Annotated in this window: 53 protein-coding genes (2 of these 53 cut by a window edge); 5 read left to right on the plus strand and 48 right to left on the minus strand. The window is 40.3% G+C overall.

Translation table 11 applies throughout. The features are described from left to right. The 6 genes from FPQ13_RS03425 to FPQ13_RS03450 form a co-directional block, all read right to left on the minus strand. Nucleotides 1-8 carry the 5' end (the start) of a DUF3870 domain-containing protein gene (locus tag FPQ13_RS03425; protein ID WP_144087919.1) on the minus strand. It extends 301 nt beyond the left edge of the window, so 8 of the gene's 309 nt are visible here — the first part of the coding sequence; the start codon lies at nt 6-8; its stop codon lies off the left edge, out of view. A gap of 30 nt (nt 9-38) precedes the next feature. Continuing rightward, nucleotides 39-797, minus strand: coding sequence for an IclR family transcriptional regulator (locus FPQ13_RS03430; protein ID WP_144087920.1), 759 nt, complete (start codon nt 795-797; stop codon nt 39-41). Between the two features lie 108 nt (nt 798-905). After that, a complete protein-coding gene (locus tag FPQ13_RS03435) occupies nt 906-2078 on the minus strand; it encodes a saccharopine dehydrogenase family protein (protein ID WP_144087921.1) in 1173 nt (390 codons plus the stop codon). A 96-nt stretch (nt 2079-2174) separates the two neighbouring features. Beyond that, complete coding sequence (locus FPQ13_RS03440) at nt 2175-3710, minus strand: aldehyde dehydrogenase family protein (RefSeq protein ID WP_144087922.1); 1536 nt, start codon at nt 3708-3710, stop codon at nt 2175-2177. 21 nt (nt 3711-3731) lie between these two features. Then, nucleotides 3732-5402: a thiamine pyrophosphate-dependent enzyme gene (locus FPQ13_RS03445; RefSeq protein WP_246065329.1), complete on the minus strand. Its 1671-nt coding sequence runs from the start codon at nt 5400-5402 to the stop codon at nt 3732-3734. Beyond that, complete coding sequence (locus FPQ13_RS03450) at nt 5399-6577, minus strand: LL-diaminopimelate aminotransferase (RefSeq protein ID WP_144087923.1); 1179 nt, start codon at nt 6575-6577, stop codon at nt 5399-5401. Before FPQ13_RS03450 ends, FPQ13_RS03445 begins: the two co-directional genes overlap by 4 nt. Nucleotides 6578-6789: 212 nt before the next feature. Here FPQ13_RS03450 and FPQ13_RS03455 point away from each other — a divergent pair, with 212 nt between their 5' ends. Further along, entirely contained in the window at nt 6790-7107 is a 318-nt protein-coding gene (locus tag FPQ13_RS03455; protein ID WP_144087924.1) for a hypothetical protein, read from the plus strand. A 139-nt stretch (nt 7108-7246) separates the two neighbouring features. Here FPQ13_RS03455 and FPQ13_RS03460 read toward each other — a convergent pair whose 3' ends face one another. The 13 genes from FPQ13_RS03460 to hprK form a co-directional block, all read right to left on the minus strand. Beyond that, nucleotides 7247-7504, minus strand: a complete 258-nt coding sequence (locus FPQ13_RS03460; RefSeq protein WP_144088010.1) for an HPr family phosphocarrier protein — start codon at nt 7502-7504, stop codon at nt 7247-7249. 92 nt (nt 7505-7596) lie between these two features. Further along, nucleotides 7597-8544, minus strand: a complete 948-nt coding sequence (whiA, locus tag FPQ13_RS03465; protein WP_144087925.1) for a DNA-binding protein WhiA — start codon at nt 8542-8544, stop codon at nt 7597-7599. A gap of 31 nt (nt 8545-8575) precedes the next feature. Then, nucleotides 8576-9535 carry a gluconeogenesis factor YvcK family protein gene (locus tag FPQ13_RS03470; RefSeq protein ID WP_144087926.1) on the minus strand — a complete coding sequence of 320 codons (960 nt, stop codon included), beginning with the start codon at nt 9533-9535 and terminating at the stop codon, nt 8576-8578. Beyond that, nucleotides 9532-10428: an RNase adapter RapZ gene (gene rapZ / locus FPQ13_RS03475; protein WP_144087927.1), complete on the minus strand. Its 897-nt coding sequence runs from the start codon at nt 10426-10428 to the stop codon at nt 9532-9534. Before rapZ ends, FPQ13_RS03470 begins: the two co-directional genes overlap by 4 nt. 350 nt (nt 10429-10778) lie before the next feature. Further along, on the minus strand, nt 10779-11729 hold the full coding sequence (gene trxB / locus FPQ13_RS03480; RefSeq protein WP_144087928.1) for a thioredoxin-disulfide reductase: 951 nt from the start codon (nt 11727-11729) through the stop codon (nt 10779-10781). A gap of 100 nt (nt 11730-11829) precedes the next feature. Next, the gene (locus tag FPQ13_RS03485; protein WP_144087929.1) at nt 11830-12834 is read right to left on the minus strand and encodes a tetratricopeptide repeat protein; all 1005 of its coding nucleotides are present in this window, start codon (nt 12832-12834) and stop codon (nt 11830-11832) included. A gap of 458 nt (nt 12835-13292) precedes the next feature. After that, entirely contained in the window at nt 13293-14945 is a 1653-nt protein-coding gene (locus FPQ13_RS03490) for a glycerol-3-phosphate dehydrogenase/oxidase (RefSeq protein ID WP_246065331.1), read from the minus strand. 29 nt (nt 14946-14974) lie between these two features. Next, a complete protein-coding gene (gene glpK, locus FPQ13_RS03495) occupies nt 14975-16468 on the minus strand; it encodes a glycerol kinase GlpK (protein WP_144087931.1) in 1494 nt (497 codons plus the stop codon). Nucleotides 16469-16891: 423 nt separating this feature from the next. Next, nucleotides 16892-17395, minus strand: a complete 504-nt coding sequence (locus FPQ13_RS03500) for an acyltransferase (protein ID WP_144087932.1) — start codon at nt 17393-17395, stop codon at nt 16892-16894. Nucleotides 17396-17423: 28 nt separating this feature from the next. Beyond that, entirely contained in the window at nt 17424-18065 is a 642-nt protein-coding gene (ppaX, locus tag FPQ13_RS03505) for a pyrophosphatase PpaX (RefSeq protein WP_144087933.1), read from the minus strand. Continuing rightward, nucleotides 18062-19009 (minus strand): nucleoside recognition domain-containing protein, encoded by a 948-nt coding sequence (locus FPQ13_RS03510; protein ID WP_144087934.1) that lies wholly within the window; start codon nt 19007-19009, stop codon nt 18062-18064. The genes ppaX and FPQ13_RS03510 overlap by 4 nt, the downstream gene beginning before the upstream one ends. A gap of 34 nt (nt 19010-19043) precedes the next feature. Then, entirely contained in the window at nt 19044-19967 is a 924-nt protein-coding gene (gene lgt, locus FPQ13_RS03515; RefSeq protein WP_144087935.1) for a prolipoprotein diacylglyceryl transferase, read from the minus strand. 38 nt (nt 19968-20005) lie between these two features. Next, on the minus strand, nt 20006-20944 hold the full coding sequence (gene hprK / locus FPQ13_RS03520; RefSeq protein ID WP_144087936.1) for an HPr(Ser) kinase/phosphatase: 939 nt from the start codon (nt 20942-20944) through the stop codon (nt 20006-20008). A gap of 180 nt (nt 20945-21124) precedes the next feature. Between hprK and FPQ13_RS03525 the strand changes: the two genes are divergently transcribed. Then, complete coding sequence (locus tag FPQ13_RS03525; RefSeq protein ID WP_144087937.1) at nt 21125-21976, plus strand: YrhK family protein; 852 nt, start codon at nt 21125-21127, stop codon at nt 21974-21976. A gap of 76 nt (nt 21977-22052) precedes the next feature. Here the strand turns inward: FPQ13_RS03525 and FPQ13_RS03530 are convergent, their stop codons facing one another. Then, nucleotides 22053-22409, minus strand: coding sequence for a phage holin family protein (locus FPQ13_RS03530; protein WP_144087938.1), 357 nt, complete (start codon nt 22407-22409; stop codon nt 22053-22055). 16 nt (nt 22410-22425) lie between these two features. Then, nucleotides 22426-23511 carry a DUF4097 family beta strand repeat-containing protein gene (locus FPQ13_RS03535; RefSeq protein ID WP_144087939.1) on the minus strand — a complete coding sequence of 362 codons (1086 nt, stop codon included), beginning with the start codon at nt 23509-23511 and terminating at the stop codon, nt 22426-22428. A 177-nt stretch (nt 23512-23688) separates the two neighbouring features. Between FPQ13_RS03535 and FPQ13_RS03540 the strand changes: the two genes are divergently transcribed. Next, the gene (locus FPQ13_RS03540; protein WP_144087940.1) at nt 23689-24132 is read left to right on the plus strand and encodes a hypothetical protein; all 444 of its coding nucleotides are present in this window, start codon (nt 23689-23691) and stop codon (nt 24130-24132) included. Here the strand turns inward: FPQ13_RS03540 and bshB2 are convergent. The 13 genes from bshB2 to hpf form a co-directional block, all read right to left on the minus strand. Next, nucleotides 24129-24812, minus strand: coding sequence for a bacillithiol biosynthesis deacetylase BshB2 (gene bshB2, locus FPQ13_RS03545; RefSeq protein ID WP_144087941.1), 684 nt, complete (start codon nt 24810-24812; stop codon nt 24129-24131). The two genes, FPQ13_RS03540 and bshB2, sit on opposite strands and share 4 nt — an antisense overlap. Nucleotides 24813-24838: 26 nt before the next feature. Further along, nucleotides 24839-25192 carry a YojF family protein gene (locus FPQ13_RS03550; RefSeq protein WP_144087942.1) on the minus strand — a complete coding sequence of 118 codons (354 nt, stop codon included), beginning with the start codon at nt 25190-25192 and terminating at the stop codon, nt 24839-24841. 29 nt (nt 25193-25221) lie between these two features. Further along, nucleotides 25222-28083 (minus strand): excinuclease ABC subunit UvrA, encoded by a 2862-nt coding sequence (gene uvrA / locus FPQ13_RS03555; RefSeq protein WP_144087943.1) that lies wholly within the window; start codon nt 28081-28083, stop codon nt 25222-25224. Nucleotides 28084-28089: 6 nt separating this feature from the next. Then, entirely contained in the window at nt 28090-30069 is a 1980-nt protein-coding gene (gene uvrB / locus FPQ13_RS03560; protein WP_144087944.1) for an excinuclease ABC subunit UvrB, read from the minus strand. 194 nt (nt 30070-30263) lie between these two features. Beyond that, nucleotides 30264-31883, minus strand: a complete 1620-nt coding sequence (locus tag FPQ13_RS03565; RefSeq protein WP_144087945.1) for a PDZ domain-containing protein — start codon at nt 31881-31883, stop codon at nt 30264-30266. Nucleotides 31884-32207: 324 nt separating this feature from the next. Next, nucleotides 32208-33704, minus strand: a complete 1497-nt coding sequence (locus tag FPQ13_RS03570; protein WP_144087946.1) for a S41 family peptidase — start codon at nt 33702-33704, stop codon at nt 32208-32210. Between the two features lie 181 nt (nt 33705-33885). Next, complete coding sequence (locus tag FPQ13_RS03575; RefSeq protein ID WP_144087947.1) at nt 33886-35373, minus strand: murein hydrolase activator EnvC family protein; 1488 nt, start codon at nt 35371-35373, stop codon at nt 33886-33888. A 74-nt stretch (nt 35374-35447) separates the two neighbouring features. Continuing rightward, a complete protein-coding gene (gene ftsX, locus FPQ13_RS03580; protein ID WP_144087948.1) occupies nt 35448-36341 on the minus strand; it encodes a permease-like cell division protein FtsX in 894 nt (297 codons plus the stop codon). Further along, on the minus strand, nt 36331-37017 hold the full coding sequence (ftsE, locus tag FPQ13_RS03585; protein ID WP_144087949.1) for a cell division ATP-binding protein FtsE: 687 nt from the start codon (nt 37015-37017) through the stop codon (nt 36331-36333). Before ftsE ends, ftsX begins: the two co-directional genes overlap by 11 nt. Before the next feature lie 643 nt (nt 37018-37660). After that, a complete protein-coding gene (gene cccB, locus FPQ13_RS03590) occupies nt 37661-37993 on the minus strand; it encodes a cytochrome c551 (protein WP_144087950.1) in 333 nt (110 codons plus the stop codon). 54 nt (nt 37994-38047) lie between these two features. Further along, nucleotides 38048-39149 (minus strand): peptide chain release factor 2 gene (gene prfB / locus FPQ13_RS03595; protein ID WP_144087951.1). Its coding sequence is split into 2 segments (ribosomal slippage): nt 38048-39076 and nt 39078-39149, totalling 1101 coding nucleotides; the frame shifts between segments, so codons are not numbered across the junction. Between the two features lie 478 nt (nt 39150-39627). Further along, nucleotides 39628-42135, minus strand: coding sequence for a preprotein translocase subunit SecA (secA, locus tag FPQ13_RS03600; protein WP_144087952.1), 2508 nt, complete (start codon nt 42133-42135; stop codon nt 39628-39630). An 874-nt stretch (nt 42136-43009) separates the two neighbouring features. Then, nucleotides 43010-43591 carry a ribosome hibernation-promoting factor, HPF/YfiA family gene (gene hpf / locus FPQ13_RS03605; protein ID WP_144087953.1) on the minus strand — a complete coding sequence of 194 codons (582 nt, stop codon included), beginning with the start codon at nt 43589-43591 and terminating at the stop codon, nt 43010-43012. Between the two features lie 212 nt (nt 43592-43803). Here hpf and FPQ13_RS03610 point away from each other — a divergent pair, with 212 nt between their 5' ends. Next, on the plus strand, nt 43804-46146 hold the full coding sequence (locus FPQ13_RS03610) for a YheC/YheD family protein (RefSeq protein ID WP_144087954.1): 2343 nt from the start codon (nt 43804-43806) through the stop codon (nt 46144-46146). A 52-nt stretch (nt 46147-46198) separates the two neighbouring features. Here the strand turns inward: FPQ13_RS03610 and fliT are convergent, their stop codons facing one another. From fliT to flaG, 4 genes are read right to left on the minus strand one after another with little or no spacing between them, the layout of a single operon-like run. Further along, nucleotides 46199-46561, minus strand: coding sequence for a flagellar protein FliT (gene fliT / locus FPQ13_RS03615; protein WP_144087955.1), 363 nt, complete (start codon nt 46559-46561; stop codon nt 46199-46201). After that, the gene (gene fliS, locus FPQ13_RS03620) at nt 46554-46952 is read right to left on the minus strand and encodes a flagellar export chaperone FliS (protein WP_144087956.1); all 399 of its coding nucleotides are present in this window, start codon (nt 46950-46952) and stop codon (nt 46554-46556) included. The genes fliT and fliS overlap by 8 nt, the downstream gene beginning before the upstream one ends. Nucleotides 46953-46973: 21 nt before the next feature. Continuing rightward, nucleotides 46974-48503 carry a flagellar hook-associated protein 2 gene (locus FPQ13_RS03625; protein ID WP_246065333.1) on the minus strand — a complete coding sequence of 510 codons (1530 nt, stop codon included), beginning with the start codon at nt 48501-48503 and terminating at the stop codon, nt 46974-46976. 12 nt (nt 48504-48515) lie between these two features. Further along, the gene (flaG, locus tag FPQ13_RS03630) at nt 48516-48866 is read right to left on the minus strand and encodes a flagellar protein FlaG (RefSeq protein WP_144087957.1); all 351 of its coding nucleotides are present in this window, start codon (nt 48864-48866) and stop codon (nt 48516-48518) included. A gap of 184 nt (nt 48867-49050) precedes the next feature. Here flaG and FPQ13_RS03635 point away from each other — a divergent pair, with 184 nt between their 5' ends. Beyond that, the gene (locus tag FPQ13_RS03635) at nt 49051-50313 is read left to right on the plus strand and encodes a cytochrome P450 (RefSeq protein WP_144087958.1); all 1263 of its coding nucleotides are present in this window, start codon (nt 49051-49053) and stop codon (nt 50311-50313) included. Nucleotides 50314-50377: 64 nt separating this feature from the next. On the opposite strand, the gene hag (FPQ13_RS03640) is transcribed toward FPQ13_RS03635, so the two are convergent. The 10 genes from hag (FPQ13_RS03640) to flgM all read right to left on the minus strand — a co-directional run. Further along, nucleotides 50378-51226, minus strand: coding sequence for a flagellin Hag (gene hag / locus FPQ13_RS03640; protein WP_144087959.1), 849 nt, complete (start codon nt 51224-51226; stop codon nt 50378-50380). 81 nt (nt 51227-51307) lie between these two features. After that, nucleotides 51308-52189, minus strand: a complete 882-nt coding sequence (gene hag / locus FPQ13_RS03645; RefSeq protein ID WP_144087960.1) for a flagellin Hag — start codon at nt 52187-52189, stop codon at nt 51308-51310. A gap of 86 nt (nt 52190-52275) precedes the next feature. After that, on the minus strand, nt 52276-53106 hold the full coding sequence (gene hag, locus FPQ13_RS03650; RefSeq protein WP_144087961.1) for a flagellin Hag: 831 nt from the start codon (nt 53104-53106) through the stop codon (nt 52276-52278). Between the two features lie 126 nt (nt 53107-53232). Further along, nucleotides 53233-53454, minus strand: a complete 222-nt coding sequence (gene csrA, locus FPQ13_RS03655; protein WP_144087962.1) for a carbon storage regulator CsrA — start codon at nt 53452-53454, stop codon at nt 53233-53235. A 1-nt stretch (nt 53455) separates the two neighbouring features. After that, the gene (gene fliW, locus FPQ13_RS03660) at nt 53456-53896 is read right to left on the minus strand and encodes a flagellar assembly protein FliW (protein ID WP_144087963.1); all 441 of its coding nucleotides are present in this window, start codon (nt 53894-53896) and stop codon (nt 53456-53458) included. Between the two features lie 14 nt (nt 53897-53910). After that, complete coding sequence (locus FPQ13_RS03665; protein WP_144087964.1) at nt 53911-54465, minus strand: DUF6470 family protein; 555 nt, start codon at nt 54463-54465, stop codon at nt 53911-53913. A 67-nt stretch (nt 54466-54532) separates the two neighbouring features. Next, nucleotides 54533-55420, minus strand: coding sequence for a flagellar hook-associated protein FlgL (gene flgL / locus FPQ13_RS03670; protein WP_144088012.1), 888 nt, complete (start codon nt 55418-55420; stop codon nt 54533-54535). Between the two features lie 6 nt (nt 55421-55426). Next, nucleotides 55427-56881 (minus strand): flagellar hook-associated protein FlgK, encoded by a 1455-nt coding sequence (gene flgK, locus FPQ13_RS03675; RefSeq protein ID WP_144087965.1) that lies wholly within the window; start codon nt 56879-56881, stop codon nt 55427-55429. Nucleotides 56882-56906: 25 nt separating this feature from the next. Then, nucleotides 56907-57401, minus strand: a complete 495-nt coding sequence (locus FPQ13_RS03680; protein ID WP_186279538.1) for a flagellar protein FlgN — start codon at nt 57399-57401, stop codon at nt 56907-56909. A gap of 23 nt (nt 57402-57424) precedes the next feature. Then, nucleotides 57425-57671 carry the 3' portion of a flagellar biosynthesis anti-sigma factor FlgM gene (gene flgM / locus FPQ13_RS03685; protein WP_144087967.1) on the minus strand. Its footprint extends 20 nt past the window's final position, so 247 of the gene's 267 nt are visible here — the last part of the coding sequence; the start codon falls outside the window, past its right edge; its stop codon occupies nt 57425-57427.

Genomic DNA, 57671 nt, shown 5'->3' on the forward strand with positions numbered 1-57671 from the left:
GTATTCATGCTCTCGCCCTCCCTTTTACTCTTATTCTATCATTTTTTTGGAGCACCGAGAGCAATAGAAATTTGAGTTGCAGTATGTTGGGTCTTTCTTTTTATCTCTTTGAAGCGCTCTCCTTCAAAATGTTGCGAGAGGCCACTAACCGTTAGGGCCGAAATAACTTTCCCATGATGATTATAAATCGGGTAGGATATACCGACCGTATCTTCATCTTGTTCGCCATAACTAATTGAAAACCCTTGTTTTTTGATTAAAGCCAATTCATGTTGGAGTTTTTCTTCGTCGATCGGTTCTCCGTTTTTTATCGACCGGAGTGGTTCTTGCATGAAAATTCGGTCCTGTTCCGCTTTATTCATGAAAGCCAATAGCAGCTTTGGACCCGATCCAATATACAGTGGTGAACTCTTACCAACCTGCGTGTATAAACGGATCGCACGATTGCTCTCCACCTTCTCAATGTATGTGGCATGAAAGTCGTTTTGGATGACTAAATGAACCGCTTCATTGATTTCCTCGCCTAATTCTTCCATATAAGGCTTCGCGATTTTTCGAATATCAAGTTGGTCGGCTACTAAATTACCAAGTTCCAATAATCGCAATCCTAATCGATATTTACCATTCGGCTCAGGGTCCCTTGCCAAGAAATCTTCTTGTTCCAATGAACTGAGCAAACGATATGCCGTTGCTTTTGGTAGTTTCGCTGTTTCTGCAATTTCCTTCAACGTCCACTCTGTATGTTTTTCATCGAATAGCTTCAATAATTGCAAGGCTTTAATGACGCTTTGATTCATTGTTTTTCCCTCTTTCATCGGTCTCTATTGAGCACACCTCTATTTAAAGGGTAGTACGACAATTGTATCGTCTACCCTCTAAAATGTTAAAGAAACGTCTGTGTTTGTTTATACGCTGACATACGATTCATCTTCATATGTTTCTTCTCGAATGACAACATCTCGCTTCGCCATTTCTTCAATATATTCTTTTCCAGGAACAATTTGTTCTGGTGGGTAGACCCCTTGTTGATCGATGACTCCCGAACCGATCATTTGGGCTACGACGGAAATTGTATTGGCTGTTGCGCGTGCCATAGCCGTGACTTTCGTTTCCATGTCTTTGGTGGTCGTCATTTGGAATTGATGGTACTGTTTTTGACCATTTTTCTTTCCTCCTACTACTACACGCAGAAGGACGGCATCTTTCTTATCGCCAAGCTTCACGAAAGGCTCTAGTGCTTTTAAGAGCACTTGTCGTGTATTAATTTCTTGCCCATCAATATTCACAAAGGCATCCTTCGACGTTAAGTTCAAATCGACCAATAGCTTGAACTTTTCTGCATGGCCTGGATACCGAATGGTTTTATATTCTAATGTTTCAACATCACCAAATGTGATCGGCAATGTGGAAGTACCACCGGATGTGTGGAATGCTTCCAACTCCCCATATTCATCGAAATGAATTGGTTCGACTTCCGTCAGTGCCTTCACTTCTTGTTTTTTTCCATCGCGAATAATCAACGCTGGGTCTGTGTAGTGATCGAATAAACCTTCCATGGAAAAAACATGATTGTACTCCAGTGGAGGTTCAGGTTCTGCTGGAATACCGCCAACATATAGGCGGATGGATTCGACTTCATCCAATTTGCTTGCACCATAGCCGGATAAAATATTGATCATTCCTGGCGCAACGCCCAAATCTGGAATGATTGTCACACCCGCTTCTTGCGCTTCCTCTTTCATAGCCAACACTTTATCCGTAATATTACCGATGTGACCTCCGAGATCAACAGATGATACACCGACTTTAATCGCTGTTTTAGCGACTTTTTCATTAAAAGAATAAAATAGTGCATTAATAATAACATCAAAATTTCGCATGAAGTCTGCAAGCTCCACATCATTTGATGCATCGACTTGGTAGGCCGTCAATTTCGGTGAATTTAATTGATCACAAACATGCTTCGCTTGTTCAAATGCTAAATCCGCCAAACCGACCTCTGTCACTTGATCACTATTCACTAAATCTCTCGCCGCTTCTTTCCCCATTAATCCAGATCCTAACACTCCTATTTTCATACCGTGTCCTCCCCGTGTAAACAGATTCAACCGGCAAGCTGATCCACCCAATCAACTTGCCGATTGTTTATATACTATGCAATTCGTTATCCATTTTTAGTTATCAATTTGTGCACGTTGAAGCTTTCCACTGTAATCGACATAAACAGCTTTCCACTCCGTGAACACATCTAGTGCTGCTTGGCCAGAATCACGGTGGCCGTTTCCTGTGCCTTTCGTTCCACCGAACGGTAAGTGAATTTCAGCACCTGTCGTACCCGCATTCACATAAACAATCCCTGTATCCAAATCGCGTTGAGCTTTAAACACTTGATTCGCATCTTGTGTGAAAATAGAGCTGGAAAGTCCGAACTCCACACTGTTGTTCACTTCAACGGCTTCTTCATAACTTTTCACTGGGATGATTGACAATACAGGTCCAAAAATTTCTTCTTGGGCAATACGTGCATTTGGTTTGACGTCCGTAAATAATGTCGGCTCAAAGTAATAACCGGATTCATACTTCCCTTCCGTCAATTCATTACCGCCAGTAAGTAGCTTGCCTTCTTCTTTTCCGATTTCAATATACTTTTTGATTTTGTCGATGCCGCCTTGATTGATGATCGGACCGACTTTAATGCCATCATTCAAACCGTCACCGATTTTCAAGTTTTTCATTTCCTCTAACACACGTTCTTCGAGTTCTACTTTTACCTTTTCATGGACGATGACTCGGCTTGTCGCCGTACAACGTTGACCGCTCGTACCAAATGCTCCCCATACGATTCCTTGTGCCGCTAATTCCAAGTCAGCATCATCCATGACGATAACTGCGTTTTTACCGCCCATTTCAAGCGATACTTTTTTCAACTGACGACCACATTCAGAAGCGATATTGCGGCCCACTTCATTGGACCCTGTAAATGAAATGACTCGTAGATCGTCATGATGGACCATCGCATCGCCTACTTTGCCTCCTGAGCCGAAAACAACGTTAACGACGCCTTTTGGTAATCCAGCTTCCTCAAATATTTTCGCCATTTCATAAGCCATTAATGGCGTCTCTGTTGCTGGCTTCCATACGACTGTATTTCCTGCAACAATCGCCGGGAACGATTTCCATGTCGCAATGGCAATTGGGAAATTCCAAGGTGTAATAATTCCTACAACGCCTACCGGTGCACGAACACTCATTGCGAATTTATTTTTCAACTCCGCTGGAACCGTGTGACCGAATAGACGGCGCCCTTCACCAGCCATATAGAAGGCCATGTCGATTCCTTCTTGAACCTCTCCACGTGCTTCTTCTAACACCTTTCCGTTTTCTTGTGTCAAAATTTGTGAAAGATGTTCTTTACGTTCTTTCATTATTTGACCGATATCGTATAAAATTTCTGCACGCATCGGCGCTGGTTCTAGTGACCATTCTTTTTGTGCTTTTTTCGCTGCTGCCACAGCTTCGTTCACATCGTCGGTACCGGATAGTGGAACGTCGACTAACTTTTTACCGTTAGCTGGATTGACAACATCGGTATACTGATCCGACTTTGGCTCAACCCATTCGCCTCCGATGAAATTTTTCAGTTGGCTAACATCTACTTTGCCAACCGACTTTTCTCCGATATCACTTTTTTGATCTACTTTGCTTGTCATACTTATCCCCTCCAATAAAATTTATGATTGATTACGCAAATCATTAATCGTTTTCTTGATTGAAATTTGTTCAGGATCAGTCAGAATTTCGATGACCGTTGGTGTCGCCGCATTCATCGCTTCCGACAAAGCATTCTGAAATTCTTCTGCTCGTTCAACTAAAAAACCTTTTGCGCCGAGACCTTCAGCGATTTGAACAAAATTGACGCTGCCTAAATCTGTTCCAATCACTTTTTTCGGATAGTGCATTTCTTGATGCATGCGGATTGTACCGTACATGTGATTGTTGAATACAAGGTGAATTGTCGCTAGGTTATTTCGAGCTGCTGTTTCGATTTCTTGCAACGTCATCATGAATCCACCATCACCTGACAAAGAAACGACATGTCGCTCTGGATGCGCAAACTTCGCGCCGATTGCTGCTGGAACACCATAGCCCATCGCTCCAGAAGTTGGTCCGACATAAGTATTGCGCTCATTAAACGGAAAGTACGTATGGAGCCAACCCGCAAAGTTTCCTGCATCATTCGTGTAAATCGTGTCGCTCGGCAATTGTTTCGCCAATTGATCGATAACGAAACTGTTGATCGGCGAATGTTCATCCAATTGAAGTGAGGATGCTTTTTCATACGCTTTACGTCGTTCACTCGCCCACTGTTTCCACGTCGGTTGGATGGTTAGCTGATAACATGTTTCTAGTGCTTCCTTCGCATCTGCTTGAATCCCTAACTGTGGTGCATACACTTTACCCAACACTTCATCTGATATGTCGATATGAACTAATTTATGACTCGAAGAAAGAATCGAGTAATCTTGTGTTGTCACTTCAGATAAGCGTGTACCAACAGCTAGAACGGTGTCAGCATTTTTTACGGTATCTACGATGTTCGGATTTGTTCCTAATCCTAAATGACCGCAAAATAACGGATGATTATGCGGGAAAACATCATGTCTTCTAAAAGCAGTTATGACCGGCAAGTGAAATTTTTCTGCGAAGGCGACGAGTGCTTCCTCAGCTTGCGAACTTTTTACGCCACCGCCTGCAATGACAACTGGTTGTTTGCTTTCAGCTAAGAGATTTTCTAGCTGGTTCACTTCAGATTGCGATGTTGTCGGTCGCGGTTTCACGAATTGTGGACCAGGTTCTACATCACAAACTTCCTTCAACACATCTTCCGGTAACGAAATGACGACTGGACCAGGACGTCCCGATTGTGCGACGCGAAATGCCCGCTGCATAATCTCAATAGCTCGGTCGCCGTCTTGTAATTCATATGTCCATTTGGAGATCGGTTTAAAAAATTGATCCAAATCAACTTCTTGAAAGCCTTCGCGCCCACGGAATTTACTATGAACCTGACCAAGCAGTACGATCATTGGTGTAGAATCTTGATAGGCTGTATGGACACCGATTGTCAAATTGGCACCACCGACACCCCGGGTTGCCATGACAATACCAACTTTTCCACTCGCCTTTGCGTATCCTTCCGCCATAAATGCGGCTCCACCTTCATGTCGGTTGGACACAAGCTCAATCGTTGAAGAATCATAAATGGCATCCATAACTGGTAAATAGCTCTCACCAGGAACGCAAAATACTTTTTCGACAGCTTCATGCTCCATCACAGAAACAATTCCTTGCGCTCCATTCATTTGTGATTGTTTTTTCAAGGATTGTACTGAACTCATCATTCTTTAGCCCCTTCCTCGCTAAACTGCTTCATGCGATTGACCGCTTCCTGTAATCGACCAGTTGGAACCGATAACGATACGCGAAAATAACCTTCTCCTCCAGACCCAAAAGCTGAACCTGGCGTAAGAATGACCCCCGCTTTCATCAATAATTCATCCGCAAATTCGGCTGACGTATAACCATCTGGCACAGGTGCCCAAATGAAAAACGTTGCTTTCGGTCGATCAACTTGGATCCCGAGCGCTTGCAGCCCTTCTAACATGTCATCCATTCGTTTTTCATAGATATCATTATTTGCTTTAACCGACTGCAAATCACTTCGTAATGCTGCGGTTCCCGCTTTTTGAATCGGTATGAATTGTGACGTGTCGGTGTTGTTCTTTACCGTTGACAGCGCCCGTATCATCTCAGGATTTCCAACGACATAACCAATTCGCCAACCCGTCATGTTGAAGCTTTTAGAAAGTGAACCGAATTCAACGCCGATATCTTTTGCCCCGGGAACTTGCATTAAGCTCGGCGCCTGATAATCTCCATACGTAACGAGGCTATAGGCTGCATCTTGTGCCAGCATCGTTTGATGTTCCTTCGCTTTTGTAACCGCTTCCAAAAATGTATTAATAGTAACCGTTCCCGCGGTTGGATTACTCGGGTAATTCAGCAACATTAACTTTCCTGCGTCCCATTCCTCGTCAGTTAGTTGTGAAAAATCTGGACGAAATCCATCTTCTGCATTTAGCTGATAGTGCTGCGCTTTAGCACCGGCTAAATGGATTGCCGCTTGATAAACCGGGTATCCAGGGTTCGGTACAAGTACTCTTTCACCAGGATTCACAACAGCTGTAATCAAGTTCGCAATGCCTTCCTTTGAACCGATTAACGCAAGCACTTCCGTTTCAGGATCAAGATCGACATCGTATTGTTTTTTATAAAAGTGAGCTACAGCTTCTCTGTATTCCGGAATTCCAAAGTAGTTCGAATACCGGTGATTTTCAGGTTTCTTTACTTCCTCTACTAACCGGTCAATAACGAAGTTCGGCGCTGGTAAATCAGGTGCACCGATTCCTAAATCAATGACATCTACTCCTTGAGCTTCGAGGTTCCTCTTTTTACGTTGAAACTCAGAGAATACATACGGAGGCAATGTGTTGACACGTTCCGAAGTATACTCCAATCATGTTCCACTCCCTTCTATCTATTTCATTAAATGAAATGATGTTTCATTAGATGACTTTATCAACCATTATATAAAAGATGTTATGTTATTTCAATACTTAAAATAAAATTAATTTTTAGATAATTAGTAGATTGTTGTCGATTTAAGAGCTTACCCTGGATCTTGGTTAGGAAATTAGACGTATAGTCGAGTGGCTGGAGCAGCTTGACATGATTTATCGGCGGCTTTGCTCAACTTATCGGCGAGTTTTTTCACTTTATCGGCGGCTTCGCTCGTTTATTGGGCGGCTCGAAGCGTTCATTGGGTGGCTGGAAACGTTTATCGGGCGGCTCGAAGCGTTCATTGGGTGGCTGGAAACGTTTATCGGGTGGCTGGAATCGTTTATCGGGCGGCTTCACTCGATTTATCGACGACTAACACGCAAAATTAGGCGGGGCGCTCGATTTTTCGACGGTTCGACCATGTTATTCGATGGCTGTATTTCAATTTTCGATGGCTTCAGCTCAAAATTCGACGGCTGTACGTGATTTTTCGACAGCTTCAGCTCATTAATCGACGGCTTGCTGCGTATATTCGATGGCTGCCACAATATACGACTAACGCATCCAAAACAAAAAACTGCTCATAAGGATTTCTCCCATGAACAGTTATTGATAAAAAGAGGGTCTATGATTCAGCGGTAATAAATTGACTCAGCTTTTCGATTGCTTCATCTTCATCTGGTCCGTCTGCTTGGATACCTACAACTTCATTCATACCAATGGCCAAGCTCATTACACCCATTATGCTTTTAGCGTTGACCTGCTTTCCGCCTTTCTCCAAAAATATTTCCGACGAAAAACGGTTGGCTTCTTGAACGAATTTTGCTGCAGGTCTCGCTTGTAGTCCTGGATCGATTTTTACGGTAAGTTCTCTTTCAACCACTTTCATTACTCCCCTCTTCAAAAATCAGCTTATTAATTCAATATTATAGCATGTTCTATCATTTATTTAAAAAGAACGATACATTTTATTTATTAATTTTGCAACAGTTCGCCTTTACGAAGCTTCTCTGCAAATTCATCAATTCGTTTCAATCGATGGTTAATCCCAGACTTACTGATCTTTCCGGTTGTCGATAATTCGCCAAGCTCCTTCAAGGAAACGTCTTGATGTTCCAATCTCAGTTTAGCGACCTCTTGAAGTTTATCAGGCAAAGCTTCTAAGCCAACCGTATCATCAATGTATTTAATGTTCTCCACTTGACGAAAAGCGGCTCCAATTGTTTTATTTAAATTCGCTGTATCACAATTGACTAGTCGATTGACGGAATTTCGCATATCACGCATAATCCGAACATCTTCAAACTTCAATAAAGCTTGATTCGCTCCGATAATAATCAAAAAGTCGGTAATTTTCTCAGCTTCTTTTAAATACGTAATATAGCCGTTTTTTCGCTCATGTGTTTTAGCAGATAAATCAAATTGATTCATCAATTCACAAAGGGCATCATTATGGTCTTCGTAAAATGAAAAGATTTCCATGTGGTAGGAAGATGTTTCCGGGTTGTTAACAGAGCCACCAGCCATAAATGCTCCACGAAGATAGGCCCGTTTACAACAATCTTTCTCCATAATTTCCTGGGAAATATGTCGAACGAAAGTCAATGGTTCTTGCAAAATATTCATATCAGTCAATAGATGCTTAGCACCTTCGGACATTCGAACGATATAGACATTATTTTTACGCAAACGCATTTTCTTCCGAACGAGTAATTCAACAGGAAGTCCGTATAAATTTTTAATCAATGTATAAATTCGGCGAGCGATCGCTGCATTTTCTGTTTGGATATCCAACGTATATTTACGGTTAGAAAATGAGAGTGTCCCATTCATCCGAATCAAGGCAGAGAGCTCAGCCTTTTGACAGCACTCATCTGATTCAATCGTTGTTAGTTCTTTTTTCGTTTCCGATGCAAAAGACATCGCGCATTCTCCTCTATATTATCCTCATCACCTATTGTACCAATTCATTCAGGATCTTGGCGATTTCGTGCTCATTATGTTTTAATGTTCCGTCCTCATGTAAGTTTGCAATATTACCTCGAATGACTTCAACACCTAATTGCTGAATAACTGCATCATCACACAAAACCGGTTCCGCTTTTTCTTTTTCATATTCTGCAATGATCCCATGCGAAATTTCCTCATTGTGAACGATAATTCGATCCAAAAAGGATTGATTGGCATGTCTATGAATCGCTTTAATATGGTCTGACGCTTTATAATGACTCGTTTCACCGTGCTGTGTCATAATATTGCACACATAAACAGAAGTTGCCTTCGTTTTACGTAATGCTTCTTGAATTTTTGGCGCAATTAAATTCGGCATAATACTCGTGTATAAACTACCTGGAGCAATGACAATTAATTCAGCTTGCTCAATTGCCCGAATAGCTTCTGGTAAAGGCTCTACATTATCCGTATCATAAAAGACACGCTTAATTCGCTTTCCTACTTTCGGAATTTGCGATTCGCCACGAACGACGGTCCCGTCTTCAAATTCAGCTTTTAAATACATGTTTGAGTTGGAAATTGGATAAATGCGACCTTTCACATTAAACACACGTGAAATTTCCTTTATGCCTTTGTAAAAGTCACCCGAGATTGATGTCATGCCAGCCAAAATTAAATTTCCGAGCGCATGACCGGATAGACCATTTCCATTCTCAAATCGATATTGAAAGAGCTTTAATAATGTTGGCTCAACCGCAGACATCGAAGCAATTACTTTGCGAATATCACCAGGAGCTGGGATGGCAAGATCCTCTCTCAATCTGCCTGTGCTTCCTCCATCGTCAGCTACAGTGACGATTGCAGACAAATTAACCGGATACTTTCTCAATCCACGCAGTAAAACCGGCATCCCGGTTCCTCCCCCGATGACCACGACTTTTGGGCCATTTATATCTGTCATTTTTTAATTCTTCCCCTTTTTTTATCGATATCCCTATGGTACACATGCGTTGTATAGCTTTTACTTAATATGTCACCTAATTTTTCAGACAAAGCAACCGAGCGATGTTGTCCACCTGTACATCCAATTGCAATGACTAACTGACTCTTTCCTTCTCGCACATAATGCGGAAGCATGTACTCTAACAAATCTTGCAATTTCCTCATAAATGTCCGTGTTTCTTTCCACTTGAACACATACGATGAAACTTCATGATTTTTACCAGTTAAGTCTCTCATGGAGTCTACATAATGAGGGTTCGGCAAAAAACGCACATCGAACATTAAATCAGCATCGATGGGCACACCGTGTTTGAATCCGAACGAAACCACTTGAACGGAGAAAACTTGTTGTTTTTTCTCTTTGAAATGCTCGGTAATTTTCTGTCGCAAATCTTTAGCAGGTAAATTATCCGTATGTAGAATAATTTGAGCGCGTCCCTTTAATTCATCTAATATTTGTCGTTCTTGCTTAATTCCTTCCAATGGTAAACCTTCAGGTGCCAATGGGTGAGAGCGTCTCGTTTCTTTATAACGGGTAACAAGTGTTTGGTCCTCGGCGTCCAAAAATAAAACTTGTTCTGCAATCCAATCGTCCTCAGCGAGTTGATCGAGTGTTTCGTATAACGTATCAAAAAACTCTCTGCCACGTAAATCCATAACAACAGCGAGCTTTTTATTTTCTTCCTGGTTATCTTTCATCAACTCTAAAAATTTAGGGAGCAAGGTTGGTGGCAAGTTATCAACACAAAAATATCCGAGATCTTCAAAGCTATGTATGGCTACAGTCTTTCCGGCACCAGACATTCCTGTAATGATAACTAATTCTACTTTTGATTTCGACTTGTCTTTCATGCGATCACCTTTTCTTCCTATTATTTAGACGATGGTTTTCTATATATTTGTATTATTGGTTCGGTATGTTTACGTGATTTAATCTTAAGGTTTTTGAAAGAGCTGACCTTGTAAAGTGAATGATTCCTTATCACTCATTATACAACGGATTGATAGAACCACCAAAGAAAATCAAACATTCTTTTGAATTGTTTAAACGAATAGCTTTTTTCCATCAAAAAAACACAGGCAGTTATCAAAACTACCTGTGCGTGAAACAATATATTGAATAAAGGGGGTCAATATTTACTTACATTGTACCCGACAATTGTTGCAACCGTGTTACAACAGCGTTAAAACCCTTTTACTTTTTATTTCTTTGTTGTACTGAGTTTTTCCATTAAATCTTCAATATACGATTGTGCGCGTTGTCCCGCGATACTTCCGTCACCGGTTGCCGTAACGATTTGACGCAACTCTTTTTCACGAACATCACCCGCTGCAAAGATTCCTGGAATGCTTGTTTCCATATTTTCATTCGTTACAACTTGGTTTTCATCATTTAAGATTCCAAGACCTTTAAACGGATCACTTAATGGAAGCAATCCGATGTAAATAAATACACCATCAATCTCTTCCTCGCGTTCTTCACCTGTTTGATTGTTAACAAGAACCGCTGTCTTTACTTGGCCTTCCCCTTTAATTTCCTTCATTTCAGTGTTCCAATAAAAATCAATTTTTTCATTTTCAAAGGCACGATCTTGAAGGATTTTTTGGGCACGAAGCTCATCACGTCGGTGAATAATCGTAACTTTATCAGCAAAACGAGTTAGATAAATACCTTCCTCAACAGCAGAGTCTCCTCCACCAACAACGAAAAGTCTTCTTTCTTTAAAGAAAGCTCCGTCACACACGGCACAATAAGAAACACCGCGTCCAGCAAACTCCTCTTCACCAGGAATTCCTAGCTTCTTGTATTCTGCACCGGTAGAAATAATGATCGAGCGTGTGCGGAACTCTTGGTCCCCTGCTTTAACGACTTTATAATCACCAAAGTCTTCAACAGATTGAATATCACCGTACGCATACTCTGCACCAAACTTCTGTGCGTGTTCAAACATTTTCGTCGATAAGTCCGGTCCTAATATATGATCAAAACCTGGGTAGTTTTCGACATCTTGTGTGTTTGCCACTTGGCCACCAGGCATTCCTCTTTCAAGCATTAATGTGTCCAAATTTGCACGTGACGTATAAACAGCTGCCGTCATTCCAGCAGGTCCTGCTCCTGCAATAATTACATCATACATACGTTCATCAGTCATGAATCTTCACTCCTTTTATCAAACATCCTACTTCATCATATTCCATTATTTTGCGTTCGACAAACGTTTAGCTCAAACGCTACCGTGGATGCTTGAGCCCTTAAATTTGGTCGATGAAATCCGCTAAGTCCGGATGTTTCTTGCGTCCTTGTTCCCAAATTTGCTCCGCTTTTTTCACTTGGCCAACTTGTTTCAAGGCATAGCCGTACCAAAGATAATAATTCAAAAAACCAGAAACATTGCCAACAGGGATTTTACTAAACCGTTGGACTGCTTCTTCGCATGCATTCACTTGAGACAGAATTACAGCTATCTTTAGCTTTTGTGAATCATAGGTCGGATATACGTTGTTTAATGATTCAATCAGCTCATCAGCCTTCATTTTTTGGTTGGAGTGATAATAAAAATAAATTAAGTTAAGTCGACTATGAATGGAACTGGAATCTTGCTTGAACCAAGACTCCTCTAATGTAATCGCAACATCTTCTTTTCCGAGTCGGAACAACGCATACGCGTAATCATGTCGCGCTGGAATATATTCTGGGAACTGAACCATCATTTCTTCCAAAATTCCAATCGCTTTATCCCACTCTTGATGTTCTAAATAATAATAAGATGATTCCTGGCAAATAAAGAATTCATCTTCTTCATCCATCTCTAATTCGTCTTCGAGATCTTCAAGCATCACTTGATTGATCAACGAAATCAATTCTTGTACATCCTCTGAAAATTCACCGTCAGGCGCTTCCGATAGATATTCCGTTGCATACCGTTTCGCTTCCTGAAAGAGACCTAAATGCGCATAGTTATTCGCCAAAAGATAATACCCATCGACATAATCTTCATCCAATTCAACTACGCGCTGCAACAATTCATTTGCCCGATGATATTGGTGCAACTCTGTATATAACACCGACAATTGGCTAAGAAAAAGCGGATTATCCGGCGAACACTCAATGGCCTTCTTGATCCATTTTTCCGCACGTGAAAATTGCTTTCGTTGAAAAGCCTTCACACCATGGGAAAAATAGAACTGGCTATCCGCACGAAACGGGACCACGTTTCCATCTAAATTGTTTTTCTGTTTCATACTTGATGTTTGCATAAAGGCCTCCTAAAGGACTCATCATAATTCTTCTTTATAGTATAACATATACCAAATATTCACAGTAGGTATATTTAGGAAGGAAACCATTTGGTCGAACTTTCGCAAAAAATGAATGCAGCAATCTAATGAAGACGGATGACCTTTCAACAATGTGCTGATTGATCAAAGGTGTGCGCTAAATGTTCAAAAATTCGCGTTCATCGTTCAAAGGGACACGTTAAATGTTCAAAAAATTATGTTGATCCTTCAAAGGGACACGTTAAATGTTCAAAAAATTATGTTGATCCTTCAAAGGGACGCGCTAACTGTTCAAAGATGTACGATGACCGTTCAAAACGCTTCGCTAATCGTTCAAAGTAGCCCACTAATCGTTCAAAAAACGCGTGTATCCGGAAAAACGCAATCGACAAAATAAAAAGATTAGAGCGTGAACTCTCGCTCTAATCCTTCCATTGCTATTTCAATTCTTCTTTTACCGGATTTTGCGCTTCATAAATCGCCTTATCCAGTTCTTCCGTATGTTGTTTCACCTTTTGATCGTCCCATTGAAAGTAGTCTTTCATTTCCTGGATAACCGGCTTTTTGTATTTTTTCACAAACTCAATATCAAAGAAAAGTGCACCTGTTCGTCGGATGAAAAAGTCGACCGGCTTATAGACAGCTTCGCACTCGAGCGTATACATTAATTCCGCCCAAATATCAGCTTCCAAAAATACATGTTCATGGATTGCTGTCTCGTAAAACTCAATCAATTTTTCAGTATTCGCACCGTAACGGTTCACCCATTTTTCGAGCATTTCTTCTGGATAACCAGATTGGAGCACTTTTTTCTTAAACTGTTCGAAGCCTTTCGACCCGCCGACTTCACCGCCTGCTAATGGCATTTTCTTCGTTTTCGATTCAGGTAGTTTCCGCCCGTTCTCTGATTTCCATTGGGAAGCGACGAGATCGACAATGCTTTGAGCCATTTTGCGATAGCCTGTCAGTTTCCCTCCTGCGATAGAAATCAGCTGAGAATCAGAGATGAAAATCTCATCTTTTCGAGAAATCTCTGATGGATCTTTCCCTTCTTGCTGGATCAGTGGGCGGATTCCAGACCAAGAAGATTCAATGTCTTGCTCATTCACGTTCACTGTCGGGAACATTTCATGAATGGCGCGCATTAAGTACGTTCGATCTTGTAATGATGCTGTTGGGTTCTCTAAATCACCGGTATAGGCTGTATCCGTCGTTCCAACATACGTCTTGCCATCTCTTGGAATTGCAAAAATCATCCGCCCATCAGGGGAATCAAAATAGATTGCTTGTGTCAGTGGAAAAACAATATTATCGAATACAAGATGTACACCTTTCGTGTGAAAAAGCGGTTTTTTCAGGGATGGATTGTCTTTCGCACGAAGCTCATCAACCCATGGACCTGCGGCATTGACGACTTTATCTGCGTATACCAAAACAGATTCATCATTCAATTGGTCGACCGCTTCCACGCCAACAACCTTTCCGTCACGATATAAAAATTGATCGACTTTCATATAGTTAAAAGCGACGGCACCGTTCTCAACTGCTTTTTTCAAAATTTCCATTGTTAATCGGGCGTCGTCGGTTTTATATTCGACATAGTAGCCGCTTCCTGCTAAGCCTTCTCTGCGTAACAACGGCTCATTATTCAAGGTTTCTTCTTTGTTAAGCATTTTGCGCCGCTCTTTCTTTTTCACGCCTGCCAAAAAGTCGTACAGCCTCAGGCCGATATTCGTCGTAAATGGACCGAATGTTCCTTCATCATAAAAAGGCAGCAACATCCACTCTGGAGTTGTTATATGTGGTCCATTCTCATAAACGATTTCTCGTTCTTTACCGACTTCAGCTACCATTTTTATTTCAAAGTTTTTCAAATAACGCAAGCCGCCATGTACGAGCTTGGTCGAACGACTTGATGTTCCAGCAGCGAAATCTTGCATTTCGAATAATGCTACATTCAAGCCTCTTGTCACAGCATCCAACGCAATGCCGGCTCCGGTAATCCCGCCACCGACAATAATAAGGTCAAACTGCTTATTTAATTGCTGCTTGGCTTCTTGTCTATATTTATTGGAAAATGTATTGGTCAATTGAAACACCCCCTCAAGAGAAATGTAATTTATTCCGTAAACGCTTGTGTCGCTTTGACGGCACGTTTCCATCCTTGATAAAGTTCGTCGCGAATATTGTCCTCCATAACCGGTTCAAATAAACGGTCCTCAGCCCATTGTTTTTCAATTTCTTCTTTATTCGTCCAAAAACCGACCGCAAGACCTGCCAAATATGCTGCACCGAGTGCAGTTGTTTCATTCACAACAGAGCGTTCCACAGGGACATTCAACATGTCACTTTGAAATTGCATTAAAAATTCATTTTTCACTGCGCCACCATCGACACGTAGCTTTTTCAATTCAATCGAAGAATCATCCATCATTGCATTCACGACATCCTTTGTCCGATACGCAATCGACTCTAACGTTGCACGGATGAAATGCTCTTTGTCTGTTCCGCGGGTTAAACCAAATACAGCACCACGGGCTTTACTGTCCCAATAAGGGGTCCCGAGGCCAACGAAAGCAGGTACTACATATACGCCTTCCGTTGATTGAACGCGCTTCGCATAACGTTCACTTTGAGGTGATTGCTGGAACATCCGCAGTCCGTCACGAAGCCACTGGATAGCAGAACCAGCGACGAAAATACTACCTTCCAACGCATAATTCACTTCCCCATCAAGTCCCCAGGCAAGTGTCGTCAATAATCCGTTTTTAGATGATACTGCCTCTTTTCCCGTATTCATTAACATAAAACATCCCGTGCCATACGTGTTTTTGCCCATTCCTTTTTCAAAACAAGCTTGCCCGAATAGTGCAGCTTGTTGGTCACCACATGCTCCAGCAATCGGAATATTTTCACCGAGAAAGTGATAACTGATCGTCTCACCATATATTTCTGAAGAAGGTCGCACTTCAGGCAGCATCGATTTCGGCACACCGAGAATATCGAGCAATTCTTCATCCCAAGACAACTCATGAATGTTATACATCAATGTACGCGATGCATTCGAATAGTCCGTGACATGAACTTGGTGACCGGTCAATTGGTAAATGAGCCACGTATCAATCGTTCCGAACATGAGCTCACCCGCTTCAGCTTGCTCTCTCGCACCTTCAACGTTATCCAATATAAATTTTACTTTCGTTCCAGAAAAATAAGGATCAATTAAGAGGCCGGTCTTATTGCGAAACAGCTCTTCATAGCCTTGATCTTTTAACTCCTGACAAATATCTTCTGTTTGACGTGACTGCCAAACAATTGCTTTATGAATTGGCTTACCCGTTTTTCGTTCCCAAACAATTGTCGTCTCGCGCTGATTCGTTATTCCAATACCAGCTACTTGGCTTGGGTGCAAGTCTGCCTTCCGCAAAACGTTTGTAATGCATGACTGGACAGACGTCCAAATTTCGTTCGCATCATGCTCTACCCAACCTGGCTGTGGGAAATATTGTTTAAATTCCTCTTGCGCTGTCTCGACAATCTCACCTTGATGATTAAACAAAATCGCCCGTGAGCTCGTCGTTCCCTGATCCAATGCCATCATGAACTTTTCCATCTTCATTCACTCCCTCAGCTTACGTCAAAAAATCGTCTATAAATTTATCTTACCAAAAAGTATTCATAAAAGAACAGCAAACCGGTGTAGGGAGCAATTCTTTTTTGGCTGATTAGTAAGGTGGAGTAGAATTTTTTTATAAGACTATTTGGGAATATTTTCGATCGTTCGGGGGTATAGAGCCCCTCCATTAGACCTTTCAGCTGTGTTTTTCGAGCATTCGGGCGTATAGAGCATTCCTATTAGACCTTTCAGCTGTGTTTTTCTGGCATTCGGGCGTATAGAGCATTCCTATTAGACCTTTCAACTATTATTTTTAGCCGTTCGAGCGTATAGACATCTTTCACTCTGGATAAAAACAACATGGGTTGATCACTATCAAAAAAAAAGTCCCCTTACTTAAACCTAGAGGACTTCTTATTATCATTTTCTATTTTCCATTTCTTCTTTCGTGTAAATCAATTTCATCGGGTTGCCACCGACAAACGCACCTGCTGGTACATCTTCGTGTACAAGGGTAGCCGCTGAAACGATTGCTCCATCGCCAATCGTTACACCAGGTAATATCGTGCAGTTTGCACCAATCATCACTTCATCTCCAATGATGACATCTCCTAATCGGTATTCATCAATTAAATATTCATGGGCTAAAATCGTCGTGTTATAGCCGATGATTGAATTTTTACCGATTGTTATTTTCTCAGGAAACATCAAATCTGGCATGACCATCAAAGCTAGTGACGTTTGACGATCGATGTTCATCCGTAGAAATGTTCGGTACAACCAACGCTTCAAGCGAAGAGAAGGGGTATAGCGACCTATTTGGATAAAAATAAAATTTTTCGCGACTTTAAAGAACGATACCGTTTGATAAATATGCCATAAAGAGTTTGCGCCTTTTACAGGATATCGCGTCGTTTTCCGCATAGCTACCCACCTCTCTATTTCACTTCGTTTATTCTTCTTCTACAAGTTTTTCTAAATCAGAAATATGCTCAAGCATATAGTGTGGATCGAATGATTGTAAAAACTCTCGGCCTTTTGCTGACCATGCTACACCGGCAGCTAACACCCCTGCATTGTGAGCCGCTTCAACGTCGTGTGAATTATCGCCGACCATCAATGTCGTCATCGGATTAGCTTTCAATTGATCCATCGCTTCGACTAATGCTTCCGGGTGAGGTTTTGCATTGTCAACATCATCCAAGCCAATAATGACGTCGAAAAATTGATCAATCTTCGTTAAAACCATTCCTTTAATGGCCGTATCGCGGAGCTTACTCGTAACGATCGCCATCTTGATGCCTTTTTCATGAAGCTTTTTAAGTGTTTCATAAACACCGTCAAACGCTTGAACTAAACGGTCATGATTTTCTAAATTATGTGCTCGGTACGTGTCCATCATCTCATCCACTTGGTCTGGACGTATCTTCATTAATGAATCACGAAGAGGCGGTCCAATGAACGCTTGAATTTCATCTTCAGTATATTCACGGTCAGCATATTGCTTAATCGTATGCTGAAAAGACCCCACAATTAAATCGTTCGTATCAATTAACGTACCATCTAAATCAAATAAAATCGTTTCTATTTTCATGTTTGAATCGGTTCCTTTCTACGTAGTTTTTTATCTCTTTCAACTCGATTCCAAATGAACGCCACCGTAATCGTCAAAATCAGTGCCGTCACTAATCGAATGAGTAACAGCGGCCATACCGGTATGCCTAGCGGAATGAAGATCAATGTATCCTCCACAACTGCGTGACACGTAACGAGGAAAATCATGACGAGATACATATCTTTTTTAGATACTTGATCTTCTTTTACCGCTTGGATCATGACACCTGCACCGTAAGCTAATCCAATTGTTAACCCTGCAACCAATGTCATTGAAGCGTTTCGTTCAACGCCAATTACTTTTGTAAATGGCGCGAGTTTCTGCGACATCCAATCCATCCAATGATTGTCACGCAACCATTGAATAACAATCATGAGCGGAATAACGATTAATGCCAATTGCAAAATGGCCAAAGTAGCTGTTTGTACAGCATTTAAAACAATCGCCGTCCAACCCTCTGGTTCGGCTTGAGAACTGATCATCCCATATTGGGCCGCTTCACTTCCGCCATTCCAAAGTAAGTTCACAAGAAACGCGGCAATCAAGGCCAAACCGACACGAACGAGTAAAATAACCCAAAACTTAATGCCGACTTTTGAAGCGACTGCTGACTCAATGAATAAGTTATGGCTAAACGAAAGCATAATCGCCATAATAAACACTTCTTTTACTGTGAAATCAAAACTGACTATGGCTGCGATTCCTGCATAAAGGTTCAAGAAATTTCCTAACACCAATGGAACAGCAGCTTCTCCGGATAAGCCAATGAATTTCATGAAAGGCTCAAGCCAGCCGATCACCATCGGCATTACTGGCGTGAACTGTAAAATCGTCACAATTAATGTAATCGGAAAAATTACTTTACCTAATGTCCATGTTAGATTTAATCCGCTAAATAAGCCCCTTTTCAACGTTCCATTCAATTGTCATGCTCCTTTTCCACATGCTGCAAGATCGTTATTTCTTCTTACCTTTTTGGTTTTTCTTTTTCACGTTTTTCTGCTTGTTCGCTTTTTTGTTTTTCGACGGACTACCTTTCTTGTAACCACCGATAGGGGTTCCATCATAGAGTTCATTCGCAAGACCTTGTTGCTTACGATAGAACATGACGATGAGCGACCCGGCAATCAATAAAATAGATACCAATTGAGCCGTACGCAGTTCAACAACGAATAAGTCGATATATAAACTATCCGTACGCATCGCTTCGATAAAGAAACGTCCGACAGAATACCAAATTAAATAATTCAAGAAAATGACGCCACGTCTTGGGTTTACTTTATATCGTAAAATCAACAATAAGACCAACACGAGCACATTCCACATCGACTCATATAAAAACGTCGGATGCATGTAAGTTCCATCGACACACATTTGGTTCATAATCCAATTGGGTAAATATTGATGAAAATTTTGATAAGCCTGTTCTGAAATTGGTCCACCATATGCTTCTTGGTTCATGAAATTTCCCCAACGCCCAAGAATTTGACCAATCAATAAGCTTGGTGCCGCAATATCTGCAATTTTCCAAAAAGATACTTCTTTTACTTTTGCATAAAAATAAGCGGTTAATACGGAAAATAATAATGCTCCGTGTATCGCGAGTCCACCCTCACGAATATCGATAATATCCATCAGTGAATTGTAACGGTCCCACTCAAACGCAACATAATAAAGTCGTGCACCGACGATTGCTGCAGGGACGGCAAAAATTAATAGATCCACGAAAAAGTCTTTATGTAGACCGAGTCGCTTACCTTCTTGAGTGGCGACAACTAATGCGATTAATGCCCCCATCATAATCAAAAAGCCGTACCAATAAATCGGTAACGAGCCGATTTCGATAAACACTCGATCATATGGCTCTTGTGTACAATACATCAAATCTCTCCTGTCTTTCTTAACTAGACGAATTGCGCTTACTCAACTTCGGTACTATCTACATCATTAAAAACGGAGTTTAAACGGTCGGAAAATTCCTCTGCAGTGTTAACACCCATTCGTTTTAGACGGAAATTCATCGCAGCCACTTCAATAATGACCGATAAGTTTCTTCCTGGACGAACTGGAATAATCGCTTTCGGTAAATCTACATCCATGATTTTCATTCGATCTTCATCAAGTCCAAGTCGGTCATACTGCTTATTTTCTTCCCATGTTTCCAAATGAACGACAAGTGAAATTCGTTTGTAATTACGGACAGCACCCGCTCCGAATAACGTCATAACGTTAATAATCCCTAACCCGCGGATTTCCAATAGATATTCAATTAAATTCGGTGGATTCCCGATGAGTGTATCATAGTCTTCCTGTCGAATCTCCACATTATCATCAGCTACTAAACGGTGACCTCGTTTGACAAGCTCCAATGCAGTCTCACTTTTACCGATTCCACTCTTCCCAGTAATCAAGACACCAACACCATACACATCGACTAATACACCATGAACAGCCGTCGTCGGTGCAAATCTTGATTCCAAGTAGTTTGTCAAACGACTGATGACACGGGTCGTTTTATGAAGCGATCGCATTAATGGCACACCTGCTTCATCAGCAACATCGATCAACCCTTGAGGAACATCTTGCCCTCGAGTAATGACAATCCCTGGTGTCACATCTGTACAAAGATTATCCATCAATTGACGCATCTCATTATTCGGAAGATCAATTAAAAACGACAACTCGGTACGGCCCATCAATTGAAGACGTTCTTTCGGATAATACTTAAAATATCCCGCCATCTCCATGCCTGGTCGAGAGATATCACTCGTTACAATTTCTCTATGTAAACCATCTTTACCGCCGATAAGCTCTAAGTTAAATTGTTCTAATAAATCACGCGTTTGCACCTTGATCATCTATGATTCCTCCAAACATTCATCCCTCATCATCATACCATTTCTTAGGAATAATCGCATAATACATGATGATTTTTTTATGATTCGAGAAAAACAATTCGCTGAAAGATGTGTAAACCCATGATTTCCGGGTAAATAATACCTATAATGAGATAACGATTTTGAAAAGGGGGCTATACGATGCTAAAGTTCATTCCCGAAATTAAAACAAAAGAAGACCCACACCGAAATCAATATGACTTAGAAATCAAAAATGGAAAATTTAAAATATACTTTACAGAAAAGTATGCCTCCATACAGTTACTTGGCGATATTGCTGTCGGTTTTTTCTTTGTGTTCGCAAGTTTAAATAACATATTTGGTGGACCTTCTATCATTAGTAACAGTGCTTATTTAATCGGGAGTCTTTCCTTGACTGTCCGACCGATTTTAAAAATTATTCGTCGTACTTGGGTTTACAATGAGAAAAAACAAAATGAGCAAGAAAAGGCAGATTATCGACAAACATACGCCACTACTGAGGAGTACAATCGTGTCAAAGATCAAGCAATTCATGTGAATGGTGAGTTTTCAGAAGATGTGCAACAAGCTTTTCTCGATCGTGGCGAGCTTAAAGATGATGGTGGTATGCAAGTTGTACGTAAAGGCGCTCACTTTGAAAGCCACACGATCGGTGGAAATATTAAACCTGATCCTAAAAACGAGCTCTCTAGCTCTGAAGAATTTGTTGAGTCGAAAGAAGGTTCAACACAAAAAGCCAGTCATTCAGAAGGACAAATTAATGTTGATCATAATGATAAAGGTAGAGAGGAACAAGAAGCGACTTCTGATCGATCACCTGACCCGAAAGAAGGACAAGAACAGAATGATCAAGAATCTGACGAAGATGATACTGGTTCCGATCGAGGCTTTTTCCATCACGATGCTAGTGACGATGATGACAGTAGCAATGAAGACGAACAATCACTTTCATTAGATCCAGATGACCGTGATGAAGAAGAAGACAATGCATCAAAAAAATCAAAAGAGTGACCACGCTTTTTTAATGGAAAAATAAAACGCTCGAACAGCTATCTTAACTGTACGAGCGTATTTTCATGGACAAAAATCAGTTCACGATATCTTTCACTAATCTTTCCAATAACATATTTAACAAGGAAATGATGAATGCCGCAAGAATTGCCCAGCCAAATCCGTCAATGATGAATGTGTCTCCCATCATCCACTGAGCAAGCATTAATGTAATGGCATTGACGACGAACAAAAACAAGCCTAAGGTGAAGATTGTAATTGGTAACGTAAAAATTAGGATAATCGGTTTTACGACAACATTTAAAATTGATAAAATGAATGCCGCTATTAATGCATAGCCGAAATGCTCAATTTCAACTGCATCAAAAAGCTCTGCAACTGCAATAATCGCAACGGCATTAAGGATAATCGATAGAATCCATTTTCGTAGCATCAAAAAACTCCTTACTTTAATCGTTTTCTTTTTTGTCGATAATTGGATTTACTTTTATACTACCTGTTTTCGTTGATAGGTCAATATCGAAATATTCACCTTCGCCATCAGTATTATGGAATTGGACTTGTTTTTTCATCAGATGTTCATCCATGTTTGTTTTCATGACATCCTTTAATTGTATATCTACATTTCCAATCGACGTATTCGCGGAACCGATCACCGGAATGTCTCCTGGCATATAAACTTGAATCGAACCAGTCATTGCTTCTACGGCTAAAGATTTGACTTGCTGGTTTCGAATATAATTTCGAACACTTCCCGTTACAACATAAATATCAAGGTCTTCCATCGAACCATCAACATAAACAGATCCCGTCGTGGCAGCCAATTTAGCTTTATTGAATTCAGCATCATCCAACTTAATTGAACCGTGCTTCGTTTCTACGTATAATGCATCACCTGTATATTGATCCATCGTAATACTACCATTGATTGTCGAAATACTCGCTTGCTCAAAATGAGTCGATAGAAATTTCATTGAACCATTCATTGCTTTAAACGAAACTTTATCATACTTTTTCTTCGGTAGATAAATAACTAATTTCGTTTGGATATTTTTATTATTCGTTTCGAATCGCAATGTATCCTCTACGAGTCCGATATTTGCATGTCGATCAAAATATTCTTCAGCTTTCTGTTGATCATTCTCCTTATAAACTTTCGCTTTACAATCAATGACAATCTCACTCGATCTAATCGGCAAAAATTCCAGCGTCGTATTGAATAAATCGAAATCTAGATGATTCACTTCGCTGACTGGAAACGTATATTTGCGATGGATATCCATTTGTTGAAAGTTAAACTCAAACGGTCCATCTTTAATCCGTTGAAACGTATCATCCAAAAAGTTCTTCACACCTTCAGTAAAACTACGAACATCTTGCTTGAATCGCTCCTGCGTATAGCCTTCCCCAGTGTTTTTCTGACGATTCTTTTCCGCCTCTGTTTCTTCTGATTCAGACAATAAGCGATCCGCTTCATCACTCGTAATTTGCCCTTCTTCTAATAGCTTTAATATTCGTTTTCTTTTTTCACTCATGACATTTTTCCTCCATTATTAAATCATCTCCATCTTATGTATATTGTAATGGATTTAGACATGAAAAGGAATCAAGCAACAGACTGAAAATTCAATAAAGAAACTCATCCTCTAGACTTAGCTTGTGATGAGGGTGTGTTGGTCGTGGATTAGGTTGCGCTGACTGTTGATAAACGCTTGCTAACTGTTGATAGACTCATTCTGACTGTCGATAAGCGCTCGCTAACTGTTGATAGACGTGTCTTAACTGTCGATAAATGCTTGCTGACTGTTGATAGAGGCGTTCTGACTGTCGATAAATGCTTGCTGACTGTTGATAGAAGCTTCCTAACTGTCGATAAATGCCTGCTGACTGTTGATAAAGGCGTTCTGACTGTCGATAAATGCTTGCTGACTGTTGATAGAAGCTTCCTAACTGTCGATAAATGCCTGCTGACTGTTGATAAAGGCGTTCTGACTGTCGATAAACGCTCGCTAACTGTTTATAGACGCGTCTTAACTGTCGATAAATGCTTGCTGACTGTTGGTAGAGTCGCTCTGACTGTCGATAAACTCCGAATAACTCCTCAAACTAAAAAGAAGTCGCTGAAATTTAGCGACTTCCTATCGTTAAATTACTAATCAAAGGTAACCGTATGATACGTTTCATATTGAAAATAACGTAAAGCGAGATCAAATTCACTGAGCTCTTCATTCCCTTGACGTACCTTTTGTAGCATGCCGTCAATTTGGCTTTTGTGTGCTTTCAACGCATTCAGTTTCTTTTGGAAGACATCTTTTGTATCAATAACAATATCAGGGCTTCCTAATATTTCTTGGTGATCATTTGAAATGGCGTTTGCCCATACTTCCGGACGTTTGTCTGGATCCATATCTCGGATTGCACGGAAAGCTGCACGACCCATCGCATTGTGGTCGGGATGGACAGCATAAGGTGGATAAAAAGTGATCACCAAGGAGGCATCCAATTCCTCAATTCGCTTTCGAAGATCATCAGCTACTACTTGTTCATCTTCAAATTCCATTGTTTTATCTCGATAGCTGAGCATTTGTAAATCCATATCAATCTCTTTACACGCATTAATCAGTTCTTGTTTACGAATTTCAGGTAGCGTTTCGCGGTTTGCAAAAAATGGACTGCCCATGTTTCGTCCCATTTCACCGAGTGTCCCACATAGATATGTGACTGGAACACCTGCTTCTCTAAATTTCACGACGGTTCCTGCCGTTCCAAATGATTCATCATCTGGATGAGGATAAATCACGACGACATGTTTATGTTTGCTGTAATCAATTTCCATGAGACCCCTCCTTTTTGTACGTCATTTTAGTAGTTAAATGGTGTTTCGCTCAGCTGCATGGCGACCATGAGGCGACCGTCCGCGTCATGACCTGCCATCAGCAATTGATTGTTTTCATTGAATTCAAAGTCGGTTAAGCCTTCTGCATAGATCCAACCAATCTCATGTTTGAGACCGACGCGATAAGCACCTTCTTGCTCGACGATTTTCCCTTGCGTATAAGTGATTTGCGCATTTCGAACATAGGCTCCTACATTATAAGCGTTGGCATCAAAGTGTTTGGCGTAGGCACCATTTGTTGTTTCAACATGTACATACACCGGTTTGTTCGTCCATTGGTCAAGATAATCTTGTACTTTGTTCAATTCAATTGATTTCATATCCAATCCTCCAACTGCTATTGCTTAGATTATTTCGATGGTTCCAATAGCTCTTTCATACGCTTTCTGTCTCTTTCCAAAATCGGCTTCAAGTATTGACCCGTATGCGACTCTTCGACCTTGGCTACTTCTTCTGGTGTTCCTGTAGCAACGATTTGACCGCCGCCATCTCCGCCTTCAGGACCTAAGTCGATTAAATAGTCAGCGACTTTAATGACATCTAAGTTGTGTTCAATAATCAAAACGGTATCTCCATTATCGACCAGTCGTTGCAATACGTTAAGCAGTTTGGCGATATCTTCCGAATGAAGTCCTGTTGTCGGCTCATCTAAAATATAGAATGTTTTACCGTTCGATCGTCGATGCAACTCACTGGCTAGCTTGACGCGCTGCGCTTCGCCGCCTGATAAAGTTGTTGCCGATTGGCCTAATCGAACGTAACCTAAACCGACGTCATAAATCGTCTGTAGCTTCCGTTTGATTTTCGGAATGTTTTCGAAAAACTCAAGTGCTTCCTCAATACGAAGATCAAGCACTTCGGCAATATTTTTTCCTTTATATTTCACTTCCAACGTTTCACGGTTGTATCGTGTTCCATGACATACTTCACATGGAACATAAACATCCGGGAGGAAGTGCATTTCAATTTTAATGATTCCGTCACCTTTACAAGCTTCACAACGCCCACCTTTGACGTTAAAACTGAAACGTCCTTTTTGATAGCCGCGAATTTTCGCTTCGCTCGTATCCGCGAATAAATCACGAATATTATCGAAGACACCTGTATAAGTCGCTGGATTTGAGCGTGGTGTACGACCGATCGGTGATTGATCGATATCAACGACTTTTTCCAATTGCTTTAGCCCAGTTATTTTATCATGTTTACCTGGCTTTGCTTTCGCTCGTTGTAACTGCTGAGCTAACGACTTTTGTAAAATGCCATTGATTAATGTACTTTTACCCGAACCGGAAACACCTGTGACAACATTCATAACACCGAGCGGAATGGATACGTCAATATTTTTTAAATTATTCTCCTTGGCACCTTTAATGCTAACCATTTTGTTTTTATTTATTTTTCGACGCTCTGCAGGTAGATGGATAAACTTTTTACCGCTCAAATACTGACCAGTTAATGATTTTTCATTATCCATGACGTCTTTCGGAGGCCCACTGGCAACGATTTCGCCACCTTGAGCTCCTGCACCTGGTCCGATGTCAACTAACCAATCGGCTGCAAGCATCGTATCTTCATCATGCTCGACGACGATTAACGTATTATCCAAGTTACGCATTTGCTTGAGTGTTTCAATTAAACGGTCATTATCTCGTTGGTGTAATCCAATCGATGGCTCATCTAACACATACAGTACGCCGGTTAGCGCTGAACCGATTTGTGTCGCTAAACGAATCCGTTGAGCTTCACCACCGGACAGCGTACCTGCCGAACGAGATAGTGTTAAATAATTCAACCCGACGTTTTGCAAAAAGTGCAGTCGGTCGTTAATTTCTTTTAAAATCATCTGAGCGATTTGACGATCTTGCTCAGACAATGTTAGTTGTTGAAACCAATTTAATGAGTCGGTAACCGAAAAGTCAGTGACTTCGGAAATATGCTTTTGATTAATTTTAACGGATAGTACTTCTTCAGATAAACGATAGCCATCACATGTCGGGCATGTATGCTCTGCCATATATTTACCCATCAATTCACGCGTAAAGCTTGAGATCGATTCATGATAACGACGAGATATATTGTTGAGTACGCCTTCAAAGAAAATTTGATTCTCACGCACTTGGCCCTGCTCATTTTTATAACGGAATTTAATTTTTTCGTCTCCGCTTCCATTCAACACAATATCCATATGCTCTTTCGGTAAGTCTTTGACTGGCTTTTTCATATCAATGCCAAAATGTTTACATACACTTTTTAAAAGCTGTGGATAATACTGTGAAGACACCGGTTGCCAAGCTGCGATTGCACCTTTCTGTAATGAAAGATCCCAGTCTGGAACAACTAAATCTAGATCCACTTCTAAGTTGGAACCGAGACCATCACATGTTTTACATGCACCAAACGGACTGTTGAACGAAAACAATCTAGGCTCAAGTTTCCCAACTGTGAAACCACAGATTGGGCATGCTAGATTTTCATTAAATTTCATTTCATCGCCGTCGATTAAATCAACAATCACTTGACCTTCACCAAGCTTTAGCGCCGTTTCCATCGAATCTGCAAGTCGACTTTCGACACCTTCTTTGACGACAATCCGGTCGATGACGACTTCAATTGAGTGCTTTTTATTTTTTTCTAGCTCGATTTCCTCAGAAATTTCTCGCATCTCACCATCAACGCGTAGACGGATATATCCTTCTTTTTTCAAATCAGCTAATACTTTTTTATGCTCACCTTTTCGATCAGAAATCACTGGTGCAAGAATCTGAATTTTCGTCCGTTCTTCTAGCTCCATCACTTGATTGACCATCTGTTCGACAGATTGGGCACTAATTTCAATGTCGTGTCGCGGACAGATTGGTTTCCCGACTCGCGCGTACAGCAAGCGGAGATAATCATAGATTTCCGTAACGGTTCCAACCGTCGAACGCGGGTTACGACTCGTCGTTTTTTGGTCGATGGAAATTGCCGGTGAAAGCCCTTCGATCACATCGACATCTGGCTTATCCATTTGACCGAGAAACTGTCGCGCATAAGCGGAGAGGGATTCCACATAGCGGCGCTGTCCCTCTGCATAAATCGTATCAAACGCTAAAGAAGATTTTCCTGACCCAGATAGACCAGTCATAACGACTAATTTATTTTTTGGGATTTTCACACTAACATCTTTTAAATTATGCGCACGTGCTCCTTGGATGGTAATCTCTTTTGTCATTTACGCTCATCCTTCCACTTTCAGTTCCAACAACGCATCGCGTAGTTCCATCGCTTTTTCGAAATCTAGCTCTTTTGCTGCTTGTCGCATTTCTTCTTCCATTTGATCGATAAGCTTCTGTTTTTCCTCTTTCGATAAATTCGAATACTCGGAGATCAATTCAGCTTGCTGATCGTCCTCTGAATCATACGTCGCGCGAATGACATCGCGGATTTCTTTCTTGATTGTTGTCGGTGTAATGCCGTGCTTCTCGTTATAGGCCATTTGCTTCTCACGGCGGCGGTTCGTCTCTTCTATCGCTGTTTGCATCGAGTCTGTCATTTTATCAGCATACATGTGTACTTGCCCGTTCTCGTTACGTGCAGCACGACCTGCCGTCTGAATTAATGAACGTTGAGAACGTAAGAAGCCTTCCTTGTCTGCATCCAAAATAGAAACGAGCGACACTTCCGGAATATCGAGTCCTTCACGTAGCAAGTTAATACCGACAAGAACATCATATTTTCCTATACGTAGATCACGGATAATTTGAATCCGCTCCAACGTTTTAATTTCACTGTGTAAATAGGCCACTTTAATACCCATTTCTTGCAAATAATCCGTTAAGTCTTCAGACATTTTGATTGTTAATGTAGTGACCAATACACGTTCATTTCGTTCAATACGTTTATTGATTTCACCGATCAAGTCATCAATTTGTCCTTTGCTCGGTTTGACGGTAATTTCAGGATCCAACAAACCTGTCGGACGAATGATTTGCTCAACCATTTTTGGTGTATGCTCAAGCTCATAAGGACCAGGTGTTGCTGAAACATAAATCGCTTGGTCTACATGCTTCTCCCATTCCTCAAATTTCAGTGGACGGTTGTCCAAGGCGGAAGGAAGACGGAAGCCATGCTCAACTAGTGTCATTTTTCTCGCACGGTCTCCATTATACATTCCACGAATTTGCGGCAATGTAACGTGTGATTCATCGATGACCATCAATGAATCATCCGGAAAATAATCGAGTAATGTATAAGGTGTCGCACCTTCCTCACGCAACGTTAAATGGCGTGAATAGTTTTCAATTCCTGAACAAAAACCCATCTCACGCATCATTTCCAAATCATATTTCGTACGTTGCTCAAGTCGCTGCGCTTCAAGAAGCTTTCCTTGCTCTTCAAATTTCGCCAGCTGTTCTTCTAGCTCTTTTTCAATATTTTTAATGGCAATTTGCATCTTTTCATCTCTTGTGACGAAGTGGGATGCTGGAAAGATTGCTACGTGGTCACGATCACCGATAATTTCACCAGTCAGTGCATCCACTTCACGAATCCGGTCAATCTCGTCACCAAAAAACTCAATCCGTATACAATGTTCTTCACGCGAAGCTGGAATAATCTCTACGGAATCCCCGCGTACACGGAATGTACCGCGTTGAAAGTCGATATCATTTCTTGCGTATTGAATGTCGACGAGATCACGCAATACTTCATTACGCTCTTTTTCCATGCCGACACGAAGCGATAAGACTAATTCCCGGTATTCCGTCGGGTTACCTAACCCGTAAATACAAGAAACACTAGCAACAATCAATACATCTTGCCGTTCAAACAATGCAGATGTTGCCGAGTGACGCAATTTATCAATTTCGTCATTGATGCTCGCGTCTTTTTCAATAAAAGTATCAGAGCTCGGAACATATGCTTCCGGCTGATAGTAATCGTAATAACTCACGAAATACTCGACAGCATTATTCGGAAAAAATTCTTTAAACTCACTATATAATTGTCCCGCCAATGTCTTATTGTGAGCAATGACAAGGGTTGGACGATTGATTTCTTTCACAACATTCGAGACAGTGAACGTTTTTCCCGTTCCTGTTGCTCCTAATAACGTTTGATGTTTTTGTTTCTTTTCAATTCCTTTAACCAACTGTTCGATCGCTTGTGGCTGATCTCCCTCTGGCTGGAACTCCGAAAATAACTCAAATTTTTGACCCAAACACATCATCTCCAAAAATAATTTCAATAATCTATTTTAACATGTCACGAACAAAAGTTCTATTGTAGTGACTTGGCCATTCTATGACTTAAGAATATTTTCTTCTGTACATTTTTGCAAAGAATGTGATGTCAAAAATTTTCCATAAAAAGAACGAAGCTTTACTCCGTAATGGAATAAAGCTCCGTACCGATTTATTCATTCTTTTTGTCGTCTTCATTGCCACGAAGCTCTTCAATCAATGACATCAATTCATCTTCATAGAGGGCTTTTTCATTAATTTTATTCTCATGGTTTTTCGGTTCTTCAATTTTTTCTTGTTCCGTATGTCTTGGTCCCGTTAATCGATCTGCTCGCTTATTCGGAACGTCCAGTTTTTCTTGTGGTGATTCTTCTGGTGACTCGAGTTGATTTTGTTCATCAGAATCGCTCTCCAAGAAATCCAGAAATGAATCATTCGATTGTTCGATTTTCGGCTGGTTCTCTGCTTCAGATCTTTCCAGTTTATCTTGATTGTTCCACTCTGTTGAAAAACGTTCAGGTGAGTCGGCTTGATGGTATTTTTGCTGGTTTTTTTCTGTCGCTGAGACGACTTCATCTAAATCAATCTCTTCAGTAAGATTCGGTTGTAAGCTAAACTTCGGCTTTTCTTTAACAAACACCAAGCCTAGTTCATGACGTTCATTTTGATAGATTGGACGTTGTACGAATCGAATCTCCCCATCCAAATTTTTCACTGACAACTTACAATACGTTTGATTGACACGCATAATCTCATAAAATTCATGTTCATTACTCACCGGCTGATCATGAACACGAACAATTTTTTCACCGACAACTAAACCCATTTCATCTGCAGGTGAGTGAGGAATGATCCCGACAATCTTGATTCCATCTGGTTGTGGACTATAAATCGAGCGTTTTCCGGACTCGCTCACAAAAGTTGCCCACTGAATGACAAGGCGTCCAACAACCGCGACTCCGAGAAATACATAAACCCACTCCGGATAAATATATAAGCCAACTGCTAAAGCCACCAATAAAATGAATAACAGCGTAAGTTTTTTCGCTAGTTGCTTGGCTCCATGGTCACTCAATGTGCTATGAAATCGTTGCTGAAAACCGATAATAGCCGGGAATAACATGAGGCTAAACGTTGTGGAACCCATTTCAAACATCGGCCACCACGGTAACCACTGCTCGAGTTGTAATGCTGTTCCTTGAATTGGAACAAAAAATGGGACAAACATCAATCGTTTTGCAGAGTGGAATCCGACAAACTTTCCGCGGTCACTTTTTTCTAAACCAGGGAATGTTCGTGAGCGTTTCGTCGTTGCCACTAATATAATTTCCGCCAAAAATAGAGCGAGCATTATATAGCTAACAAAAACAAGGTCGACAGCATAAATCGCGTCTGAAATTGTTTGATTAATAATCGTCACATCAAAAAAATTCAATAGCCATATCGTTATTGCAGAAATCCCGACTGTATAGATCGGCGACAGTAAACGCGTTTGGTTGAACAACAGAAATAGAACCGTAATGGCAGATACGAACAGCATCCATTCATAACTAATCAATCCGCCGGCCAATAAAATTCCGCCAGAAAGAAGTAAGCCAAATAACAATCCTGTTAACCAAGTTCCCTTCCATTCTGCCGTCATTTCAAAAATTCGATGGCCGAACTGCTTACGTTCCTTTTCAATTCGTTTATACCCTGTCCAAAACGCAAAGATTATGGCTGCATATAAAAGAGGTTGCCATGTCACACGTAAAATTCCTAATCCGATCTCAACCAGCCAATCCATCCACACGTTCAATCCCTCACTCTCTCTAAGAAGCAACATCGTTCATTAAAATATATATTTGAACCCTCAAAACAGTTCTTCGTAAAATTTCGTAATACCATTACATTTCGTCAAAACTAGTGTTTAATCCTGCAATTTTTGTTAATAAAATTCTAGACTCGTTGGTTATGTAGCTTCCAACTGTATATGTTCCCAAAAACAGAGTTGATGAACCTCTTATCGTGAAATTTATTTGTTTAAGTTAGATATTTTCCCTCCTATGATAATAGTTACTCTAAATAATCTACTAAACAAAAAAGATGACCGGAAAGCCATCTTTTTGTTAAGTATTTAATTACCCGTAATTTCTTCTACAGCACGTTTTAATTGAAGATCATTTTCAGGATTTTCAACGGCTTCCAAAATCAATGTTTCTAGTTTTTCTTCCGTCTTTTCATTGATTTCTCCAGTTACGTTCAAATCGTGCTCCTTCTGAAATGCTTCAACTGCTTTTGTCGTTTGTTTGTCAAAGTACCCATCCGTTCGGTTCATTTCATAACCTAAGCCTTTTAACATTATTTGAGCTTTTTCCACTTCAGCACCATTCATATTGTATTTCAACGGTTCATCCGTCTGAATAAGCGTCGTGTAGAAATAATCCGGTTGCTTCACTTCGATTGTAGGATCGACACCGACTTCATTAATTTGATTTCCATGCGGACTGAGCCAGTTCATGACCGTAATTTTCAACATGCCATCGCCTAACTCCATCGCTTGCTGTACAGTACCTTTTCCAAAAGTCGTTTCACCGATGATATCTGATTCAACGACTTCTTTAAATGCTGCAGCTAAAATTTCAGACGCAGAAGCACTACCTTCATTGACTAACACAGCAATTGGATAATCTTTTCTGCCTTGGCCATTCGTATAGTAGGCCTCACCTTTCTCGCCGCGTCTTTCTGTCATAACGAACGGATCATCCGGACCGAAGAAGTTTGCTAAAATGCTTTCGACTGAATCGAAGAGGCCTCCAGGATTTCCACGCACATCGATGACAAGCCCTTCAATATTATCTTCATCTTCTAATTTTAACAGTTGGTCGTTGAACTCTTTTGCCGTCCCTTCACCGAACGAACGGATTTCAAGAACGCCGACCTTTTTTCCATCCTGCTCCATCACATCTGAATAAACAGTCGTGAGCGGGATTGTATCTCTTGTAATTGTAATTTCAATCGGTTCTTCAACACCAGGTCGGTCAATCGTCAGAACGACATCTGTTCCTTTCTCACCACGAATAAGTGATGTCGCTTCATACACGGTGTAGTCCTCAACCGATTCACCATCTACCTCAATCACCCGGTCGTTCGGTCGGATCCCTGCCTCTTCAGCAGGTGAGCCTTTTAACGGTGCAATGATCGTTATATGCTCATCGCGTTTTGTTACTTCTGCGCCAATACCTTCGAAGCTGGATTCTAATGATTGATTAAACTGCTTCGTCATTTCTGCATTTAAGTATTCACTATATGGGTCATCCAGTTCACTGACCATACCTTCAATCGCTCCATTAATGAGCTCTTGTCGTTCCACTTCATTAACAAAATTAGCTTGGATCAGATCGATCGCCCTGTCGAGTGATTGAAATTCGTCTGGTGTTTTCGTTTCTTTCGATTCAGATTCTTCTTCCTGATCATTCTTAGAATCCGTCTCTTCTTTTCCATCTGTCTCTTTCTCTGTTGTAGGGTCATTAGCTGTTGTATCCATCGCTTGCATCGTCAATCCTGTTGCGACAGCACCGATGAGCAGAGCGATCAAGATCATGCTTATAAAAAACTTTTTACTAATATTCATTTGGTCACCTCAAAACAAGAAAGTTTGTCCAATCTCAATATGTATCGATAGTTGTATCGATGGATGATTCAAAGACGAAACCAATAATAGCAACGTCTATAAAAATAGATAAAAGCATCACACAAACTGTGTAATGCTTTTATCGTACTATACGTCTACTCATCCGTAAATGAGAAATTACTTATCTGATTCCGAAATTAGCTGGGTTTACTGCATTACTCTTAGAAGCATTCCATCCACCGCGGTGAATTTCAAAGTGTAAATGCTGACCGAATGATTGACCGGTGTTCCCCATATTTCCTAGGTATTGGCCTTGACTTACCGTCTGCCCAGTTGACACAGCTCTGTTTCTCATATGCGCATAAACAGTTGTATATTTTTGCCCGTTAATGATGTGAGAAATGAATACAACATGTCCATAACTGTTGGAATAATACGAACGACTTACAATCCCTGAAGCAGCGGCCTTGATTGGTACTATGCCACCTTGTGCTAAGTCAACGCCTGGGTGGAATGACGAACATCCACTACAGCTTCTGTGACCGAATCCTGAGGATAGATAACCTGCTGATGGTCGAATGAAGCCACTAGAAGATGATGTTTGCTCGATATTAGAACCACTATTTCCTGAATTTGATTTATTAGAGCTGCTTTGTTGCTCCTCTTTCTTTCTTCGTTCTTCTTCTTTCTGTTGAGCGATCAGCTTGTCAAAAGCAGCTTTTTGGCTGCGAAGATTTTCTTCTTTTTCAGCTAAACTCATTTGGTGATTATGTGCTTCTTCTTCTTGTTTGTCCAATTTCGCCATTTGTGTATCTTTCATGCCTAATTGGTCTTCTAATTTAACAAACAAGTTATCCAGCTTCGTTTTCTCGGCAGCTAAAGAAGCTTTTTGAGATTCTAACTGTTTCTTTTCTGAAGCGACCTGATCACGTTGTGCTGTGACAGTCTCTTTATCTTTTTCAACTTGCACTTTGTTTTCTTCTACTTTTGTTTTATTTTTTTCAACTTGTTGTTTATTGTTCTCCAAGTCTTTCTTTTCTTGGATATGTGTTTCTAAAATTTGATTGTCTTGTTCCATGATTTTATTGACTGCGACGGTCCGGTTAATAAAGTCACCAAAGTTTTTCGAACCTAAAATCACTTCTAAGTACTGGATATCTCCACCGTTTTTCTGTAGGCTTTGTAGACGGTTTTTCAATAAGTCTTCACGTTTTTCAATGCTCGCTTCTTGTTCTTTGATTTCTGCTTTCAGTTGTTCAATTTCTTCTTTTAATTGCTTGATTTCTGCTTGAAGCTCGCTAATTTTTGTTTCGAGCTTATTGATTTCTCCATTTAACTTATCAATTTCACTCTGTTTTGTATTAATTTGATTTTCTTTTTCTTTTAGTTCGTTGATTTTCTTGTCAATCTGATTTTGTGTGTTCGATGCTTTTTCATCTAATTTATTGATTTCGTTTTGTGTATTTTTTTGTTTTTGTTTAATTTCATTCAAGCGATCTTTTGCTTTATCCAAATCACTTTTAACATCTTTATGTTGCTCATTCACTTGGCTTTTTTCTTTCTGCAAATCACTGATACTCTTCGCACTGACATCCGTTACTGTTGATAGCTGAAAAATTCCTACGAACAAAATTGCTGCTAAGAATAGTTTCACCGTGTTTTTCTTCAACTTTTGTTCCCCTTTCAAATCCTCAATAGATTAGTAGATTTGCTTGTTGTTTCTCTCTAGCGATGTTTGCATTTTTATACACGTAAAAACTTACGAACACTCATTACGCTTCCCCATATACCGATTACAACGCCAATTCCAAGTAATATTCCTGAGATTTGCCATATAAATGGATTCGCCGGTAATAATTCAAAGAACGGAATTGGAATCTCGTTCGCAAACTGATTATAGAGATAGAAATATCCACCTGCTACAACAGCAATAGGAATAATTGATCCAAGTACCCCCATCAAGGCACCTTCAACGAAGAATGGCCAGCGGATAAAGCTGTTTTTTGCTCCAACGAGTTTCATAATGCCAATTTCTGTCTGACGTGCGATAATCGTCATTTTAATCGTATTGGAAATAAGGAAGATCGCCGTCAATAATAATGCGCCGATGAAGATGATTCCGATCCATCTTGCAATGTCATTGAAAGCTATCAGCCTGTCAACAACATCTTTCATATAATTGACTTCTTCTACGTTATCCATCTGTTCAATTTGACTGGCTACGCCTGCCAATTGCTCTGGTTCATACGTTTTGATATTAAAGGCGTCATTTAATGGGTTGAATTGTTCAAATAACTCCCATTGTTCGCCCGATTCACCCATATCAGAGATAAGCCCTTCAAGCTCATCTTCTTTCGATGAAAATTCCATTTCACTAATCTCTGAGATTTCACCAATCTGCTTTTCTAACGCTTGAATGTCTTGTTCTTCAGCAGTTCTTTCTACGTAAACTTTCATTTGAGCTTCATTTTCAATGTTTTCAGCGAGTTGGTTTAGGTTAAACATTAGTGCAAGGAAAATCCCGACCAACACTAATGTAGTTGTTACCGCACCAACTGACGCTACTGTCATCCAACTGTTTCTTACTATATTTTTCGTGCCTTCTCGCACGTGTCTTCTCATCGTACTAAGCTTCATAACCGTATTCCCCTCGATGCTCGTCTCTCACTATTTGACCGTTTTCCATAGCGATGACTCTTTTTCTAAGTTTGTTTACGATTTCCTGACTGTGAGTGGCCATGACGATCGTCGTTCCTCTTGTATTAATTTCTTCAAAAATTCGCATGATTTCCCAAGAAGTTTCCGGGTCTAAGTTTCCTGTCGGCTCGTCCGCAATGACAACCTTCGGATTATTAACGATTGCTCGTGCGATAGCGACTCTTTGTTGTTCCCCACCTGATAGCTGGTTCGGTAGGAATCTCGCTTTCGATTTGAGTCCAACCATTTCCAAAACTTCGAGTACCCGCTTGTTAATCTTCTTTGGACTTTCTTCTATAACTTCCAAGGCAAATGCAACGTTTTCGAATGCCGTCAAACGAGGAAGTAATTTAAAGTCTTGGAAAATGACACCGATATTTCGTCGTAAGAAAGGGACTTCTTTTTGTTTCATGTCAGTCACGTTCTTACCTTCTATCAATACATCGCCTTTTGTGGCTAGCTCTTCACGATACATCATTTTAATAAATGAACTTTTTCCTGCACCACTCGCACCCACAATGTAAACGAATTCCCCTGCATCGATATTTACGGATAAATTATCAACGGCAATTACACCGTTACTATATTCTTTATGAACATTTTTCATCTCGATCATAATAAGTAAAACGATCCCCCTAAGATGTTTTTTCGTTAGCTGTCGATTCTATATGTTTTTTCTATATTTATAGGAAATCTAGTAGATTGATAGGTTGATATGTATTTGAACAATCAACTAACTATTTAATTTAAAACCTATTATAACATCATTCGGCAGAAATTTTACCGATTTTTATATTACAATTTCATTTCAAAGTAAAGACAATGGCGAGGTTTACTAGGAACTTCGTTGTGTTTTGACGATTGAAACATGCTCTTTCGATGTATATCGACCGAATTCTAGTTTTCTTTACTTCGATTACCTCTGACTAAGTCGTTCATATTACCTAAACATAGAGTTCCGATAGGACTGATGGAATAATTTAAATAGAATAAGTGTAAAACGGTTGAAGGGGCACTGACTTACACTGAAGAATGGCTCGTTAACACTGAAGGTGAGCTCTTCAACACTGAAGATTGCACAATTAACACTGAAGTTTCTCGATTTAACACTGAAGGCGGTTAATTTAACACGGAAGCTCGTGGGATTAACACTGAACAGCCCTCGAGTTGTCTTACTTCTTGCTCGTTTCTAAGTTTATTCACAAAAAAAGCTATCTCATCCATTCAGATGAGATAGCTCGTTCAATACATCATTCCATTTACTGCTGTACTAACCAATCAGCGATTTCTTGTGCGTCGCCTTCTTCAACGTTCTGTGCTGGCATTGAGCCTTTACCGTTTTGAATGATGTCTACGATTTCACTTGCGTCATAGCTATCGCCTACACCTTCAAGAGCTGGACCTGCTCCACCGGATAGGTCACCGCCGTGGCAAGATGCACAGTTTTGCTGGTAAAGCTCTTCACCTTGGCCAGTGTCGCCACCGCCAGATGCTGACTCTTCTCCACCGCCGTTTCCGCCGTCATCTCCGCCGCCACATGCAGCTAAGACAAGCATTCCACCAAAGATTGCTGTGAGTAATTTTTTCTTCATGATTGTTGACCTCCTCATTATGTTTGTTTCTATGTTTCCCTAAACGTCCAAAAGTTAATCAACTTTTGAACGTAAATAGGCATCGATAAATGAATCTAATTCTCCATCCATTACGGCTTGTGTGTTGCCGTTTTCGAGGTTTGTACGGTGGTCTTTCACCATGTTGTATGGATGGAACACATAAGAACGGATCTGGCTACCCCAGCCGATTTCTTTTTGTTCCCCTCGAATTTCATCCATTTCTTGTTGTTTTTTCTCAATTTCGAGTTGATATAATTTTGACTTCAACATTTTCATCGCTTGTTCACGGTTCTTAATTTGAGAACGCTCCGACTGGCACGTAACAACTGTTCCTGTCGGCTCATGCGTAATGCGAACAGCTGAATCGGATGTGTTGACGTGCTGTCCACCTGCACCACTTGAACGGTACGTATCAATACGTAAATCTTCTGACTTCACTTCGACTTCTACGTCTCCAGTAAATTCTGGTACGACTTCACACGATGCGAATGAAGTGTGTCGTCTGCCTGATGAGTCAAATGGCGAGATTCGCACAAGTCGATGAACGCCTTTCTCTGCTTTCAAGTAACCGTAAGCATTGTGACCTTTGATGAGGATCGTGACACTTTTAACGCCTGCCTCATCTCCAGGTAAGTAATCCATTGTTTCAACTTTAAAGCCTTGTTTCTCAGCATATCGCGTATACATCCGGAGGAGCATTGCCGCCCAATCTTGGGATTCAGTTCCGCCAGCACCCGAATGAATTTCCAATATCGCGTTATTCTTATCGTAAGGCTCACTCAATAAAATTTCAAGTTCGAAGCTGTCGAGTTCCTTCGATAATTGTTGAATGCTTTCATGTAAATCATCAAAAAGCTCTTTGTCATCTTCTTCTTTGACCAGTTCATAAGAAACGTCAAGGTTTTCAAGTTCTTCTGAAAGCTTGTCCACTTCTTGAACGGTCTGTTTGAGTCCATTCATTTCATCGATTACTTGCTGAGCATTGTCTTGATCATCCCAAAAACCTGGTTGCGTCATTTGAACTTCTAACTCATCAATTCGTTTACGCTTTTCAGGTAAGTCAAAGTGACCTCCTAAAGTTTTCTAATGTCTCACTCATTTTGTCAATTTTCTGTTTGATTTCTGTTAAATCCATACCTTCACCTCTTCAGTTATTGTTTCCATATACCCGTATTATAACACGATTAAACAAAACTAAAATTGAACAATTCGTTGCAAGTGGATTTTTTTCCGGTCAATTTTATTGTAATAATGCCACCCGTCTGGAGTTTTTTACGACCAAGCGCTGGAATTATGTGACCTATTGTGTTGAATATGCAGCCAATTTTCGAATATTTGTGCCGGTTAGTTGAGAAAATGTACCTTTTGTTGGTTTATATTCGACTTTTTTAAAAATGGTATGGGCCCAATTAAGTTTTATATGAGACCAATAAATCCAGATATGTTCCCAGCTAGAAGACTTATGGTACCAGATTACAGATATATACGACCTTTCCAAAGATTTTTGTGCCCAAAATGAAAAAATATGCTCCCTAGCCAACGATATCAGTGAGCAATCCAAATAAAAAAAGTCGAAAAGCTGGTAACCAGCTTTTCAACCTTTTAACATCTCATTATTTTCCATGACAATGCTTGTATTTTCTTCCGCTTCCGCATGGACATGGCTCATTTCGTCCAACTTCTTTTTTCTTTACAATCGGCTGGCGCTTTTTCTGTTGTTGACGTCCGCCGGCAATCGCCTCAGTACCTGTCGCGACGGCTTGACGCTGTAAGTTTTCTCGAATTTGTGCCTTCATTGCGTACTTAGCGACTTCTTGTTCGATGGATGCAATCATCTCTTCAAACATGGAGAAGCCTTCCATTTGATACTCTTGCAATGGATCGTTTTGACCGTATGCACGCAAATGAATTCCTTGGCGCAGTTGGTCCATTTGGTCAATGTGATCCATCCATTTGCTGTCAACCGTACGTAGGAGGATGACTTTTTCAAATTCACGCATTTGATCCTCGGTCAACTCTTCTTCACGCGCATCGTATTTTTCTTGTGTTTTTCCAATGACCCACTCAATGATTTCTTCCGGTTCTTTTCCTTTAAGATCATCAACAGAGACTTCATCCTGGTTTAATACGTTCGCTTGCAAAAATTCAGCAAGCGCTTCTAAATCCCAGTTTTCATCATCTTCATCTTGTGTATAGGCAAGAACATTCCGTTCGACTGTTGAACGAATCATACCTTCGATAATTTCGCGCAAGCTGTCGGATTCAAGAACATCTTTACGCTGCTCATAAATAATATCACGCTGTTGGCGCATCACATCATCATAAGCAAGCAACTGTTTACGTGCGTCAAAGTTGTTACCTTCAACACGCTTTTGAGCAGATTCTACTGCACGGGAAACCATTTTACTTTCAATCGGTTGATCTTCTTCTAAGCCAAATCGGTCCATCATCGCTTTCATGTTGTCCGAACCGAAACGACGCATCAATTCATCTTCCATGGAAAGGTAGAACTGAGAGACACCTGGATCTCCTTGACGACCGGAACGTCCACGAAGCTGGTTATCAATCCGGCGTGACTCATGTCGCTCCGTACCAATAACAGCTAAACCGCCAAGTTCTTTTACACCGTCGCCTAATTTAATGTCTGTACCACGACCGGCCATGTTCGTCGCAATCGTTACGGCACCTTTTTGGCCCGCTTCTAAAATAATCTCTGCTTCCTTAAAGTGGTTTTTCGCGTTCAAAATATTATGTTTCACGCCAACTTTTTTCAAGAAATTTGAGATTAACTCAGACGTCTCGACAGCGACTGTACCAATCAAAATTGGTTGTCCTTTTTCGTGACGCTCCTTCACTTCCCGAACGAGCGCTTGATATTTTCCATCAACGGTTTTATAAATCAAATCTGCGCGGTCATCCCGGCGGATCGGTTCATTCGTTGGAATAGAAACGACCTGCATATTGTAAATATTACGAAATTCCTCTTCTTCCGTTTTGGCTGTACCTGTCATACCCGATATCTTTTCATACATCCGGAAAAAGTTCTGGAAAGTAATCGTCGCAAGTGTCATACTTTCCTTCTGAATCGGCAAGCCTTCTTTCGCTTCGATTGCCTGGTGTAGTCCATCACTATAGCGACGGCCCTTCATCAAACGACCTGTAAATTGATCGACGATGACGACTTCGTTTTCCTCAACGACATAATCAGTATCTTTACGCATAACAACATGCGCTTTTAACGCTTGATTAATATGATGCGTCAACGCGACATTATTTAAATTATAAAGATTTTCGATATTGAAATATTGTTCAGCTTTTGTGATTCCTTGTTCTGTCAGCTGCACATTTCGCGTTTTTTCATCATACGTATAGTCTTCTTCATTTTTTAATGTCGAAGCAAACTGATCTGCTTGTAAGTAATTGGACTGAGACTTTCTTTGAGACCCAGAAATAATTAATGGTGTACGTGCTTCATCAATTAAAATGGAGTCTACTTCGTCAATGATCGCGAAATGAAGCGGACGCTGAACCATTTTTTCTTTATATAACACCATGTTATCGCGTAGGTAATCAAACCCGAATTCATTATTCGTACCATACGTAATATCTTTTGCGTAAGCTTCGCGCTTTTCGTCTTTCGATAAATCATTCGTATTTAACCCAACTGTTAGACCAAGCCAATTATAGAGCTCACCCATTTCAGTTGAGTCACGATCGGCAAGATAATCGTTCACCGTAATAATATGAACGCCTTTTCCGGTAATCGCATTTAAGTATGCCGGCATCGTTGAGGCCAATGTTTTACCTTCACCCGTTTTCATTTCCGCAATATCCCCGTGATGCAGGGCAATTGCACCAAGCAACTGGACGTAGAACGGACGCATGCCTAGCACACGTTTCGAAGCTTCACGTACAACCGCATACGCTTCCGGTAATAAATTATCTAATGACTCGCCATCTTGATAACGTTTTTTAAACTCATCTGTTTTTTCTTGTAATGCATAATCAGAAAGCTGCTGCATCTGTGGTTCAAGTTCTTCTATTTGATCCGCAACTTTTTCAAGTTTTTTCAACTGGCGACTATTTCCATCACCAAATACTTTCGTCAATAACTGTTTCATTTATCCTCAACCCCAAGATTAAATTTACACTTACACACCATTAATGATAACACTAATGAAACGACCATGACAACAATCCTCATCCGTATGACTCTCCCACATTGTCGGCTAAAAATCGACAAGTATGTTGTAGATGAATTTCCCTTCAATTAAGAAAAAATGGTTGACTGGGGCAGTAGTCAACCATTACAAGATCATTAAGCGGGTTGTTATTTGGAATTGAGGAAGGAGTAGGATTTCGGTTGAAGGATTTCTGGAGCGTTCGTTGTGGAGGTATAAACACTCAGATGGTCTTCGATAACGGATATTTTTTCATTAGACGCTGCGACAATTCGCATTAATTGCACAATGATCTCGTTCTGTTGTTTAAGTTCTATCTCGAGACGTGAACAACTGGGGCAAGGTTTCATATTGCACATCTCGTATTCCCCCCTTAATGATCTTGCTTGACTTAGTTATATCACAGGTTGCCGAGGGAGAAAAATCGCTGAAATGCACGTATGACAGTGTTTCAAGGTACTTTTTATTTGAATTTAGGATGAACTGAGCAAAAATCGATTGGAAAAATGATTTATCTACAAAATGAAAGTTTTTTAAAATATTTATTGAAATAGATTATTTATTGTAATGCCAACACATTAGTCAAGGATAACGAGTCTCGTTTTTGCACATATGCTCCCTAATCCAAAGGATATGAGCCAAAATAGAAAATATATGCTCCCAAATTCGCGAGTTATGCGACCATTTCTTCGATATATGCTCCTTATGTTAAAAAATATGTACTCAACTCAAAAATATATGAGCCCTCAACAAAAATTAAAATAAAAATAGCCTCAGTCCAGCAATCGGACTAAGGCTATTTCGGTTCAGTTCATTAAGCATTCGGCTCAATTAAGCCATATCTTCCATCTTTACGTTTGTAAACGACATTCGTTTCACCTGTTTCAGCACTTTCGAATACGTAGAAATTGTGTCCTAGCATATCCATTTGAAGTGCCGCTTCTTCAGAATCCATCGGTTTCAAATCAAATCGCTTAACACGAACGATATCAACTTCACTATCTTGTTCAGCTTCATCTTCATCCAACAGTAAACCACCATTGGCGTTCGCTTCTCTTTCCATTTCAGCAAACACATATTTCGCGCCGCCTTTTTGACGGAATTTACGATTCACTTTTGTTTTGTACTTACGAATTTGTCTTTCCAATTTATTAACGACTAAATCAATTGCAGCATATAGATCGTTGTGTGCCTCCTCAGCACGCAGAACCAAGTCTGTCATCGGGATGGTCACTTCAATTCTTTGGCCATCGTTATGAACACTTAAGTTTACATGTACTTCAGACGTAGGCGTTTGATCAAAATAACGCTCTAATTTCCCGATTTTCTTCTCGACGTAATCGCGTATCGCATCGGTCACCTCGATATTTTCACCACGGATATTATACTTAAACATAAGCATGCCTCCTTTTAGTCGTATGTATATATTATTCTACCTTACCCGCACATAATCCTCCATAAACTCGACTTTTATTTTATTCTTTCTGGAACTGATTCATCATTTCGACAAATTTCCCGGGAAATAAGGGGGTTCATAAACAATTAGTCGTTTTCTCTCTTCAAAAAAAATTCTTTTTAACCGATAATAAGAGTAGTCGAGGTGATAAAATGAAATTGAAGCAAAAAGAACAGAAACAAGTGACAAATATTACGCAAACAGTCGTTGAAGCTGGAAGTCATTTGATTCAGTTATTGAGAGATAAAAATTTAAAAGATAGTGCATACATATTTAGTTCGATGATTGAAGGCTATTCGGTCGTCAGACAGGTGACGGACAACGACGCTGTATTAAACTCCAAGTTAGAGAATATAGACAGCCAATTATATCGTCAAATGGAATCACTTTCTGGTTTACTAGAACAAGGAAATTTAATGAAAGCAACGGAAATAGTTCAATTTTCTTTTAATCCAACCTTAAAGAAATGGCAAAATGGAATTCAAACTTATTATCAAATAGAAGAAAAAACTTCATTTACAATCGGAGTTTATTTCCATGCTGCCAGTCCTTTAAAAGCTTATTCAGAACCACGGGTTAACGCCCTAGTAGAGGCAGCTGCCGAGCAAGGTTCAACGATCTTTTTCTTTTCTTCTCAAGATGTTGATTTAGAAAACAAAAAAATTGAAGCAGATATCTTTCGTGACGGTTCCTGGACGCGTGATTCGTTTGATTACCCGGATGTCATCCATAATGGGTTCTCGCAAAACATTTTCAACCAATCACGAGTCGAGAGAAAGCTGCGTAGAGAGATCCCATTTACTTCATTTGTTTTCGGAGATAAATTGCAGCTCCCTAAACGGATTGTCGAAAATCGAAAATATGCTGAGCTACTCATTCCGTTTACGATCATCCAAGATGAACAAAAAGTCATTGATTATATCGAAAGGTATCAAAAGGTCGTATTGAAACCAATTCGGGGCGCTCGTGGAGAAAACATTTATTTCGCTGAGAAAAATGGCGAAAAATACCGTGTATCACAAGATACAAACACAGCAATTCTGAATAAAGAGGATTTTATACAATGGCTGTATGACACGATTTTAAGTAAAGATCGTGATTATATCGTTCAAAAATATCTCCACGTCCGAACGAAAAAAGGCGAGCCATTCGATTTCCGTATTCATATGCAAAAAAATGGTGAAGGCAAATGGCAAATCACGAAAATGTATCCACGTACAGGCTATAAAAATAGTAACCAAATCAAAATTTACCAAGGTGGTCCATTAAAAGACCTTAACTCCTTCCTTGAGCAGGAATTTGGTAAAGATGCCATTGCGATTAAAGAGAAATTAATGGATCTTGCATTAAACCTCACTTTCCATATCGATAAGTTATACGGATTGGCGTTGGATGAAATGGGATTGGATATTGCAATTGATGAAAATCAACGGATGTGGCTTTTTGAGGCAAATATGGGGCCGCAGACTAAAGCACATGAAAAGGAACGTGCGGATAACGTTATTGCATACAGCCGTTTTTTAGCAAAGCATCGTATCTTCCATACGAACCAAATGAACGAACGTAGCCTGCTAAAAGGCTTCTTTGACGCCGAACATTCAAAGCTACCGTATGCTGAAAATCAACAACAAAAAAAGATTGGACTATTGAATGACAAAAAGCAGCTGAAAGAGTTACGTCAATCATTAGCTGAAGAAATTGAAGGAACCAACTCATTTTACTTCTTCTCTCCAAGTGACATCGATATTGATGAGATGCAAATTCGCGGAGCTTTTTATAACGATGGAGAATGGGAAGAAAAAATCACGGATTACCCGGATGTTTTAATTGATTGCTTCAAAACGAAAGATAATAATTTCTTACAAAGTATCTATGAAGAGTTTGAGAGCATTCCCTTTATCAATGAAACCATCGATCAGCTCCGAGAACAAACACAGTTATTAACTGCACTTGGCAACAACGAAGAAATGAATAACTATTTACCGCCATATCAAAAAGTTACCCATAAAAAAGAGGTAATTCGGTTCTTGGACACTGAGCATGCAATTACTTTAAAGAAAAACATCAGCAACCAAAATGAGGATGACTACATCATTCATAAAACCGGAAAATTCGATTATGTAGTTATTTCAGATGAAGGCGAAACAAACTACAACCAAATTACATTGACTCATTTTATTGAAGACCGATTGAAGGAGAACCAGTGGTTTGTGCAGAAACATGCTGAAGGAAATGACGTAGAAATAGAAATGATTCGAACCAATCAACACGAATGGACAACAATAGGAGATGAAACGACAGTCCAACCGGTTTTTCAATCTCTTCAAGAGACACTCGTTAGTATTTTTGGCAATAAGATCTCTAATGCTCAAGTTACGCTAACTGTAACCGATGGTAAACCAATCATTACGGATATGACAATTAATAACCTTGAGCATCTTGAATCCAATCAAACAGTCGTACAAGCAATTGCAGAATTAGCATCTAATTTATAAAAAAAAGAAGCAGTTGAACTAGGTTCACTGCTTCTTTTTTATATCAGTTTAATTATTTCCGTTTGTCCAAAAATGCCCCATCTGGACTTTTCATCTTACTGTATGGGTTCGTGTACTTCAAGTTTGTATCTTTTTTCTTTTTGAGTAAAATGATTTCTCGTTTGAAACTGTCGAAATACTGGTTGACCATGTGATTGAGCTGTTGATCGAGGCGGATGACCTCATCAATTTCTTCCTGATTGGCTTTTCTTTCTGAGTCAGTTAGGTTCAACTCTTTCAAGAGCTCATCTCGCTCATCAGCCGTTTGTTCGACCACTTCAATAAACGTTTCGTGATCATGTTTATCTGCCAAAGACTCCACTTTTTCAATCGTTCTTTCAAGTAGATTCTTGAGCTGTGTTAGTTGGTTATCCATTCACAGAAACCTGCTTTTGTTGTTTGTTCAATTTCAAGACTTCTTTCCACGTATCGCGAAATTCACTAACTAATCCTTCTACTTCCGATAAAATTTCGACATCATTCTTAATGTTCGCTTGGATTAATTGATGGTTCATATAGTCATATAATGAACGCATTTGATTTGAGATTTCAACATCCGGATTCAATGTAACCATCAATTCGTTAATGATGTTTTGCGCTTTTTGGATATTAACATTTTTCTGCTCAATATTTTCGTTTTCAATTCCTTTTTTGGCTAAACGAATAAATTTCAAACAGCCATTGTAAAGCATCATCGTCAACTCGCCTGGACTGGCGGTTTGGATGGAATTTTGCTGGTAGGCTTGATGTGGTTGTTGGTAATTCATGAAAACACTCCTACTGGATTATTATTGGCCACTGTTTAATTGGTTCATCAATTGAGCGGATTGTTGGTTCATTCGTTGGATGGCCGTTTCCATTGCAGTAAATTGTTTATAATATCGATTCTCGACCTGTTGCAGGCGACGTTCGAAGTCCGTGATTCGCTCTTCAATTCCGAGCAATTCGCGGCCCATCGTATATGTCTGATCTGTTTTATTATCGTTCCCGGCTTTATCTGTGATGCGAGAGATCATACCGTTCAAGCTATCTTCAACACGATTCAATAATCCTCTGGAATCGTCATCTGTATTATTGGAAAATAAACGTCTGACATCCTGTGAATTATTTTCAATCGCATCACGAAGCTTATCTTCATCAATAATCAATTTCCCGTTATCACGGTAGTTCGTAGATGTTTTAATGCCGATATCAACTAACCGGTTGAATGCTCCGAGATCATTTTCGACATTTGAATAAAAAGCCGTTCTTATCGAAGTCATTCCACTTTGAAGAATATTGTCACTTCGAAGCAAGCCGCTTTTCGCTTTTTCTTCCCAAAGCTCAATTTCCTTCTCTGTCATATCCTCTTTTTGTGCATCGGTTAATGGAGGAAAATCACGGTAGCGCTTTTCTCCTGTTTTTTCCGAAGTCATTTCGATGATTTCATTGTATTTATCTACGAATTTAACAATCTGGTCAAATGTATTTTGCGTATCAGTACGAATGTTTAACGTTGCATTGTCAACGGTCTGATTAAATTGATAGGTCACGCCGTCAAGCGTGTATGAGTTTTCTTTTGATGTTAATTCAACATCGTTATAGGTGAATTTAGCGTTCTCACCACCGATTTCAGCGTCAGCAATAGGGTCCATTTTTAAGACGTCTGTAAAAAAAGTAGCATTATTACCGTTTTCATCGCCAAAAATAATTTCAGCACCATTTACATCTGGGTTAAAAGAACCGGATGATGTCCGCTCCATAAATACGATATCAGATTTAGTATCATAGTAAGCGCGAACGGCACCACCTGATTCAGTACTTATTTTTTTAAATACGTCATTTAAAGAATCACTACCCTCAATCGCAACCGTATGTGTAGTTGCTTCACCATTTTCATTAAATGTTTGAAAACTAATATTTCCGCCTGTAAAGTTCTCTATCGACTCTAGCAGCGGCTTATTAGGATCAATCTTTTCGCCTGTTCCGGATATACCCGTATCAGATACTCTCATCGCTTTTGACGCCAATTGTTTAACCGAAATCGTATGGCTTCCTTCTGGCGCACCACTATTAGCTGTCGCCGTTACACCTGGCGATGAAGATGTCACTTCTTTCGACTGGTACGTTTTAGACAACTTCATATCCATAAACATATTTTTGAATTCAGATAGCTTTGTATTCATCTCGCGGTATGCATCTCGCTGCCAGGTTAACCATTCTTGGTCTTGTTGCAGCTTTGTCATCGGGATCCGTTCAGCTTTCATCAAATCGGCAATAATCTGATCCGTATCCATTCCAGATGCAAGTCCACTCACACGCATCGTATTATTGATCATATGAACACCTTCCTAAACTTTCTCATCTACGATAAAGCCCATAAACTCCGCCATCGCCGCATACATATCAAGCATTTTTTTCGGCGGAATCTCTTTGATGACTTCATCGGTATTTTTATCAATGACAGATACATAATAGCGATCTAGCTTGTCATGAAGCTCAAACTTAATCGATGTGTGCATCGGTTCGACAAAATCATTAAGTCCTTTGACAAGCTTTGCCGCTTCTTCTTTTGATAACGATTCTTCTTTTATTGTTTGCTGCATGTCCGGATGTTCTGGTTGCTTGACCTTCACCGATTCATGAGTTGATGCCGGTTGCTGCAAAATAGGAGAACTTTTGAGTAATGTGTCCAATTTCATCCTATTTGCTCCTCTTCTATTCTTTTATATTATATCGGATTATTGGCGTAAATGTTTAGCTTTTCTATGTAGCATCTGTGGATAATTCTTAGCTCACAAACGCAAATTAAAGTGGGCATCGTTTGAACTGTTACTTTCAGGGTATATAAATAGAATAGAAGCATTAAAAAAACGAGGTGTTAGCATGACTAGAAGATCGAGCATTCCACGCGAAGTCGGTTTGGATCATACGAAAGATGTTCTTCGTGAAGGATATCAATATATTCCAAACCGTAAAAAAGCGTTTCAATCCGACTTTTTCGAATCCCGCATACTCGGTGAAAACACGGTTTTCATGAGTGGTGTAGAGGGGGCAGAATTATTTTATAATACGGAGTACTTTAAACGTGAAGGAGCTGCACCGAAACGCGTACAAAAAACGTTACTCGGTGAACATGGTGTCCAAGGACTTGATGGGCCAGCGCATCGCCACCGAAAAGAAATGCTGATGAGTTTAATGTCCGAAGAGCGCCTGCAAGTATTGGATCAGACGATTGAAACATACTTAGAACAATACATCGAGAAATGGGAGAAGGAAAAAAGCATCAAACTATATGATGAAGCGGTCGAAATGATTTTTCAGATTGCTTGTGATTGGGCCGGAATTCCACTTGAACAGCATGAAATCAGAAACCTAGCCCCGAAAACAGCTGATTTATTCGAGACTCCTGCGACAATCGGGTTGAAGCAATTTAAAGGACGCAACTCAAGAATCCAATTGGAAGACTGGGCAAAAGATTTAATTGTCAAAACACGTGAAAAAGATCTTCACCCACTTGAGGAAACGGCTTTGCATGTGATTGCTTGGCACCGTGACTTAGAAGGAAAATTAGAAGACTTAGATGCGGTAGCTGATGATTTATTGAATATTATCCGTCCGATGGTCGCTATATCGATCTATGTAACCTTTACGGCACATGCTGTGGTCCATCATCCAAAAGAAGTAGAGAAATTACGCATGGATGGTGATCCAGACTCTTATAAACGATTTATTCAAGAAGTCCGTCGTTTTTATCCATTCTTCCCGTTTAATGTCGCTCGGGTAAAACAAGACTTTGTTTACCGCGGACATGCTTTCAAGGAAAATGATCAAGTGATCTTTGACTTTCATGGAACGAATAACGATCCGAAGATATGGGACAACCCGGATTTATTCAAACCCGACCGCTTCAAAGAATGGGATGGCAGTCCATTCAATTTCGTACCACAAGGCGGGGGCGATTACCTCGGCGGCCACCGTTGTGCAGGAGAATGGATTACGATTCGCATGATGCAGATTTTCTTGCATTACTTTGTGGAGAAAATTGATTTTGAAGTTCCACCGCAGGATATGAGCTATAGCTTAGTTCATCCGCCGACGATGCCAAATAGTAAAATTGTGATGAAGAATGTGAGATGGAAAGCATGAACATGAAAAACGTCCGGAAGCCAGAGAGGCTTTTCGGACGTTTTTTTGTAGGTAAAAAATGATATTACTGAAGTAACTGAAGTACCCCTTGTGGTTGCTGGTTCGCTTGAGCTAACATTGCTTGAGACGCCTGAGAAAGAATGTTGTTCTTCGTGAACTCCATCATTTCAGCAGCCATGTCAACGTCACGGATACGTGATTCAGCAGCTGTTAGATTTTCAGCTGATGTGCTCAAGTTGTTGATTGTGTGCTCTAAACGATTTTGTACAGCCCCAAGTTTGGAACGTTCTTCTGAAACAGATTCTATTGCTGTATCTATATTAGCAATTGCAGAACTGGCCTCTGTTTGAGCCGTAGAAATATCTACAGTTTCAGTACCATCCACTTTTTTTGTAGTTAATAGACTTTTTGAAGTCATATTACCAATAGAAACACTAATATCTTGTCCCTTATTCGCTCCAATGTGGAACTCCCCTGAAAATACCTCCTTGCCATCTGCTCCACCCAACAATTTTTGAGAGTTAAATTCTGTATCTTTAGCAATACGATCAATTTCTTCCACAAGTTGATTTACTTCGTCTTGCAAAGCTTTACGATCCACATCCTCATTTGTATCGTTAGAGGATTGTACAGCTAATTCTCGCATACGTTGAAGAATGGAATGAGTTTCATTTAACGCACCTTCAGCAGTCTGAATCAATGAAATACCATCTTGAGCGTTTTTAGATGCCATTTCCAAACCACGGATTTGGCCACGCATTTTTTCAGAGATAGCTAGTCCAGCAGCATCGTCGCCCGCTTTATTGATTTTTAGACCTGAAGATAGTTTTTCCAACGATTTTTGAATGTTGTTGCTGTTGTTTGATAGCTGGTTATGTGTGTTCAACGCAGCAATGTTGTGATTAATACGCATAATTATTATTCCTCCCTGAATTTGGGTTCGCCACGTCCATGTGACAATTTTTTTTCTGTATCAATAGCTTAAAAATATCGTTTATTGTAGTAATTGAAGTACTCCCTGCGGTTGTTGATTCGCTTGAGCTAACATCGCTTGAGAAGCTTGAGAAAGAATGTTGTTCTTCGTGAACTCCATCATTTCAGCAGCCATGTCAACGTCACGGATACGAGATTCAGCAGCTGTTAGGTTTTCAGCAGATGTACTTAAGTTATTTATAGTGTGTTCCAAACGATTTTGAATAGCACCAAGACTGGAACGTTCCTTAGAAACACTTTCAATAGCTGTGTCTATAGTTGCAATTGCATTACTTGCATCTGACTGACTTTTAGAAACGTCAATTGATTCAACTGTAATTTTATTACCATCATTATCAGTTTCACCAGTTTCAACAGCAGTCAAAGAAAGAATTTTGTCTGCTGCCATACTATTAATAGAAACTCCAATATTTTGGTCGTCATTTGCCCCGATATGAATCTTTCCATCAAAAGTTGTTGTCCCGTTATCTCCACCCAAAAGTTTTTGAGAATTAAACTCAGTATCTTTTGATATTCTATCAATTTCCTCAACAAGTTGATTCACTTCATCTTGTATAGCTTTTCGATCAACATCTTCGTTCGTATCGTTAGATGCCTGTACAGCCAACTCTCGCATCCGTTGAAGGATTGAATGAGTCTCATTCAAAGCGCCTTCAGCAGTCTGAATTAATGAAATACCATCTTGAGCATTCTTTTCAGCCATTTCTAAACCACGAATTTGACCACGCATTTTTTCAGAAATTGCTAACCCTGCAGCATCGTCTCCTGCTTTGTTGATTTTCAGACCTGAAGATAGCTTTTCCAAAGATTTTTGGATGTTGTTGCTGTTGTTTGATAGTTGGTTGTGTGTGTTCAATGCAGCAATATTATGATTAATACGCATAAGTATTATTCCTCCTTGAATTGGGATTCGTCACGTCCATGTAACAATTTTTTCTTTTAATGCATCAATAACTTAGAAAATTTCGTTTATTGTAGTAATTGAAGTACTCCCTGTGGTTGTTGATTTGCTTGAGCTAACATCGCTTGAGATGCCTGAGAAAGTATGTTGTTCTTTGTGAATTCCATCATTTCCGCAGCCATGTCGACGTCACGAATACGAGATTCAGCAGCTGTGAGGTTTTCAGCAGAAGTACTCAAATTGTTGATTGTATGTTCAAGACGGTTTTGCACTGCTCCTAATGCTGATCTTTCCTCTGATACTGTTTCAATAGCTCCATCAATAGTTGATATAGCGTCGCTAGCTGCAGCTTGATTCGTTGAAATATCAACTGAAGTATCTCCAAGTATTGTGTTCGCTCTCATATCACCAATTGTCACTGTAATATCTTGGTTTTCATTTGCACCGATATGAAATGCACCTGAGAACACTTCAGAACCATTTGTTCCACCTAGCAATTTTTGGGAGTTAAACTCAGTATCCTTTGCAATTCTATTAATTTCATCAAAAAGTTGATCTACTTCATCTTGAAGTGCATCTCTGTCGGCTTTTTCATTTGTATCATTAGATGCCTGTACAGCCAATTCACGCATACGTTGTAAAATAGAATGAGTTTCGTTCAAAGCACCTTCAGCAGTCTGAATCAATGAAATACCATCTTGAGCGTTCTTTGAAGCCATTTCCAATCCACGGATTTGACCACGCATTTTTTCAGAGATTGCTAGACCTGCAGCATCATCGCCCGCACGGTTAATTTTCAATCCTGAAGATAGTTTCTCCAAAGATTTTTGGATGTTGTTGCTGTTGCTTGATAGCTGGTTGTGAGTATTCAACGCAGCAATGTTGTGATTAATACGCATAAGTATTATTCCTCCTTGAATTTTGAGTAGCCACGTCCTTGTGGCATTTTTTAGTAAAATGAAACGTTCGTCGGCCGACTGCTGTCTCATTCTCTACTAAATATATCGGTAGGTCTTTTGATTTGTTTACTCTTTTTTTAGATTTTCCAAAAAATCTTTTACTTTGCTGTTTGAAGCTTGTTTGTTGGCTTCGATGATTTGTTCATAGATTTCACTACGGTGGACGTCTACGTCTTTCGGGGCGTCGATGCCGAGCTTAATTTGGTCACCTTCAACTGCTACTACTTTCAAGGTAATAACGTCTCCAATTTGAATGGATTCTCCTACTTTACGTGTCAAAACGAGCATCTTATTCCCCTCCTTGCTGTTGTGCTTGGATTGGGTGTTTTGTTGTGTATTGGTCGTCATCTAATACGATTTGTTTCGCCTTTTTAGTTTTCTGATTGAAGATGAGTGGTGCCTTCAAGTTGGTCGTCGATTGGTCGAATGGTTTATGTACAGTTAGGGTCGAACGAATCAGGATATCTTCATTTGATTGAATATCCAGTTGTTCAACAATGGAATCGCTCAAGTCAAATTGATAGTCTTTATAAATCAAAAATGGATCGGTAACGACAAATGCTAGATTTTCATTATGGACGGCTTGCAACACTTGAAATGCTGGGTTACCTTCCAAATCGATTAATACAAATTCTTTTTCATCGGGAAAGCCTGGCAATCCGTTAACAAAACTGATGATTTTGGACTCATCAATTGCCAACTCGCCAAAATAATTCGTTTGGATTTTCATTTCCATCTTCCTTTCTATGCTTCAAACTTTATTTGTAAGTCTGCAGGTTGTCTGACATATACATAAACGTTTCCTGGTTGGTACTCGTGCACCACTTTTTGTGGTGTTGCTTGAATTACTGGCTGTCTCGCTTGTGCAGAGATATTGACATCAGCCGGTGTATAGTTTGTTTTTACCGAAAAATGAGAAGGAATCCAGTCGAGTGCAGCTGGTTTCACATCAGCCATTGTTTGTTGTTTCGAAAGAGAAGCGATGACGTTTCCGCCATTTTCGATCTTCATCAATTGGTTGCCTTCACTCGCCTTTTGACTGATTGCTTCCATGACTGCTTTTTTTCCTTGATTAGCTGCTTTTTTCGTTGCCTCTAACGCACCAAATTTCCCCATATCCGCCCAAGCCTTTGATTGATCAATCGACAGCTTGCCTGGTCGCGTCTTAATCGACAAGTCCGCTTTCGGTTGTTGAATTTGCATGTCAGCTTTAGGTTGCTGGATTTGTTGGGAAGCAAGCTGTGTTTTCATGCCGAGTAATGAAGATTGTGATTGAATGCTTAATCGCGGGAATTGCATCGCTTCTCCTCCTCTCGTGAAAGAAAGCTATCTGCATGAAGACACAGATAGCTTATCTAAACATCTATTAACGTAAGAAATCTAGTAATGTCGGTTGAATGACACGGGAGCCCGCACCGAGTGCTGCCCGGTGTACACTTTCTGCTTGAACGAGATTCATAATGACTTTTTCCATATCGGCATCTTCATTAGAAGACATTAAGTCCGTTGTCGCGACACGTTGCTGTGCGATCCGGCTTTCCATCAATTCCACGCGATTCATCCGAGCTCCTAAGTCCGCGCGCTCATTCGTCAAGCTTTGGGTAAAGCCATCAATATCCTCGATGAATCCTTCAATCGTCGCATTGCTCGCATCCGGGTTTTCCAACTCAGCGACAACGTCATCCAACTTAGCGAATAAATCCGCTGGAAATGCGTTGGCTGGGTTTACGTTCGAGCGAACTTTAATCCCATCGGCCAGTTCAATTTCAACATTGTTATTATTTGGATTTGCCGCATTGATCAGTTGACCGTCTTTATCAAAGCGTGCTTCCGTCGTATTCGTACCGTTGAAAATATACTTGTTATTTACTTTCGTGTTGGCGATATCGACTAAATGCTTTTTTAGCTGATCAACTTCCTTGCTAATGTTGTTTCGCTGGTTTTCTTCATACGTATCGTTACTCGCTTGAATGATCAATTCACGCACACGATGAAGTGCTTGTCCAGCTTCATTCAATGCATCATCTGAATTGTCCATCCAGTTATTCACTTCGGCAATGTTGCGCTCGTATTGTTCGATTTTTCCTAAACTATCACGATGGCTTACTCCACGCATCGCAACGACTGGATCGTCAGAAGGGCGATTAATCTTCTTGCCAGTCGACAATTGATCCATATACTTATCGATTTGTGAATAGCTATTACTAATGTTTTTCAGCATGTTTTGACTGATCATAGATTGTGTAATTCGCATCATTCATTACCTCCCGACGACACCCATTTGGTTAATGATCCGGTCGAGCATTTCATCGACGACCGTCATACTTCTTGCTGCAGCATTATACGCATGCTGGAATTGAATCAAATTCGACATTTCTTCGTCCAGTGAAACACCACTGACAGACTGACGATTTGCGTTCACCGAGTTCTTCAGTACTTCACTATTATTTTTCAACCGGTTCGCTTCTTGTGCTTGTACACCGAGCTCCCCGATTATTCCTTCATAAAATTCTTGAACCGAACGATTGTCTAAACCTGCAATCGACTGGTCCTTCACTTTTGCAAGTTTAATTGCATTGTCGCCATTACCAGCAAAGTCATCGAGTGAGGCTGCGATTTTACTCACGTCATTTAAAATTACATCGGATACGGCTAAGTCAGCGGCGCCATTACCAGTGAAAAAGTCACCACCGGCATCGCCGTTTAAATCCGTTCCTTGAGTGTGTTGTGTGTTAAAGGCTTCTTTAAATGCATTAGCCATCTTATCCAAATCCGTCAGTTGTTCGCCGTAAAATTCACTTGATTCCTTTAACCCACGTAAAGAGCCGACAGCTGTTAATTCAAATGTTGTCCCAGCAGCAACATTCCCGTCTTCATCCATCGTACCGACAGAGAATTCACCATCATTGACACTTAATCCGTTCAGCTCACCATCTTTGCCAATGAGTGCCTGCTTTGTACCATCAGCGAGTGTAAACGAAATGGTAGTTTTCCCCATTGCAATATCTTTTGCATTACCACCACTTGGCTCTGTCCCGACTTCGATATCGAGCTTTTGGGACAAGCGATCAATTAGTACATCGCGTTGATCATACAAATCATTCGGTAAGTAACCATGCGGCTCAACCTCACCGATTTGTTGGTTCAAGTCATTGATTTGACGAAGCAGACTATTTACTTCATCGACTTCGGTTTCGAGTTGATAGTCGATTTCGTCTTGAACGCCACTTAATGTGTTATGTAAATAATTGAGCGTATCGGCAACGGCAACCGCTCGCTGTGCGGCAACTTTCCTTGCCCCTTCATCTTCCGGGTTTGTCGCTACATCTTGTAACGATGACCAAAATTGGTTCATCACTTTCGATAAGCCTTCATCACTCGGTTCGTTCATGACGTCTTCCATGCGGCGTAGTGCTTCAGCTTTTGATTCCCAATAACCTGCCTTGGAATTTTCGTTACGGAATTGCAAATCTAAAAAGCTATCACGAATTCGTGTAATATCACCTGCTTTAACACCTGTCCCCATTTGACCAGGGAGCTCCGGACGATTCATGCCACCTGCCGGCCACGGTGTTTCCGCTTCAAAATTAACACGCTGACGTGAGTAGCCTTCTGTATTCGCATTGGCTACGTTATGAGACGTTGTATGTAGTGCACTTTGTTGCGTGAAAAGTGCACGTCGAGCTGTTTCTAGTCCAAAAAAGGTTGATCGCATAATGAGCGAACCTCACTTTCATTCGTTAAGCTTTCGAATCAAAAACCGATTGACTCGCTTTGTTTTGTTGTACTTGCTTTTTATCGTAATTCATATTTTTCTCATGGTTTGGCTTTAGCAAATCGAGCGATAACTCGACGAATTGCAGCGATTGTTCCATGAGCTCACGATTCAGTTTTTCTTGGTTTTTCAAATCAGCAAGCACATAGATGAAGTTTTCATAGATCGCTTGGAGCTGGTCTTTTTCTTCATTGTTTTGCAAATGGTTGATCACTTGCTGAATGGTTTGCTCTTCCGCTTCAGGCGCATATGTTTCAAACCAATTGCTCGTCGCAACCACACGTTTCTCTTCCAATTGCTGAATGGCTTTGACATGCTTCCGTTCGTCCATAAGCACTTGACGCATGCCATCGATGTCATTATCTTTAATGAGCTGCTCTTTCCGCTTCGAAATCTCTAGCAAGCTCTGATGCAGTTGATATGTTTTTTCTAGCAATTGTACTTGATTTTCAATAGACAACGGATTGTCCTCCTTCAGACGGTTTAACGACCGTTCCAAAATTCAACCATTTTTTCAGCGGTTTGTTTCGGATCTAGCTGATAGGTTCCTTTTTGGACTTCTTGTTTCAAATTCTCGACTTTTTCTTGTCGTGCTTCGACAATTGGATTGGATTGTTGAAGCTGTTTTGCTTCTTCTGAAATTTGAACTTTGTCAGTGGCTTGGTTTTTGGACTGCGTCTGTTGTTGCTGTTGCTGTACTTGTGGTTTATAGGCATTGATTTTTGGATTG

Source organism: Allobacillus salarius (assembly GCF_007559425.1).
GTDB lineage: Bacteria > Bacillota > Bacilli > Bacillales > Alkalibacillaceae > Allobacillus > Allobacillus salarius.

Bases quoted from the DNA above. Each gene is read 5' to 3' on its own strand.
- FPQ13_RS03625 (WP_246065333.1), bottom strand. From the start codon at position 48,503: ATGATCAATAATACGATGCGTGTGAGTGGACTTGCATCTGGAATGGAT.
- rapZ (WP_144087927.1), bottom strand. From the start codon at position 10,428: ATGAAAGACAAGTCGAAATCAAAAGTAGAATTAGTTATCATTACAGGA.
- flgL (WP_144088012.1), bottom strand. From the start codon at position 55,420: ATGCGAATTACACAATCTATGATCAGTCAAAACATGCTGAAAAACATT.
- FPQ13_RS03535 (WP_144087939.1), bottom strand. From the start codon at position 23,511: ATGAGTGAAAAAAGAAAACGAATATTAAAGCTATTAGAAGAAGGGCAA.
- FPQ13_RS03500 (WP_144087932.1), bottom strand. From the start codon at position 17,395: ATGCGGAAAACGACGCGATATCCTGTAAAAGGCGCAAACTCTTTATGG.
- cccB (WP_144087950.1), bottom strand. From the start codon at position 37,993: ATGAAGAAAAAATTACTCACAGCAATCTTTGGTGGAATGCTTGTCTTA.
- hprK (WP_144087936.1), bottom strand. From the start codon at position 20,944: ATGATCAAGGTGCAAACGCGTGATTTATTAGAACAATTTAACTTAGAG.
- FPQ13_RS03445 (WP_246065329.1), bottom strand. From the start codon at position 5,402: ATGATGAGTTCAGTACAATCCTTGAAAAAACAATCACAAATGAATGGA.
- FPQ13_RS03550 (WP_144087942.1), bottom strand. From the start codon at position 25,192: ATGAAATCAATTGAATTGAACAAAGTACAAGATTATCTTGACCAATGG.
- FPQ13_RS03610 (WP_144087954.1), top strand. From the start codon at position 43,804: ATGAAATTGAAGCAAAAAGAACAGAAACAAGTGACAAATATTACGCAA.
- uvrA (WP_144087943.1), bottom strand. From the start codon at position 28,083: ATGACAAAAGAGATTACCATCCAAGGAGCACGTGCGCATAATTTAAAA.
- whiA (WP_144087925.1), bottom strand. From the start codon at position 8,544: ATGTCTTTTGCATCGGAAACGAAAAAAGAACTAACAACGATTGAATCA.
- glpK (WP_144087931.1), bottom strand. From the start codon at position 16,468: ATGGAAAAGTTCATGATGGCATTGGATCAGGGAACGACGAGCTCACGG.
- fliW (WP_144087963.1), bottom strand. From the start codon at position 53,896: ATGAAAATCCAAACGAATTATTTTGGCGAGTTGGCAATTGATGAGTCC.
- FPQ13_RS03570 (WP_144087946.1), bottom strand. From the start codon at position 33,704: ATGAATATTAGTAAAAAGTTTTTTATAAGCATGATCTTGATCGCTCTG.
- hag (WP_144087961.1), bottom strand. From the start codon at position 53,106: ATGCGTATTAATCACAACATTGCTGCGTTGAATACTCACAACCAGCTA.
- hpf (WP_144087953.1), bottom strand. From the start codon at position 43,591: ATGTTTAAGTATAATATCCGTGGTGAAAATATCGAGGTGACCGATGCG.
- ftsX (WP_144087948.1), bottom strand. From the start codon at position 36,341: ATGAAGCTTAGTACGATGAGAAGACACGTGCGAGAAGGCACGAAAAAT.
- FPQ13_RS03525 (WP_144087937.1), top strand. From the start codon at position 21,125: ATGCTAAAGTTCATTCCCGAAATTAAAACAAAAGAAGACCCACACCGA.
- secA (WP_144087952.1), bottom strand. From the start codon at position 42,135: ATGAAACAGTTATTGACGAAAGTATTTGGTGATGGAAATAGTCGCCAG.
- hag (WP_144087959.1), bottom strand. From the start codon at position 51,226: ATGCGTATTAATCACAACATTGCTGCGTTGAACACACATAACCAGCTA.
- flaG (WP_144087957.1), bottom strand. From the start codon at position 48,866: ATGAAATTGGACACATTACTCAAAAGTTCTCCTATTTTGCAGCAACCG.
- lgt (WP_144087935.1), bottom strand. From the start codon at position 19,967: ATGTATTGTACACAAGAGCCATATGATCGAGTGTTTATCGAAATCGGC.
- bshB2 (WP_144087941.1), bottom strand. From the start codon at position 24,812: ATGGAAATTGATTACAGCAAACATAAACATGTCGTCGTGATTTATCCT.
- trxB (WP_144087928.1), bottom strand. From the start codon at position 11,729: ATGACTGATGAACGTATGTATGATGTAATTATTGCAGGAGCAGGACCT.
- FPQ13_RS03530 (WP_144087938.1), bottom strand. From the start codon at position 22,409: ATGCTACGAAAATGGATTCTATCGATTATCCTTAATGCCGTTGCGATT.
- flgK (WP_144087965.1), bottom strand. From the start codon at position 56,881: ATGCGATCAACCTTTTTTGGACTAGAAACAGCTCGACGTGCACTTTTC.
- fliS (WP_144087956.1), bottom strand. From the start codon at position 46,952: ATGAATTACCAACAACCACATCAAGCCTACCAGCAAAATTCCATCCAA.
- ppaX (WP_144087933.1), bottom strand. From the start codon at position 18,065: ATGAAAATAGAAACGATTTTATTTGATTTAGATGGTACGTTAATTGAT.
- FPQ13_RS03440 (WP_144087922.1), bottom strand. From the start codon at position 3,710: ATGACAAGCAAAGTAGATCAAAAAAGTGATATCGGAGAAAAGTCGGTT.
- FPQ13_RS03485 (WP_144087929.1), bottom strand. From the start codon at position 12,834: ATGCAAACATCAAGTATGAAACAGAAAAACAATTTAGATGGAAACGTG.
- FPQ13_RS03665 (WP_144087964.1), bottom strand. From the start codon at position 54,465: ATGCAATTCCCGCGATTAAGCATTCAATCACAATCTTCATTACTCGGC.
- FPQ13_RS03435 (WP_144087921.1), bottom strand. From the start codon at position 2,078: ATGAAAATAGGAGTGTTAGGATCTGGATTAATGGGGAAAGAAGCGGCG.
- FPQ13_RS03455 (WP_144087924.1), top strand. From the start codon at position 6,790: ATGATTTATCGGCGGCTTTGCTCAACTTATCGGCGAGTTTTTTCACTT.
- fliT (WP_144087955.1), bottom strand. From the start codon at position 46,561: ATGGATAACCAACTAACACAGCTCAAGAATCTACTTGAAAGAACGATT.
- csrA (WP_144087962.1), bottom strand. From the start codon at position 53,454: ATGCTCGTTTTGACACGTAAAGTAGGAGAATCCATTCAAATTGGAGAC.
- FPQ13_RS03470 (WP_144087926.1), bottom strand. From the start codon at position 9,535: ATGACAGATATAAATGGCCCAAAAGTCGTGGTCATCGGGGGAGGAACC.
- FPQ13_RS03430 (WP_144087920.1), bottom strand. From the start codon at position 797: ATGAATCAAAGCGTCATTAAAGCCTTGCAATTATTGAAGCTATTCGAT.
- FPQ13_RS03635 (WP_144087958.1), top strand. From the start codon at position 49,051: ATGACTAGAAGATCGAGCATTCCACGCGAAGTCGGTTTGGATCATACG.
- ftsE (WP_144087949.1), bottom strand. From the start codon at position 37,017: ATGATCGAGATGAAAAATGTTCATAAAGAATATAGTAACGGTGTAATT.
- hag (WP_144087960.1), bottom strand. From the start codon at position 52,189: ATGCGTATTAATCATAATATTGCTGCATTGAACACACACAACCAACTA.